Origin of the sequence: Kocuria salsicia (assembly GCF_007681555.1) — a bacterium.
GTDB lineage: Bacteria > Actinomycetota > Actinomycetes > Actinomycetales > Micrococcaceae > Kocuria > Kocuria salsicia.
Genome location: NZ_VELE01000001.1, coordinates 690,384 through 746,871, shown reverse-complemented (window position 1 = coordinate 746,871; position 56,488 = coordinate 690,384). Strand labels below are relative to the sequence as shown.

The 56,488-nt window shown below is 68.2% G+C and carries 61 protein-coding genes (2 of these 61 only partly in view); 59 read left to right on the top strand and 2 right to left on the bottom strand.

The window, feature by feature from the left end:
- The 54 genes from FS770_RS03375 to glmM all read left to right on the top strand — a co-directional run.
- Window positions 1–288, top strand: the 3' end of a protein-coding gene (locus FS770_RS03375) for an MBL fold metallo-hydrolase (protein WP_094394944.1). Its footprint begins 456 nt before the window's first position; the window shows 288 of its 744 coding nt (coding positions 457–744); the start codon falls outside the window, past its left edge; the stop codon is at window positions 286–288.
- Between the two features lie 227 nt (window positions 289–515).
- Entirely contained in the window at window positions 516–4,025 is a 3,510-nt protein-coding gene (gene rpoB / locus FS770_RS03370) for a DNA-directed RNA polymerase subunit beta (RefSeq protein ID WP_094394943.1), read from the top strand.
- Window positions 4,026–4,090: 65 nt separating this feature from the next.
- A complete protein-coding gene (locus FS770_RS03365; RefSeq protein ID WP_145009872.1) occupies window positions 4,091–7,981 on the top strand; it encodes a DNA-directed RNA polymerase subunit beta' in 3,891 nt (1,296 codons plus the stop codon).
- 183 nt (window positions 7,982–8,164) lie between these two features.
- On the top strand, window positions 8,165–8,941 hold the full coding sequence (locus FS770_RS03360) for an IclR family transcriptional regulator (protein ID WP_186366672.1): 777 nt from the start codon (window positions 8,165–8,167) through the stop codon (window positions 8,939–8,941).
- A 255-nt stretch (window positions 8,942–9,196) separates the two neighbouring features.
- Window positions 9,197–10,396 carry a 4-hydroxybenzoate 3-monooxygenase gene (locus tag FS770_RS03355; protein ID WP_145009867.1) on the top strand — a complete coding sequence of 400 codons (1,200 nt, stop codon included), beginning with the start codon at window positions 9,197–9,199 and terminating at the stop codon, window positions 10,394–10,396.
- 43 nt (window positions 10,397–10,439) lie between these two features.
- Window positions 10,440–11,252, top strand: coding sequence for a protocatechuate 3,4-dioxygenase subunit beta (pcaH, locus tag FS770_RS03350; RefSeq protein WP_186366671.1), 813 nt, complete (start codon window positions 10,440–10,442; stop codon window positions 11,250–11,252).
- Window positions 11,245–11,820: a protocatechuate 3,4-dioxygenase subunit alpha gene (gene pcaG / locus FS770_RS03345; protein ID WP_145009864.1), complete on the top strand. Its 576-nt coding sequence runs from the start codon at window positions 11,245–11,247 to the stop codon at window positions 11,818–11,820. The genes pcaH and pcaG overlap by 8 nt, the downstream gene beginning before the upstream one ends.
- Window positions 11,817–13,256 (top strand): lyase family protein, encoded by a 1,440-nt coding sequence (locus FS770_RS03340; RefSeq protein WP_145009860.1) that lies wholly within the window; start codon window positions 11,817–11,819, stop codon window positions 13,254–13,256. The genes pcaG and FS770_RS03340 overlap by 4 nt, the downstream gene beginning before the upstream one ends.
- On the top strand, window positions 13,253–14,041 hold the full coding sequence (locus FS770_RS03335) for an alpha/beta fold hydrolase (protein WP_145009857.1): 789 nt from the start codon (window positions 13,253–13,255) through the stop codon (window positions 14,039–14,041). The genes FS770_RS03340 and FS770_RS03335 overlap by 4 nt, the downstream gene beginning before the upstream one ends.
- A gap of 146 nt (window positions 14,042–14,187) precedes the next feature.
- Entirely contained in the window at window positions 14,188–14,586 is a 399-nt protein-coding gene (locus FS770_RS03330; RefSeq protein WP_144941765.1) for a carboxymuconolactone decarboxylase family protein, read from the top strand.
- A gap of 143 nt (window positions 14,587–14,729) precedes the next feature.
- Window positions 14,730–15,941 (top strand): thiolase family protein, encoded by a 1,212-nt coding sequence (locus tag FS770_RS03325; RefSeq protein WP_144941767.1) that lies wholly within the window; start codon window positions 14,730–14,732, stop codon window positions 15,939–15,941.
- A 33-nt stretch (window positions 15,942–15,974) separates the two neighbouring features.
- A complete protein-coding gene (locus FS770_RS03320; protein ID WP_145009854.1) occupies window positions 15,975–16,673 on the top strand; it encodes a 3-oxoacid CoA-transferase subunit A in 699 nt (232 codons plus the stop codon).
- Window positions 16,670–17,329: a 3-oxoacid CoA-transferase subunit B gene (locus FS770_RS03315; RefSeq protein WP_144941771.1), complete on the top strand. Its 660-nt coding sequence runs from the start codon at window positions 16,670–16,672 to the stop codon at window positions 17,327–17,329. Before FS770_RS03320 ends, FS770_RS03315 begins: the two co-directional genes overlap by 4 nt.
- A gap of 47 nt (window positions 17,330–17,376) precedes the next feature.
- Complete coding sequence (locus tag FS770_RS03310; protein ID WP_144941773.1) at window positions 17,377–18,204, top strand: IclR family transcriptional regulator domain-containing protein; 828 nt, start codon at window positions 17,377–17,379, stop codon at window positions 18,202–18,204.
- A gap of 222 nt (window positions 18,205–18,426) precedes the next feature.
- On the top strand, window positions 18,427–18,801 hold the full coding sequence (gene rpsL, locus FS770_RS03305; RefSeq protein ID WP_012397684.1) for a 30S ribosomal protein S12: 375 nt from the start codon (window positions 18,427–18,429) through the stop codon (window positions 18,799–18,801).
- The gene (rpsG, locus tag FS770_RS03300; protein WP_012397685.1) at window positions 18,801–19,271 is read left to right on the top strand and encodes a 30S ribosomal protein S7; all 471 of its coding nucleotides are present in this window, start codon (window positions 18,801–18,803) and stop codon (window positions 19,269–19,271) included. The genes rpsL and rpsG overlap by 1 nt, the downstream gene beginning before the upstream one ends.
- A 79-nt stretch (window positions 19,272–19,350) precedes the next feature.
- A complete protein-coding gene (fusA, locus tag FS770_RS03295; protein ID WP_144941775.1) occupies window positions 19,351–21,465 on the top strand; it encodes an elongation factor G in 2,115 nt (704 codons plus the stop codon).
- Between the two features lie 159 nt (window positions 21,466–21,624).
- The gene (gene tuf, locus FS770_RS03290) at window positions 21,625–22,815 is read left to right on the top strand and encodes an elongation factor Tu (protein ID WP_058955092.1); all 1,191 of its coding nucleotides are present in this window, start codon (window positions 21,625–21,627) and stop codon (window positions 22,813–22,815) included.
- A 484-nt stretch (window positions 22,816–23,299) separates the two neighbouring features.
- Window positions 23,300–23,608 carry a 30S ribosomal protein S10 gene (gene rpsJ, locus FS770_RS03285; RefSeq protein WP_003803825.1) on the top strand — a complete coding sequence of 103 codons (309 nt, stop codon included), beginning with the start codon at window positions 23,300–23,302 and terminating at the stop codon, window positions 23,606–23,608.
- A 16-nt stretch (window positions 23,609–23,624) separates the two neighbouring features.
- Window positions 23,625–24,281 carry a 50S ribosomal protein L3 gene (rplC, locus tag FS770_RS03280; RefSeq protein ID WP_055085346.1) on the top strand — a complete coding sequence of 219 codons (657 nt, stop codon included), beginning with the start codon at window positions 23,625–23,627 and terminating at the stop codon, window positions 24,279–24,281.
- Between the two features lie 5 nt (window positions 24,282–24,286).
- Window positions 24,287–24,910: a 50S ribosomal protein L4 gene (gene rplD / locus FS770_RS03275; RefSeq protein ID WP_144941780.1), complete on the top strand. Its 624-nt coding sequence runs from the start codon at window positions 24,287–24,289 to the stop codon at window positions 24,908–24,910.
- Window positions 24,907–25,212, top strand: a complete 306-nt coding sequence (gene rplW / locus FS770_RS03270; protein WP_055085350.1) for a 50S ribosomal protein L23 — start codon at window positions 24,907–24,909, stop codon at window positions 25,210–25,212. Before rplD ends, rplW begins: the two co-directional genes overlap by 4 nt.
- A gap of 31 nt (window positions 25,213–25,243) precedes the next feature.
- A complete protein-coding gene (rplB, locus tag FS770_RS03265; RefSeq protein ID WP_144941782.1) occupies window positions 25,244–26,083 on the top strand; it encodes a 50S ribosomal protein L2 in 840 nt (279 codons plus the stop codon).
- A gap of 12 nt (window positions 26,084–26,095) precedes the next feature.
- Complete coding sequence (gene rpsS / locus FS770_RS03260) at window positions 26,096–26,377, top strand: 30S ribosomal protein S19 (protein WP_035959716.1); 282 nt, start codon at window positions 26,096–26,098, stop codon at window positions 26,375–26,377.
- Between the two features lie 53 nt (window positions 26,378–26,430).
- Window positions 26,431–26,796, top strand: coding sequence for a 50S ribosomal protein L22 (gene rplV / locus FS770_RS03255; RefSeq protein WP_055085353.1), 366 nt, complete (start codon window positions 26,431–26,433; stop codon window positions 26,794–26,796).
- On the top strand, window positions 26,797–27,633 hold the full coding sequence (rpsC, locus tag FS770_RS03250; RefSeq protein ID WP_144941784.1) for a 30S ribosomal protein S3: 837 nt from the start codon (window positions 26,797–26,799) through the stop codon (window positions 27,631–27,633).
- Window positions 27,633–28,049, top strand: a complete 417-nt coding sequence (gene rplP, locus FS770_RS03245; RefSeq protein WP_055085357.1) for a 50S ribosomal protein L16 — start codon at window positions 27,633–27,635, stop codon at window positions 28,047–28,049. The genes rpsC and rplP overlap by 1 nt, the downstream gene beginning before the upstream one ends.
- 3 nt (window positions 28,050–28,052) lie before the next feature.
- On the top strand, window positions 28,053–28,349 hold the full coding sequence (gene rpmC / locus FS770_RS03240; RefSeq protein ID WP_144941786.1) for a 50S ribosomal protein L29: 297 nt from the start codon (window positions 28,053–28,055) through the stop codon (window positions 28,347–28,349).
- Window positions 28,346–28,633 carry a 30S ribosomal protein S17 gene (rpsQ, locus tag FS770_RS03235; RefSeq protein WP_144941788.1) on the top strand — a complete coding sequence of 96 codons (288 nt, stop codon included), beginning with the start codon at window positions 28,346–28,348 and terminating at the stop codon, window positions 28,631–28,633. The genes rpmC and rpsQ overlap by 4 nt, the downstream gene beginning before the upstream one ends.
- 308 nt (window positions 28,634–28,941) lie before the next feature.
- Window positions 28,942–30,147, top strand: a complete 1,206-nt coding sequence (locus FS770_RS03230) for an alpha/beta hydrolase-fold protein (RefSeq protein WP_144941790.1) — start codon at window positions 28,942–28,944, stop codon at window positions 30,145–30,147.
- A gap of 393 nt (window positions 30,148–30,540) precedes the next feature.
- Window positions 30,541–30,909, top strand: a complete 369-nt coding sequence (gene rplN / locus FS770_RS03225; RefSeq protein ID WP_012397698.1) for a 50S ribosomal protein L14 — start codon at window positions 30,541–30,543, stop codon at window positions 30,907–30,909.
- Window position 30,910: 1 nt separating this feature from the next.
- Complete coding sequence (gene rplX / locus FS770_RS03220; RefSeq protein WP_055085364.1) at window positions 30,911–31,249, top strand: 50S ribosomal protein L24; 339 nt, start codon at window positions 30,911–30,913, stop codon at window positions 31,247–31,249.
- Entirely contained in the window at window positions 31,249–31,818 is a 570-nt protein-coding gene (gene rplE, locus FS770_RS03215; protein ID WP_144941792.1) for a 50S ribosomal protein L5, read from the top strand. Before rplX ends, rplE begins: the two co-directional genes overlap by 1 nt.
- Before the next feature lie 74 nt (window positions 31,819–31,892).
- Entirely contained in the window at window positions 31,893–32,291 is a 399-nt protein-coding gene (rpsH, locus tag FS770_RS03210; protein WP_055085367.1) for a 30S ribosomal protein S8, read from the top strand.
- A gap of 31 nt (window positions 32,292–32,322) precedes the next feature.
- Window positions 32,323–32,859: a 50S ribosomal protein L6 gene (gene rplF, locus FS770_RS03205; protein ID WP_055085369.1), complete on the top strand. Its 537-nt coding sequence runs from the start codon at window positions 32,323–32,325 to the stop codon at window positions 32,857–32,859.
- Window positions 32,860–32,861: 2 nt separating this feature from the next.
- Entirely contained in the window at window positions 32,862–33,233 is a 372-nt protein-coding gene (gene rplR, locus FS770_RS03200; RefSeq protein WP_055085371.1) for a 50S ribosomal protein L18, read from the top strand.
- Window positions 33,230–33,967 carry a 30S ribosomal protein S5 gene (gene rpsE / locus FS770_RS03195; RefSeq protein WP_144941794.1) on the top strand — a complete coding sequence of 246 codons (738 nt, stop codon included), beginning with the start codon at window positions 33,230–33,232 and terminating at the stop codon, window positions 33,965–33,967. Before rplR ends, rpsE begins: the two co-directional genes overlap by 4 nt.
- Window positions 33,967–34,173: a 50S ribosomal protein L30 gene (rpmD, locus tag FS770_RS03190; RefSeq protein ID WP_055085375.1), complete on the top strand. Its 207-nt coding sequence runs from the start codon at window positions 33,967–33,969 to the stop codon at window positions 34,171–34,173. Before rpsE ends, rpmD begins: the two co-directional genes overlap by 1 nt.
- A 2-nt stretch (window positions 34,174–34,175) precedes the next feature.
- Window positions 34,176–34,643, top strand: coding sequence for a 50S ribosomal protein L15 (gene rplO, locus FS770_RS03185; RefSeq protein WP_055085377.1), 468 nt, complete (start codon window positions 34,176–34,178; stop codon window positions 34,641–34,643).
- Window positions 34,644–34,832: 189 nt separating this feature from the next.
- A complete protein-coding gene (gene secY / locus FS770_RS03180) occupies window positions 34,833–36,146 on the top strand; it encodes a preprotein translocase subunit SecY (RefSeq protein WP_144941797.1) in 1,314 nt (437 codons plus the stop codon).
- Window positions 36,147–36,248: 102 nt separating this feature from the next.
- Entirely contained in the window at window positions 36,249–36,815 is a 567-nt protein-coding gene (locus FS770_RS03175) for an adenylate kinase (RefSeq protein ID WP_144941799.1), read from the top strand.
- A 100-nt stretch (window positions 36,816–36,915) separates the two neighbouring features.
- Window positions 36,916–37,752 carry a type I methionyl aminopeptidase gene (gene map / locus FS770_RS03170; RefSeq protein ID WP_145010371.1) on the top strand — a complete coding sequence of 279 codons (837 nt, stop codon included), beginning with the start codon at window positions 36,916–36,918 and terminating at the stop codon, window positions 37,750–37,752.
- 99 nt (window positions 37,753–37,851) lie between these two features.
- Complete coding sequence (rlmN, locus tag FS770_RS03165) at window positions 37,852–39,000, top strand: dual-specificity RNA methyltransferase RlmN (protein WP_055085383.1); 1,149 nt, start codon at window positions 37,852–37,854, stop codon at window positions 38,998–39,000.
- Window positions 39,001–39,296: 296 nt separating this feature from the next.
- Window positions 39,297–39,518, top strand: a complete 222-nt coding sequence (gene infA, locus FS770_RS03160; RefSeq protein WP_012397711.1) for a translation initiation factor IF-1 — start codon at window positions 39,297–39,299, stop codon at window positions 39,516–39,518.
- 89 nt (window positions 39,519–39,607) lie between these two features.
- The gene (rpmJ, locus tag FS770_RS03155) at window positions 39,608–39,721 is read left to right on the top strand and encodes a 50S ribosomal protein L36 (protein ID WP_012397712.1); all 114 of its coding nucleotides are present in this window, start codon (window positions 39,608–39,610) and stop codon (window positions 39,719–39,721) included.
- Between the two features lie 158 nt (window positions 39,722–39,879).
- On the top strand, window positions 39,880–40,248 hold the full coding sequence (gene rpsM / locus FS770_RS03150) for a 30S ribosomal protein S13 (protein ID WP_012397713.1): 369 nt from the start codon (window positions 39,880–39,882) through the stop codon (window positions 40,246–40,248).
- Between the two features lie 58 nt (window positions 40,249–40,306).
- Entirely contained in the window at window positions 40,307–40,711 is a 405-nt protein-coding gene (gene rpsK, locus FS770_RS03145) for a 30S ribosomal protein S11 (protein ID WP_055085385.1), read from the top strand.
- A 148-nt stretch (window positions 40,712–40,859) separates the two neighbouring features.
- The gene (locus FS770_RS03140) at window positions 40,860–41,879 is read left to right on the top strand and encodes a DNA-directed RNA polymerase subunit alpha (RefSeq protein ID WP_055085387.1); all 1,020 of its coding nucleotides are present in this window, start codon (window positions 40,860–40,862) and stop codon (window positions 41,877–41,879) included.
- A 71-nt stretch (window positions 41,880–41,950) separates the two neighbouring features.
- Window positions 41,951–42,718: a 50S ribosomal protein L17, sunset domain variant gene (gene rplQ / locus FS770_RS03135; RefSeq protein ID WP_055085389.1), complete on the top strand. Its 768-nt coding sequence runs from the start codon at window positions 41,951–41,953 to the stop codon at window positions 42,716–42,718.
- Between the two features lie 120 nt (window positions 42,719–42,838).
- Window positions 42,839–43,723: a tRNA pseudouridine synthase A gene (locus FS770_RS03130; RefSeq protein WP_145009851.1), complete on the top strand. Its 885-nt coding sequence runs from the start codon at window positions 42,839–42,841 to the stop codon at window positions 43,721–43,723.
- Window positions 43,724–43,981: 258 nt separating this feature from the next.
- The gene (gene rplM / locus FS770_RS03125) at window positions 43,982–44,425 is read left to right on the top strand and encodes a 50S ribosomal protein L13 (protein ID WP_055085393.1); all 444 of its coding nucleotides are present in this window, start codon (window positions 43,982–43,984) and stop codon (window positions 44,423–44,425) included.
- Window positions 44,426–44,457: 32 nt separating this feature from the next.
- Window positions 44,458–44,958 carry a 30S ribosomal protein S9 gene (gene rpsI, locus FS770_RS03120; protein WP_144941805.1) on the top strand — a complete coding sequence of 167 codons (501 nt, stop codon included), beginning with the start codon at window positions 44,458–44,460 and terminating at the stop codon, window positions 44,956–44,958.
- Window positions 44,959–45,155: 197 nt separating this feature from the next.
- On the top strand, window positions 45,156–46,193 hold the full coding sequence (ppk2, locus tag FS770_RS03115) for a polyphosphate kinase 2 (RefSeq protein WP_222126481.1): 1,038 nt from the start codon (window positions 45,156–45,158) through the stop codon (window positions 46,191–46,193).
- 48 nt (window positions 46,194–46,241) lie between these two features.
- Entirely contained in the window at window positions 46,242–47,591 is a 1,350-nt protein-coding gene (gene glmM / locus FS770_RS03110; RefSeq protein WP_144941809.1) for a phosphoglucosamine mutase, read from the top strand.
- Between the two features lie 180 nt (window positions 47,592–47,771).
- Here glmM and mscL read toward each other — a convergent pair whose 3' ends face one another.
- Both mscL and coaA read right to left on the bottom strand, forming a co-directional pair.
- Window positions 47,772–48,227, bottom strand: a complete 456-nt coding sequence (mscL, locus tag FS770_RS03105; RefSeq protein ID WP_144941811.1) for a large conductance mechanosensitive channel protein MscL — start codon at window positions 48,225–48,227, stop codon at window positions 47,772–47,774.
- Window positions 48,228–48,336: 109 nt separating this feature from the next.
- A complete protein-coding gene (gene coaA / locus FS770_RS03100; protein WP_055085402.1) occupies window positions 48,337–49,293 on the bottom strand; it encodes a type I pantothenate kinase in 957 nt (318 codons plus the stop codon).
- Window positions 49,294–49,367: 74 nt separating this feature from the next.
- Between coaA and glmS the strand changes: the two genes are divergently transcribed.
- The 5 genes from glmS to treY form a co-directional block, all read left to right on the top strand.
- Window positions 49,368–51,251, top strand: coding sequence for a glutamine--fructose-6-phosphate transaminase (isomerizing) (gene glmS, locus FS770_RS03095; protein ID WP_144941813.1), 1,884 nt, complete (start codon window positions 49,368–49,370; stop codon window positions 51,249–51,251).
- A gap of 264 nt (window positions 51,252–51,515) precedes the next feature.
- Window positions 51,516–51,887, top strand: a complete 372-nt coding sequence (locus tag FS770_RS03090; RefSeq protein ID WP_094394911.1) for a holo-ACP synthase — start codon at window positions 51,516–51,518, stop codon at window positions 51,885–51,887.
- Window positions 51,880–53,541, top strand: a complete 1,662-nt coding sequence (locus tag FS770_RS03085) for a bifunctional ADP-dependent NAD(P)H-hydrate dehydratase/NAD(P)H-hydrate epimerase (protein ID WP_145009849.1) — start codon at window positions 51,880–51,882, stop codon at window positions 53,539–53,541. Before FS770_RS03090 ends, FS770_RS03085 begins: the two co-directional genes overlap by 8 nt.
- 85 nt (window positions 53,542–53,626) lie before the next feature.
- Window positions 53,627–55,825, top strand: coding sequence for a glycogen debranching protein GlgX (glgX, locus tag FS770_RS03080; protein WP_145009846.1), 2,199 nt, complete (start codon window positions 53,627–53,629; stop codon window positions 55,823–55,825).
- A 144-nt stretch (window positions 55,826–55,969) separates the two neighbouring features.
- Window positions 55,970–56,488: the start of a malto-oligosyltrehalose synthase gene (gene treY / locus FS770_RS03075; RefSeq protein WP_145009843.1), read on the top strand. It continues 1,851 nt past the right edge of the window; 519 of the gene's 2,370 nt are visible here — the first part of the coding sequence; its start codon is at window positions 55,970–55,972; its stop codon lies beyond the right edge, outside the window.

The following is a 56,488-nucleotide window of genomic DNA, read 5'->3' as shown; positions in this document are numbered from 1 at the left end:
CGGGTCGTCCTCACCGCGGGCCACACCTACGGGCACTGCGCCCTGCACGTCCCCGACGCGGACGCCGTGCTCTCCGGGGACGCGCTGGTGACCCTCGACCCCTACACCGGGCTCACCGGGCCCCGGGTCGTGGCCGGCGCGGCCACCGCAGATGCGCAGATGGCTCTCACGTCCCTGGACGCGATCGCGGCCACCCGGGCCACGGTCGTGCTGCCCGGACACGGCGACCCCTGGCGCCTCGGGGCGCAGCGCGCGGCGTACCAGGCCCGCGCCAACGGCGTCGCCTGAGCGGCGGCCGGGCATCTTACGGCCCGGGCGGGCATTCGTCCAGCACGGGTGTGGACAACACGCCGGGAGTGCCCTAAGCTAGTACTTTGCGTTGTCCCTTATGCATGCGTGCCTTCATATAGCGGTGGGCGCCGCAGGGGCGGTTGTCGACAGTCCTCGTCACCGGCCCCTTTTTCTCTCCCCGGGAACCTCGCGTATTCACTGCATGTCTGTGGAAGGATCACATCTTGGTCGCCTCGAGCACCGATACGAACGTCTCCGCCAACCACCCCACGAGCGACAACATTCCTCGCCGGGTCTCCTTCGCGAAGATCCACGAACCACTGGACGTCCCCAACCTGCTCGCGCTGCAGACCGACAGCTTCGACCGCCTGGTGGGCAACGAGCGCTGGCAGGCCCGCGTGGTCGAGGCCCAGGAAACCGGTGACACCAGCGTGTCCACCACGTCCGGGCTCTCGGACATCTTCGAGGAGATCTCCCCGATCGAGGACTTCCAGGGCACCATGTCCCTCTCGTTCTCGGAGCCGGAGTTCTACGACCCGAAGTACACCACGGACGAGTGCAAGGACCGTGACGCCACCTACTCGGCGCCGCTGTACGTCAAGGCCGAGTTCATGAACAACAACACGGGCGAGATCAAGCAGCAGACCGTGTTCATGGGGGACTTCCCGCTCATGACCGACAAGGGCACGTTCGTGATCAACGGGTCCGAACGCGTCGTCGTCTCCCAGCTGGTCCGTTCCCCCGGCGCCTACTTCGAGAAGGGCCAGGACCGCACGTCCGACAAGGACATCTACTCCGCCAAGATCATCCCCTCCCGCGGGGCGTGGTTCGAGCTCGAGATCGACAAGCGCGACCAGGTGGGCGTGCGTCTGGACCGCAAGCGCAAGCAGTCCGTGACCGTGCTGCTCAAGGCGCTGGGCTGGACCGAGGCCAAGATCCTCGAGGAGTTCGGCGAGTTCGACTCGATCCGCGCGACCCTCGAGAAGGACGCCACCGAGACCCGCGAGGAGGCGCTGCTCGACATCTACCGCAAGCTGCGTCCGGGGGAGCCGCCCACGGTTGACGCCGCCCAGTCCCTGCTGGACAACATGTACTTCAACCCGAAGCGCTACGACCTCGCCAAGGTGGGCCGCTACAAGCTCAACCGCAAGCTCGGTCTCGACAAGCCCTTCACGGACGCGGACGCCTCCGTGCTGTCCCTCGACGACATCGTCGCCATGATCCGCTACCTCGTGACCCTGCACGACGGCCGCTCCACCATGCCCGGAACGCGCGACGGCGAGGCCCGCGAGATCCATGTGGACGTCGACGACATCGACCACTTCGGCAACCGCCGTATCCGCGCCGTGGGCGAGCTGATCGAGAACCAGATCCGCACCGGGCTCTCCCGCATGGAGCGAGTGGTGCGCGAGCGCATGACCACGCAGGACGTCGAGGCGATCACCCCGCAGACCCTGATCAACATCCGCCCCGTGGTGGCCGCGATCAAGGAGTTCTTCGGGACCTCCCAGCTCTCGCAGTTCATGGACCAGAACAACCCGCTCGCGGGCCTGACCCACAAGCGCCGCCTGTCCGCGCTGGGCCCCGGCGGGCTCTCGCGCGACCGCGCGGGCATGGAGGTCCGTGACGTCCACCCGTCGCACTACGGCCGCATGTGCCCGATCGAGACCCCTGAGGGCTCGAACATCGGTCTGATCGGCTCGCTCGCCACGTACGCGCGGATCAACCCGTTCGGGTTCATCGAGACCCCGTACCGCAAGGTCGTGGACGGCACCGTCACTGACGACGTCGTCTACCTCACTGCGGACGACGAGCGCGGGCTCACGATCGCGCAGGCCAACGCACCGCTGACCGAGGACGGCCACTTCGCTGAGGACGCCGTGCTCTCGCGCGCCTCCGACGGCTCCGGTGAGGCCGTGCTGGTGGCCCCCGAGGACATCGAGTTCATGGACGTCTCCCCGCGCCAGATGGTGTCGGTGGCCACGGCCCTGATCCCGTACCTCGAGCACGACGACGCCAACCGTGCCCTCATGGGCGCGAACATGCAGCGCCAGGCCGTGCCGTTGCTCACGTCCGAGGCCCCGCTCGTGGGCACCGGCATGGAGCGCTACTCGGCGCTGGACGCCGGGGACTCGGTGCTCGCCACCAAGCCGGGCGTGGTCGAGGAGGTCTCCGCTGACCTCGTGACCGTGCTCAACGACGACGGCACCACCAAGCTCTACCCGATCAACAAGTTCGTGCGCTCGAACCCGGGCAACACGTACAACCAGCGCGTGATCGTCTCCGAGGGCCAGCGCGTGGAGCCCCGCACGGTCATCGCGGACGGTCCCTCGACCGACCACGGCGAGCTGGCACTGGGCAAGAACCTGCTGATCGCGTACATGTCCTGGGAGGGCCTCAACTACGAGGACGCCATCATCCTCTCCCAGCGCATGGTCTCCGAGGACGTCCTGACGTCCATCCACATCGAGGAGCACGAGATCGACGCCCGCGACACCAAGCTCGGTGCCGAGGAGATCACGCGTGACATCCCGAACGTGTCGGAGGAGGTGCTCTCCGCACTGGACGAGCGCGGCATCATCCACATCGGTGCCGAGGTCCAGGCCGGCGACATCCTCGTGGGCAAGGTGACCCCGAAGGGCGAGACGGAGCTGACCCCGGAGGAGCGGCTGCTGCGCGCGATCTTCGGCGAGAAGTCCCGCGAGGTCCGCGACACCTCCCTGAAGGTGCCCCACGGCGAGTCCGGCACGGTCATCGGCGTGCGCGTCTTCGACCGCGAGGACGAGGACGACGACCTCCCGGCCGGCGTCAACCAGGTGGTCCGCGTCTACGTGGCGCAGAAGCGCAAGATCACGGACGGCGACAAGCTCGCCGGACGCCACGGCAACAAGGGCGTCATCTCCAAGATTCTGCCCATCGAGGACATGCCGTTCATGGAGGACGGCACCCCGGTGGACGTCATCCTCAACCCGCTGGGTGTCCCCGGCCGCATGAACCTCGGCCAGGTGCTCGAGGTCCACACCGGCTGGCTCGCCAAGCAGGGCTGGAACATCGAGGGCGACCCCGAGTGGCTGAAGGGTCTGAGCAACTTCCCGAAGAGCACCGGCCCCACCAACGTGGCCACCCCGGTGTTCGACGGCGCCCGCGAGGACGAGATCTTCGACCTGCTGGACCACACCAACCCCACGCGTGACGGTCAGCGCCTGATCGGGCGCTCCGGCAAGGCGAAGCTGTACGACGGCCGCTCCGGCCAGCCGTTCCCGGACCCGGTGTCCGTGGGCTACCAGTACATCTTGAAGCTCCACCACCTCGTGGACGACAAGATCCACGCCCGCTCCACCGGTCCGTACTCCATGATCACCCAGCAGCCGCTGGGCGGTAAGGCGCAGTTCGGTGGTCAGCGCTTCGGTGAGATGGAGGTGTGGGCGCTCGAGGCGTACGGCGCCGCCTACACCCTGCAGGAGCTGCTCACCGTCAAGTCCGACGACGTCCACGGCCGCGTGAAGGTGTACGAGGCCATCGTCAAGGGCGAGAACATCCCCGAACCGGGTGTGCCCGAGTCCTTCAAGGTGCTCATCAAGGAGATGCAGTCGCTGTGCCTGAACGTGGAGGTCCTCTCCGCGGACGGCAACACCGTGGAAATGCGTGATTCCGAGGACGACAGCTTCCGGGCTGCCGACGAGCTCGGCATCGACCTCTCCCACTCCGAGCCCAGCTCGGTCGAAGAGGTCTGAGAACCCGCTCGTCCATAGCACAGCTCGTCACACTTCAGGATTTTTAGAAAGAGGGACAGGACCTTATGTCCAACGATTCTTCACTGGGTCTCATGCAGATCGGCCTGGCCACCGCGGATCAGATCCGCGGCTGGTCCTATGGCGAGGTCAAGAAGCCGGAAACCATCAACTACCGCACGCTCAAGCCCGAGAAGGACGGCTTGTTCTGCGAGAAGATCTTCGGTCCCACCCGGGACTGGGAGTGCTACTGCGGCAAGTACAAGCGCGTGCGCTACAAGGGCATCATCTGTGAACGCTGCGGCGTGGAGGTCACTCGCGCCAAGGTGCGCCGTGAGCGCATGGGCCACATCGAGCTCGCCGCTCCCGTGACCCACATCTGGTACTTCAAGGGCGTCCCCTCGCGTTTGGGCTACCTGCTGGACCTCGCGCCGAAGGACCTCGAGAAGGTCATCTACTTCGCCGCGTACATGATCACCTCCGTGGACGAGCAGGCCCGCCACGACGACCTGCCCAACCTGCAGGCCGCGATCGACCGTGAGAAGAAGCAGCTGGAGGACACCCGGGACGCGGACATCAACGCGATCGCCCGCGACCTCGAGAACGATCTCGCGCGCGTCGAGGAGGAGGGCGGCAAGGCTGCCGAGAAGCGCAAGCTGCGCGACTCGGCGGACCGCCAGATGGCCAACGTGCGCAAGCGCGCGGACCGCGAGATCGACTACCTGGAGAAGGTCTGGGACCGCTTCAAGAACCTCAAGGTCAACGACCTCGAGGGTGACGAGGCCCTGTACCGCCAGATGGTGGACCGCTACGGCATGTACTTCGAGGGCTCCATGGGCGCCGAGTCCATCAAGAAGCGCCTCGAGAGCTTCGACCTCGAGGCCGAGGCCGAGTCGCTGCGCGAGACCATCGCCACGGGCAAGGGCCAGCGCAAGACCCGCGCCCTGAAGCGCCTGAAGGTGGTCAACGCTTTCCTGACCACGGACAACTCGCCGCTGGGCATGGTCCTGGACGCCGTGCCGGTGATCCCGCCGGAGCTGCGTCCCATGGTGCAGCTGGACGGTGGCCGCTTCGCGACCTCCGATCTCAACGACCTCTACCGTCGTGTGATCAACCGCAACAACCGCCTCAAGCGGCTGCTGGACCTCGGTGCCCCCGAGATCATCGTGAACAACGAGAAGCGCATGCTGCAGGAGGCCGTGGACTCCCTGTTCGACAACGGCCGCCGCGGCCGCCCTGTCACGGGTCCCGGCAACCGTGCGCTGAAGTCGTTGTCCGACATGCTCAAGGGCAAGCAGGGCCGCTTCCGTCAGAACCTGCTCGGCAAGCGCGTGGACTACTCCGGTCGTTCCGTGATCGTGGTGGGCCCGCAGCTGAAGCTGCACCAGTGCGGTCTGCCCAAGCAGATGGCCCTGGAGCTGTTCAAGCCGTTCGTGATGAAGCGCCTGGTGGACCTGAACCACGCGCAGAACATCAAGTCCGCCAAGCGCATGGTCGAGCGCTACCGTCCCCAGGTGTGGGACGTGCTGGAAGAGGTCATCACCGAGCACCCGGTGCTGCTCAACCGCGCCCCCACCCTGCACCGTCTGGGCATCCAGGCGTTCGAGCCGCAGCTTGTGGAGGGCAAGGCCATCCAGCTGCACCCGCTCGTGTGCGGCGCGTTCAACGCTGACTTCGACGGCGACCAGATGGCCGTCCACCTGCCGCTCTCCCCGGAGGCGCAGGCGGAGGCCCGCGTGCTGATGCTGTCCTCGAACAACATCCTCAAGCCGTCGGACGGCAAGCCGATCGCCCTGCCGTCGCAGGACATGATCATCGGTCTGTACCACCTCACCACCGTGCGTGAGGGCTGGGCCGGGGAGGGCAACAGCTACTCCTCGGTGGCCGAGGCGATCATGGCCAACGACTCCGGCGAGCTGCACCTGAACGCCAAGTGCAAGATCGAGCTCGAGGACTTCGTGCCGTACACCGGCTGGGAAGGTCCCGAGGGCTGGGAGCCGGGTCAGCCCGCCGTCGTGGAGACCACGCTCGGGCGTGTGCTCTTCAACGAGACGCTGCCCGAGGACTACCCGTGGGACGAGAACGTCGCGGACAAGAAGCACCTTTCCGCTCTCGTGAACGACCTCGCGGAGCGCTACCCGATGACACGCGTGGCCAAGACGCTGGACAACCTCAAGGACGCCGGCTTCCACTGGGCCTCGCGCTCCGGGGTCACCGTGGCGATCTCGGACATCGCGACGCCGCCGGAGAAGCCCGCCATCATGGAGGGCTACGAGGCACAGGCTGCGCGCATCCAGGGCCAGTACGACAAGGGCCTGATCGACGACGACGAGCGCCGATCGGAGCTCATCGACATCTGGTCCAAGGCCACGGACGAGGTCGCGCAGGCCATGCGGGACAACCTCACGCCCACCAACACCATCAACCGCATGGTGTCCTCCGGTGCGCGAGGCAACTGGATGCAGGTCCGTCAGATTGCCGGCATCCGCGGTCTCGTGGCGAACCCGAAGGGTGAGATCATGCCCCGCCCGATCAAGTCCTCCTACCGGGAGGGTCTGTCGGTGCTGGAGTACTTCATCGCCACCCACGGTGCCCGCAAGGGTCTCGCGGACACGGCGCTGCGTACCGCCAACTCGGGCTACCTGACCCGGCGTCTGGTGGACGTGTCGCAGGACGTGATCGTGCGCGAGTCGGACTGCCAGACCGTTCGAGGCCTGGTCCTGCCGCTCGCGGACGTGACGGACACCGGTGTGCGCACCCTGCACGAGGACATCGAGAACACGGTGCACGGCCGCGTGCTCGCCTCGGCTGTGGCGGACGAGAACGGCGAGGTGCTGGCCGAGGCTGGTGCCGACATGTCGGACGCCATGATCAGCACCCTGTACAACGCGGGTGTGGACGAGGTGCGCGTGCGCTCCGTGCTCACGTGCGAGTCCGCGGTGGGCGTGTGCGCCGCGTGCTACGGCCGGTCGCTGGCCACCAACCAGCTGGTGGACATCGGCGAGGCCGTGGGCATCGTTGCCGCGCAGTCCATTGGCGAGCCCGGCACCCAGCTGACGATGCGCACCTTCCACACCGGTGGTGTGGCGTCCTCGGACGGTGACATCACGCAGGGTCTGCCCCGTATCCAGGAGCTCTTCGAGGCCCGCACCCCCAAGGGTGTGGCCCCGATCTCCGAGGTGGCCGGCCGGATCCGCATCGAGGACACGGACAAGTCCCTGAAGATCGTCGTGGTACCGGACAACGGTGACGAGGAGTTCGCCTACCCGGTGCTGCGTCGTGCCAAGCTGCTCGTGGCGGACGGCGACCACGTCGACGTCGGCCAGCAGCTCGTGACCGGCGCGGTGGATCCGAAGGAGGTGCTGCGCATCCGCGGTCCCCGCGAGGCGCAGAAGCACCTGGTGGACGAGGTCCAGGGCGTATACCGTTCGCAGGGCGTGGGCATCCACGACAAGCACGTGGAGGTCATCGTGCGGCAGATGCTGCGCCGCGTGACCATTATCGAGTCCGGCGACACTGCGCTGCTGCCGGGTGAGCTGGTGGACAATGTGCGCTTCCTCGAGGCCAACCGCGGTGCGGTGGCCGAGAGCAAGCGTCCCGCCGCCGGGCGTCCGGAGCTCATGGGCATCACCAAGGCCTCGCTCGCCACGGACTCGTGGCTGTCCGCCGCATCCTTCCAGGAGACCACGCGTGTGCTTACGCAGGCCGCCATGGAGGGCAAGTCGGACCCGCTGCTGGGTCTGAAGGAGAACGTGATCATCGGCAAGCTAATCCCCGCCGGTACCGGTCTCGAGCGGTACAACAGCGTGGACGTGGAGCCCACGGAGGAGGCCAGGGCCTCGATGTTCACGGATCCGTCCGCGTTCTCGGACTTCAGCTACGCGGAGGAGAACTCCGGCGGGCTGGGTTCCGAGTTCCAGGCGATCCCCCTGGACGACTACGACTTCGGCGGCAACTGAGCCGGGTCACCCGCGTGAGCCGCCCCGCGGGGCGGCGGCGCGACGTCGCCCTCCGGTGACGTGATTGACAGCGCCCGGGTGGGCCCCCGAGAGGGGGCCACCCGGGCTTCTTCGTGCCCACCGCTCCTAGACTGGGCGCAGCGCGGCCCGCGGGACGCGCACCGTGGGAAAGGGAGGGTGGCCGTGGCGAACTCGGCGTCCGGGGAGTCGCTCATCGAGCGCTTCGACCGTGTCCTCAGCGCCTTCGGTCCCGCGCGGCCCGAGCTGGGCTTCCGGGAGATCTGCCGCGCCACGGGGCTGCCGCCGTCCACCGCCCACCGGATCTTGGGGGACATGAAGCGCACGGGGTGGCTGGAGGTCGGGTCCGCGCAGACCTACCGGGTGGGCACGCGCCTGTGGGAGCTGGCCTCACGCTCCGCCTCGGCGGAGAGCCTTGCCGCGGCGGCCATCCCGTTCATGTCGGACGTCCATGCCGTGCTGCGCCAGCACGTGCACGTGGGTGTGGTGGAGGGCCGGGACGTGCTGTTCGCGGAGCGGATCGCCGCGAGCGGGTCCACGGTTCCGCTGCGCTCGATCGTGGCGGGGCGGCTGCCGCTGCACCGCTCGGCCACCGGGCTGGCACTGCTGTCCCAGTGCTCCGCCGAGGTCGTCGCGCAGTACCACCGCGCGGTCTCGGTGCCCGACGCCGCCGGGGACCCTGCCGCGCTCACGGCCACTGCGGAGCGCTTTGCCGCGGATCTGGCCGTCTTCGCGCGGCGCGGGTACGCGGTCCAGCGCGAGCGCATCGACCAGGGGACCGGGGGAGTGGCCGTGCCCCTGAAGGTTCCGGCCGGACAGCGCGGCGCGGCGCTTGGAACCGTGCTCCCGCTGGCGGAGATGCGGGACGCGGACCTCCCGGCCATCGTGCAAACGCTTCGGGTTGCGGGGCACGGCATCTCCCGCGCGCTCGGAGCCCTCTGACAACACCATCCGGTTGTTCTCCGGGCCCCAGGCGTGCCCGCGGCAGCCACGGACCGGGGCGGGCGTCGTCGTCGCGGCCGCCTCGTGCACGGAGCGGGCACGGTCGCCGCGCGAGTCCGCCAGACGGGGCGGCGGAAGACCCGCCGGGCCAAGGGCTCGGCAGCACAGGGGACAACATCCCGTTCAACGGGACAGATGTGATGCGCGCCATGGCCCGCCGCCATAATGGGAGCCGGACGTGCGCTAGGAGGACACATGCTCGAGGAGCGAACGGTCGTCAAGGCTGACGTCGCGATCGTGGGGGCGGGCCCTGCCGGCCTGATGCTCTCGCACCTGCTGTCGCGTGCGGGCATCGACACCGTGGTGGTAGAGACGCGCTCCCGCGAGGAGATCGCTCGAACCCACCGGGCGGGCATCCTGGAGGCGGGCACGGTGGCCATGCTCACGGACTCCGGTGTGGCCGGCCGGGTGCTCAGTCACGGCCACGAGCACGAGGGTACGGTGCTGCGCTTCAACGGCGAGAGTCGGCGCATCGACTTCCGGGAGCTGGTGGGGGAGTCCGTGTGGCTGTACCCGCAGAACGAGGTGTTCACGGACCTGGCCGCCGCGCGCGAGCGGGACGGCGGCGTCGTCCACTGGGAGGTCTCGGGCACCCGGGTGGACGAGCTGACCACGGAGCACCCCACCGTGCGGTGCACCACCGCGGACGGCGAGGACCTCGAGATCCGCGCCCGGCTGCTCGTGGGGGCTGACGGTTCGCGGGGCGTGTGCAGACGGCAGATCCCCCAGGACGTGCGCACGGACAACTTCACCGAGTACCCGTTCGCGTGGTTCGGGATTCTGTGCGAGGCGCCGCCGTCGGCCCCCGAGCTGGTCTACGCCACATCGCCCCGCGGCTTCGCCCTGATCTCCCAGCGCAGCGACACCGTGCAGCGAATGTACTTCCAGTGCCCTCCGGACACGGACGCGGCCGAGTGGGACGACGAGCGGATCTGGGACGAGCTGCAGGCCCGGGTGGACGGCCCGGACGGGCTCACTCTGAAGCGGGGGCCGATCTTCGACAAGACGGTCCTGCCGTTCCGCTCCTACGTGTGCGAGCCCCTGCGGTACGGGAACATGTTCCTGGTGGGGGACGCCGGGCACACCGTGCCTCCCACGGGCGCCAAGGGGCTGAACCTCGCGTTCTGCGACGTCCGCGTGCTGGCCCCGGCGGTCGTTGACTTCTTCGAGACCGGCGACGACGCCGGACTGGTCGGCTACTCGGCCCAGGCGCTGGAGCGGATCTGGAAGGCGCAGAACTTCTCCTACTGGGTCACGAACCTCATGCACACCGCACCGGACGAGAACCCCTTCGCCGCGAAGCGCCGTCGTGGCGAGTTCGAGGCGCTGACCGGATCGGTCCACGGGTCGGCGTACTTCGCGGAGTCCTACACGGGCTGGCAGGACCGGACCTGACGACACACGACGCCCACCCCGCCACCCACCCGAGGAGATGACCATGACCGTCGAGAACGACGACACGTTCGAGCCCCTGTACGCCAAAGGCGCCGACGACGCCAAGGACACCCAGGCGCAGCTCATCGACGAGATGGCGCGGATCAGCACGCAGCACGAGGCCTCCGGGACGGTCGAGAACCAGCCCCGCCTGGACTACGCACCGTACCGCAGCTCGATCCTGCGCCACCCCACCAAGGACCCGCGCCACACGGACCCGGAGACCATCGAGCTCCACGCCCCGGCCTTCGGCCAGCGGGACGTCCACTCCCTGGAGTCGGACCTGACCATCCAGGACGGCGGGGAGCCCATCGGCGAGCGGATCCGAATCTCGGGGCGCATCGTGGACGGCAGCGGCCGCCCGGTGCGCAACCAGCTCGTGGAGATCTGGCAGGCCAACGCGGCGGGGCGCTACATCCACAAGCGGGACCAGCACCCGGCGCCCATCGACCCGAACTTCACGGGCGTGGGCCGCTGCCTCACGGGCGACGACGGCTCGTACTCGTTCGTGACGATCAAGCCCGGGCCGTACCCGTGGAAGAACCACCTCAACGCGTGGCGCCCGGCGCACGTGCACTTCTCCCTGTTCGGCACGGACTTCACGCAGCGGATGATCACCCAGATGTACTTCCCTGGGGATCCGCTCTTCGCCCTGGACCCCATCTACCAGTCCATCGTGGATCCGAAGGCCCGCGACCGGCTCGTGGCCACCTACGACCACGACCTCTCCGAGCACGAGTGGCTGCTCGGCTACCGCTGGGACATCGTCCTGAGCGGTTCGAACCGCACCTGGACGGAGGACGACAGCAATGACTGAGAACACCGAGCGCCTGGTGCCCACACCCGGCCAGACCATCGGTCCCTTCTACGGCTACGCGCTGCCCTACGAGGGCGGGGAGTTCCTGGTGCCGCTGTCGCACCCGAACGCCGTGCGCCTACAGGGCACCGTGTACGACGGCCACGGCGCCACGATCCCGGACGCGATGCTCGAGATCTGGCAGGCGGACGAGAACGGCAGGGTCTCGAAGGAGCCCGGGTCCCTCAAACGGGACGGCTACACGTTCACCGGTTTCGGCCGGGTGGCCGTGGACAACGCGGGCCACTACGACTTCACAACGGTGAATCCCGGACCCACCGAGGCCGGCAAGGCGCCGTTCATCCTCATGACGGTGTTCGGGCGGGGCCTGCTCAACCGGCTGTTCACGCGGATCTACCTCCCCGAGGACACCGAGGCGCTCGGGAACGACCCCCTGCTGAGCTCCCTGTCCGAGGAGGAGCGCTCCACGCTGATCGCCCAGCGGCTCGAAGACGGCTCGCTGCGCTTCGACGTGCACCTGCAGGGCGAGCACGAGACCGTGTTCCTGTCCTACCGGGGGCTGGAGTGATCGAGGCGGGTCTGCTGCTGCCGGGAGCGCACCGGGCCGCGGCCCTGGCGGACGACCGTGCCGTGGCCCGCGCGATCCTCCGGGTGGAGGACGCGTGGGTCACGGCGCAGTCCAGGGTGGGCCTCGTCCCCGCCGTTGCAGCCGAGGCCGCTCACGCCGCGGTGGACCGGGTGCCGCTCGACGAGGCCGCGCTCACAGACCTGGCTGTGGCCTCCGAGGGTGGTGGCAACCCAGTGATCCCACTGCTGGCGGCCTACCGCCGTGCGGTCGAGGAGGAGCACGGCCGCCCCCTGGGCGCGGTGCACGCCGGTCTGACGAGCCAGGACGTGATGGACACGGCCCTGGCGCTCGTGGTCGAGGACGTGCGCAGGATGCTCCTGGAGGGGCTTGACCGCACAGGGGACGCCCTCGTGCGCCTCGTGGTGCGCCATGGGGGCACGGTCATGGTCGGGCGCACCCTGACCCAGCACGCCCTGCCGGTCTCCTTCGGACTCAAGGCCGCGTCGTGGCTCGCGGGTGTGGACGACGCCGCGGACGACGTCGCCGCGCGCGCCCACCTGCCCGTCTCCTTCGGCGGGGCGGCCGGGTCGCTCGCGGCCACCGTGGCCCGCTGCGCCCACCCCGGGGACACCGAGGAGCGCACGTGGCAGCGGGTGAAGGAGCTCCTCGGGTACTGGGCCGAGGAGCTTGGACTCCGGCTGCCCGACGGTGTGTGGCACACCAACCGCGTGCCGGTGCTGCGGGTCGCGGGGAGTCTCGCGGAGACCACCGCCGCGCTGGCCAGGATGGCGAACGACGTCTTGACGATGTCCCGCCCAGAGGTCGGTGAAGTGAGAGAGCCCGCCGCAGAGGGCCGGGGCGTGTCCTCGGCCATGCCGCAGAAGCAGAACCCCGTGCTGAGTGTGCTCCTCAAGCGCACGGGCATCGCAGCGACGGCACTGCTGGCCCAGGTGGCGGCGGGAGCGAGTGCCGCGGACGACGAGCGGCCGGACGGCGGCTGGCACGCCGAGTGGCCGGCGCTGCGCGAGCTCGCGGTGCTGACGGCCGCGGCGTCGTCGCACGCGGCGGAGCTGGCCGCGGGGCTCACCGTCCGCGAGGAGCGCATGGCCCGCAACCTGGCGGACGCTGGAACGGGCGTGATGGCCGAACGGCTGAACACCGCGCTGGCCCCCGTGCTGGGGGAGCGGGACGGGCGCAGCGCCAAGCAGCGCATCCAGGCCGCCGTGCGCGCCGAGCCACAGGACCCGGAGGTGCTCGCCGCCGCGCTCGCGGCGGAGGTGCGGGCGGGGGAGGACGTTGAGCTGCCCGAGGGGGTGGCCGCCTCCGAACTGACCGGTTGGATCCGCAGTCTGCTGGACCCGCGAGGATACCTGGGGGTGGCTCCGCAACTGTGCGAGCGTGCAGCCGCCCGGCACGACGAGAGGAAGAGACGATGACCGTTCCCGAATTGGGGCTCGTGGAGTTCACGCGCCTGCAAGACCTCCCCACAGACGCACCGCTCGTGGTGCTTGGGCCCGCGCTGGGAACCTCCGTGACGAACCTGTACGCCCCGCTCGTCCCCCTGCTCTCGGGCCGCTTCCATGTGGTCGGCTGGGACCTTCCCGGCCACGGCGTGAGCGCACCGGCGCAGGAGTTCACGGTTGCCGACCTCGCCGAGGGCGTGGCTCGCGCGGTCACGCAGCGCGTGGGGCCGGGAGCGTGGCACGCGATGGGGACATCGATCGGCGGGGCCGTGGTGCAGCAGCAGCTTGCCGCGGGCTCCTCCCACTTGGCGTCCGCCACGCTCGTCGCCACGGCCAACTACTTCCCGGACCCGGCCTCCTGGCGCGAGCGCGCCGAACTCGTGGCGAGTGCCGGGACTCCCACCCAGGTGGTCACGTGCGCGAAGGCCTGGTTCGAGGCTGACTTCCTGGCGCGGCACTCCGAGCTCTGCACGCCCCTGCTGCACGACCTCCAGGGCGCCGACCGCGTCAGCTACGCCGCCGCGTGCCGAGCGCTCGCGGACTACGACCTGCGCGGGGTGACGGCCCCCGCCGCCGTGCCGTGCGCCGTCGTCACCGGTACCGAGGACGCCATGGTGGGGCCCGACGTCGCCCGGCCACTCGCGCAGGCGCTGCGGGCTCGCTGCGAGATCGTCGACGGCGCCGCCCACCTCGTGCCCCTCGCAGCGCCGGAGCTGCTCGAGCGGCTCCTCACGGATCTGATCGCCGCCGCGCGCTGACGCGCCGCACTCTCCCGCCCGCGCAATGACGCGCGGCACTACGAAGCCGCACTATGACCCCGCACTCCGACCCGGCAGGCGCCGGTGCGCCGTACCCCCGCGCACCGACTCGCCGCCCGTCCATCGACAGCAGAGCAGAGGACAGCATGAACCGACACCCCGAACGCACCGAGGCGCAGGCCCACGACGAGGGCATGACCGTGCGCCGCGAGGTCCTCACGGACGAGCACGTGGACCGTGCGGAGGCAGGCAAGACGGAGTTCACGGAGGATTTCCAGGACTTCATCTCGCGCTACGCGTGGGGCGAGATCTGGACCCGCCCGGGGCTCGACCGGCGGATGCGCAGCGCGTGCGTGCTCACGGCGCTGATCGCCGGGGCGCATTGGGAGGAGTTCGAGATGCACGTCAAGGCGGCCCTTCGCAACGGGCTGAGCACGGTGGAGATCAAGGAGGTCGTCATGCAGTCCGCGATCTACCTCTCCGTCCCCTCGGCCAACAACGCGTTCAAGCACGCCCAGAAGGCACTGTCCGAGGTGCGGGACTGAGACGTGTTCGCCATGTGAACAAGTGTTCACATGGCGAACACCCCGGCATAGCCTGGTGAAAGCAGCCGGGTGTGCTGTACCAGGCACCGCGCACCCACACCCCGCCGGCCCCGACCGGTCGAACTCCCACGGTGAGGATTCCCATGAACCAGGCCTACGTGTACGACGCCGTCCGGACCCCGTTCGGCAAGCTCGGCGGCGCGCTGTCGGGGCACCGCCCGGACGATCTTGCGGCGCTCGTGGTGCGCACCCTCGTGGAACGCGCTCCCGCCCTGGACCCGGCGGCGATCGACGAGGTCTACCTGGGCAACGCGAACGGCGCGGGGGAGGAGAACCGCAACGTGGCCCGCATGGCCACCCTGCTCGCGGGTCTGCCCGTGAGTCTCCCCGGCTCCACGGTCAACAGGCTGTGTGGCTCGTCCCTGGACGCCGCCATGATCGCCTCCCGCCAGATCGAGGTGGGGGAGGGGGACGTGCTGCTCGTGGGCGGCGTCGAGTCGATGTCCCGTGCCCCGTGGGTGCTGCCCAAGACGGACCGCCCGTTCCCGATGCAGAACCTGGAGCTTGCCAACACGACGCTGGGCTGGCGACTCGTGAACCCCGAGATGCCGGACGAGTGGACCGTCTCACTCGGTGAGGCCACGGAGCAGCTGCGCGAGAAGCACGGCATCACCCGCGAGGAGCAGGATGAGTTCGCCGCGCGCTCCCACAGGCTGGCCGCGAAGGCCTGGGACGAGGGAAGATACGACGACCTCACGGTCCGCGTGGCACCCACCGGCAGGAAGGGCGTGGAGCTCACGCGGGACGAGACCATCCGCCCCGACTCCACGCCGGAGACCCTGGGGCAGCTGCGCACGGTGTTCCGCACCGGCGAGAACGCCACCGTCACGGCGGGCAACTCCTCGCCCATGAACGACGGTGCGTCCGCGGTATGGCTCGGCAGCGAGCGCGGCGCCGAGCTGCTCGGCCGCCAGCCCCTCGCCCGGATCGCGGGCCGCGGCGCCGCGGCCAACGAGCCCCAGTTCTTCGGGGAGGCGCCGGTGCGCGCCGCGGAGACTGCCCTGCGGCGAGCCGGGATCACCTGGGACGACGTTGCCGCGGTCGAGCTCAACGAGGCGTTCGCCGCGCAGTCGCTCGCCTGTCTGCGGCAGTGGGGTGTGGACCAGGAGATCGTCAACGCGTGGGGCGGTGCGATCGCGCTGGGCCACCCGCTGGGCGCCTCCGGCACCCGCGTGCTCGGCACCCTCGCGCGACGGCTGCAGGAGTCCGGGCGGCGCTGGGGAGTCGCAAGCCTGTGCATCGGCGTGGGGCAGGGCCTCGCGGTGGTGCTCGAGAATCAGGACGCCCGGGGCTGAGGCCCCGGTTCGACAGACGGAGGGACAGAGACCGTGCTCACCATTGCAGAGACCGCCGCGGCGGCCGTGGCACCCGTCCACGACGGCGCGTGCGTGATGATCGGCGGCTTCGGTGTCGCAGGACAGCCCGTGGAGCTCATCGACGCACTGATCGACAACGGGGCAACGGACCTGACCGTGGTCAGCAACAACGCCGGAAACGGGGACGTGGGGCTGGCCACCCTGATCCAGCTCGGGCGGGTGCGCAAGATCATCTGCTCCTTCCCCCGCCAGTCGGACTCGTGGCACTTCGACGAGAAGTATCGGGCCGGACAGATCGAGCTGGAGGTCGTCCCGCAGGGCAACCTCGCCGAGCGCATCCGGGCGGCGGGGGCGGGGATCGGGGCGTTCTTCACACCCACCGGCTACGGCACGCCCCTGGCGGAGGGCAAGGAGGTGCGGAAGCTGGACGGCCGTCACCAGGTGCTCGAGTACTCGATCCACGCGGACTTCTCCCTGACCAAGGCGCTGCGAGCGGACCGGGTCGGCAACCTGGTCTACCGCAAGACCGCGCGCAACTTCGGCCCCGTCATGGCAGCGGCGGCCACGCACTCGATCGTGCAGGTGGACGAGGTCGTGGAGCGCGGCGCGCTCGACCCGGAGGCCGTCGTGACGCCCGGGATCTACGTGGACACGGTGGTCCGCGTGGACCACCCCCGGCAGCAGGATTCTCGAGAGGAAGGTGCGGCATGAGCGTCCCGCAGAGCAGCGACCACCCGTTGTCCCCCGAGGAGCTCGCGGAGGTCGTCGCGCGGGACATCCCCGCCGGTGCCTACGTCAACCTGGGGATCGGTCAGCCCACGCTGGTGTCCAACTACCTGGGCCCGGAGGACGACGTCACCCTGCACACCGAGAACGGCATGCTCGGGATGGGCGGCGAGGCCCACGGGGACGAGGTGGACCCGGACCTCATCAACGCCGGCAAGATCCCCGTGGTGGAGACCGAGGGCTGCTCGTACTTCCACCACGCGGACTCCTTCGCCATGATGCGCGGCGGGCACCTGGACTGCTGCGTGCTGGGCGCGTTCCAGGTGGACCGCCACGGCAACCTGGCCAACTGGCACACGGGCAAGCCGGATGCGATCCCCGCCGTGGGAGGGGCCATGGACCTCGCCACCGGCGCCAAGCAGACGTTCGTGATGATGACCCTGAAGTCCAAGAACGGACAGTCCAAGCTCGTGGAGCGGTGCACCATGCCGCTCACGGGGGTGGGTTGCGTGTCCCGCGTCTACACGGACCTCGGGGTCTTCGTGGTCGAGGGCGGCCGGATCGTGGTGCGCGAGACGTTCGGCGTGGGCTACGACGAGCTCGTCGAGCAGCTGGACGTGACGCTCACCCCTGGGCGGTGACCGTCCCGACCAGTGGCAGTGCCGCCGGGGTGCCGAGGAGGACAGCCGTGACCACGAACGACGACGCCCGGACCGTTCCCGGGGACGGTTTCGTGCAGTCCCTGGCGCGCGGGCTGACGGTGATCGCGGCCTTCGACGCCGAGCACCCCGTCATGAGCTTCACGGAGGTCGCCCGCCGCACGGATCTCACCCGGGCGACGGCCCGCCGGTTCCTGCTCACGCTGGAGACACTCGGCTACGTGCGCAGCGACGGCCGCGGCTTCGAGCTGACCCCCAAGGTGCTCGGGCTCGGCCACGCGTACCTCAGCGCACTGTCGCTGCCCCAGCTCGCGCAGCCCCACCTGCGGGCGCTGTCTGCGGAGCTGGGGGAGTCGACGTCCCTGTCCGTGCTCGACGGGTCGGACATCGTCTACGTGGCCAGGGTCGCCACGAAGAGCATCATGAGCGTGAGCATCGCCGTGGGCACACGGCTGCCCGCATACGCCACCTCCATGGGCCGAGTGCTGCTCGCGGGCCTGCCGCCGCGGGAGCTGATGGCGCGGCTGGAGGCGGTCGAACCGCGACCGCTCACCGAGCGCACCCTCACGGACCGGGAGCAGCTGGGCGCGCAGATCGCAGCGGTGCGCCGCGCCGGCTGGGCGGTCGTGGACCAGGAGCTCGAGCTGGGCCTGCGCTCCGTGGCCGTTCCGGTCACGGACGCGCAGGGCACGGTGGTCGCCGCGGTGAACGCGTCCATGCGCGTGAGTCTGGGCACCGGCGACGTCGAGTCCCTCGACGAGCGCGTGGTCCCCGCGCTGCAGCGCTGCGCGCGGGCGCTCTCCGCGGATGTCGCGATCTCGGGACACACCGGTTTCCTCTCCAGCGGGGGAAGCTGATACGATAGGCCAGAATTGCTCGATTCCGGGCGATCTGCAATGAGATGGCACTTTGGACCCTGTCCACTGGTACGCACCTTGTACCTAGATGCCATCTTTCGTCATGCTTGCACACCGTTTCGCGGGCCTCTGGTCCACATGGCGGCGGCATGGCGCCCGGAATCACCGTCCCGTCACCTGCGGGCCCGGCACGCACCGGGTTCCGCTCCACCAGGAGGCACTGTGCCAACTATCCAGCAACTGGTCCGCAAGGGCCGGCACTCCAAGGTCGTGAAGACCAAAGCTCCCGCGCTCAAGGGCAATCCCATGAAGCGCGGCGTCTGCACCCGTGTCTTCACCACCACCCCCAAGAAGCCGAACTCTGCGCTGCGCAAGGTCGCCCGTGTGAAGCTCAACGGCGGCGTTGAAGTCACCGCATACATCCCCGGCGAGGGCCACAACCTGCAGGAGCACTCCATCGTGCTCGTGCGCGGCGGTCGTGTGAAGGACCTGCCCGGTGTTCGCTACAAGATCGTGCGCGGCGCGCTCGACACCCAGGGTGTCAAGGGCCGCCAGCAGGCCCGCTCCCGCTACGGCGCCAAGAAGGAGAAGAAGTAATGCCTCGTAAAGGTCCCGCTCCCAAGCGCCCCCTCGTCGTCGATCCCGTCTACGGTTCGCCCGTGGTCACGCAGCTGATCAACAAGGTCCTGCAGGACGGCAAGAAGTCCACGGCCGAGCGCATCGTCTACGGTGCTCTGGAGGGCGTGCGCAACAAGACCAATTCCGATCCCGTGGCCACCCTGAAGAAGGCGCTCGAAAACGTGAAGCCGGCCCTCGAGGTCCGCTCCCGTCGCGTTGGCGGCGCCACCTACCAGGTGCCGGTCGAGGTCAAGGCAGGCCGTGCCCAGGCGCTGTCCCTGCGCTGGCTCGTGGGCTACTCCAAGGCGCGTCGTGAGAACACCATGACCGAGCGTCTGCAGAACGAGATCCTCGACGCGTCCAACGGCCTCGGCGCCGCTGTGAAGCGCCGCGAGGACACCCACAAGATGGCCGAATCCAACAAGGCCTTCGCCCACTACCGCTGGTAAAATTCGGTAGTCCTGTCGGCCCCGCCCCGCGCGGGGCCGACACCAGGGCCCGGCACCACCTTTTACGAAGGGAACCATCGTGGCACTCGACGTGCTTACCGACCTCAAGAAGGTCCGCAATATCGGCATCATGGCTCACATCGATGCCGGTAAGACCACGACCACCGAACGAATCCTGTTCTACACGGGCATCAACCACAAGCTCGGCGAAACGCACGACGGTGCATCCACGATGGACTGGATGGCTCAGGAGCAGGAACGCGGCATCACCATCACGTCCGCCGCGACCTCGTGCTACTGGCACGACTACCAGATCAACATCATCGACACCCCGGGTCACGTGGACTTCACGGTCGAGGTCGAGCGCTCCCTGCGCGTGCTCGACGGCGCCGTGGCCGTCTTCGACGGCAAGGAGGGCGTGGAGCCCCAGTCCGAGACCGTGTGGCGCCAGGCCGACAAGTACGAAGTGCCCCGCATCTGCTTCGTCAACAAGATGGACAAGCTGGGCGCGGACTTCTACTTCACCGTGGACACCATCAAGTCCCGCCTGGGCGCGACCCCGCTCGTGCTGCAGCTGCCGATCGGTGCCGAGAACGACTTCGTGGGCGTCATCGACCTGGTGACCATGAAGGCTCTCGTGTGGGAGGGCGACTCCAAGGGTGACGTCTCCCTGGGCGCGAAGTACGAGACGCGCGAGATCCCCGAGGACCTCAAGGACCGCGCGGACGACTACCGCAACCAGCTCGTCGAGGCCGTCGCGGAGGCGGATGACGAGCTCATGGAGAAGTACCTCGGCGGTGAGGAGCTCACCGAGGACGAGATCAAGGCCGGCATCCGCAAGCTGACGATCACCTCCCAGGCCTACCCCGTGCTGTGTGGCTCGGCGTTCAAGAACCGCGGCGTTCAGCCCATGCTTGATGCCGTGGTGGACTACCTGCCCTCCCCGCTCGACGTGGAGGACGTGCAGGGCCACGCCATCAACGACGAGGAAGAGGTCATGACCCGCACCGCGGACGCCAACGGCCCCTTCGCGGCGCTGGCGTTCAAGGTCGCCTCGCACCCGTTCTACGGCCAGCTCACGTACATCCGCGTGTACTCCGGCAAGGCGAAGGCCGGCGAGCAGGTCATGAACTCCACCAAGGGCAAGCGCGAGCGCATCGGCAAGCTCTTCCAGATGCACTCCAACAAGGAGAACCCGGTGGACGAGATCTCCGCCGGTCACATCTACGCCGCGATCGGTCTGAAGGACACCACCACCGGTGACACCCTCTCGGACCCGAACAACCAGATCGTGCTGGAGTCCATGAGCTTCCCCGCTCCCGTGATCTTCGTGGCCATCGAGCCGAAGACCAAGGGCGACCAGGAGAAGCTGTCCACCGCCATCCAGAAGCTCTCCGCAGAGGATCCCACCTTCACGGTGTCCCTCAACGACGAGACCGGCCAGACCGAGATCGGCGGCATGGGCGAGCTGCACCTGGACATCCTGGTGGACCGCATGAAGCGGGAGTTCAAGGTCGAGGCCAACGTGGGCAAGCCCCAGGTGGCCTACCGCGAGACGATCAAGAAGGCCGTCGAGAAGGTCGACTACACCCACAAGAAGCAGACCGGTGGTTCCGGCCAGTTCGCCAAGGTGCAGGTCTCCTTCGAGCCGCTGCCGCTGGACGCCGAGGAGCTGTACGAGTTCGACAACGCCGTGACCGGTGGTCGAGTGCCGCGCGAGTACATCCCCTCCGTTGACCACGGCATCCAGGACGCCATGCAGCTCGGCATCCTGGCCGGCTACCCGGTCGTGGGCGTCAAGGCCACGCTGGTGGACGGTGCCTACCACGACGTCGACTCCTCGGAGATGGCGTTCAAGATCGCCGGCTCCATGGTCTTCAAGGAAGGCGCCCGCCGTGCCAACCCGGTGCTGCTCGAGCCGCTGATGGCCGTCGAGGTGCGCACTCCCGAGGAGTACATGGGCGACGTCATCGGCGACCTGAACTCCCGCCGTGGCCAGATCCAGTCCATGGAGGACGTCACAGGCGTCAAGCTCGTCTCGGCGCTCGTGCCGCTTTCCGAGATGTTCGGATACATCGGCGACCTGCGGTCCAAGACCCAGGGCCGCGCCGTGTACTCGATGCAGTTCGACAGCTACTCGGAGGTCCCCAAGGCCGTGGCCGAGGAGATCATCCAGAAGAACCGCGGCGAGTGAGCCACCGGGGTTCGCCCCTGCAATTTCAGTAAATTCGTTATCCAGAAGTAGACTTGCACAGGTTTCGACATGCGCAGCGCTTGCCGCGCTGTGGTCTTACGCTCCGTGGTCCGGAGCAGTCGAGCAAGTCTCACCTCAATGTTCTAGGAGGAACACACCATGGCGAAGGCCAAGTTCGAGCGCAACAAGCCGCACCTCAACATTGGCACCATCGGCCACGTTGACCACGGCAAGACCACGCTCACCGCTGCGATCTCCAAGGTCCTGGCTGACAAGTACCCGGACGTCAACGAGCAGCGCGACTTCGGTGCCATCGACTCCGCTCCGGAGGAGAAGCAGCGCGGCATCACGATCAACATCGCGCACATCGAGTACCAGACCGACAAGCGGCACTACGCCCACGTGGACGCCCCCGGTCACGCGGACTACGTGAAGAACATGATCACCGGTGCCGCTCAGATGGACGGCGCGATCCTCGTGGTCGCCGCCACCGATGGCCCCATGGCGCAGACCCGCGAGCACGTCCTGCTCGCCCGTCAGGTGGGCGTTCCCTACCTGCTGGTGGCGCTGAACAAGTCCGACATGGTCGACGACGAAGAGCTGCTCGACCTCGTCGAGATGGAGGTCCGCGAGCTGCTGTCGGACCAGGGCTTCGACGGTGACAACGCCCCCGTGGTGCGCGTCTCTGCTCTGAAGGCGCTCGAGGGTGACCCCAAGTGGGTCAAGTCCGTCGAGGACCTCATGGAGGCCGTGGACGAGAACGTGCCGGACCCGGTCCGCGACACCGACAAGCCCTTCCTCATGCCCATCGAGGACGTCTTCACCATCACCGGTCGCGGTACCGTCGTGACGGGTCGCGCCGAGCGCGGCACGCTGCCGATCAACTCCGAGGTCGAGATCGTGGGCATCCGCCCCGTGCAGAAGACCACGGTCACCGGCATCGAGATGTTCCACAAGCAGATGGACGAGGCGATGGCGGGCGAGAACTGCGGCCTGCTGCTGCGCGGTCTCAAGCGTGACGATGTCGAGCGTGGCCAGGTCGTGTGCAAGCCGGGTTCCATCACCCCGCACACCGACTTCGAGGCCAACGTCTACATCCTGTCCAAGGAAGAGGGCGGGCGTCACAACCCGTTCTACTCGAACTACCGTCCGCAGTTCTACTTCCGCACCACGGACGTCACCGGCGTCATCACGCTGCCCGAGGGCACCGAGATGGTCATGCCCGGTGACAACACCGAGATGACGGTCGAGCTGATCCAGCCGATCGCCATGGAGGAAGGCCTCGGCTTCGCCATCCGTGAGGGTGGTCGCACCGTGGGCTCCGGCCGCGTCACCAAGATCATCAAGTAGTTCCCCGATGATCACGCGGTGAGGCGCTGAGCCGAACCCTCCAGTGCCCCGCACTCCTTCGAGAGTGCGGGGCACTGTCGTTCCTTGCCGTCGCACCCGGGTTTGCGCCGGCACCGCGTTCTCTGGCACAATGGTCGCTGTTGTTCGCTCAGCGGCGCGAGAAATTGCGCGCTCAGCACGAACAGAGGTTCATCGCGAGAACCGGGTGCGGAGCATGTGTGCAGCCGAAGCAACCGCAATGCACCGACGCCCGCGTGACCGCGCCGCGAACAACCACTTTTCACCGGCACCGAGTCAATGTGTGTGGACCCGGCCGCGTCGCCCAGCGCGACACGCCCGAGTTCGGGTGCCGGAGCTCCGACAGGGTGAGGAACCCGGACTCGGTCCGGATTCAGTCTGTGCGGGGTGGCGGCAGAGACCGCCGAGCACAAGGAGTCCTGGACTCCATACAGGGAAGTACTTGAAGAAAGAGAGTCACGACGCCATGGCGGGACAAAAAATCCGCATCCGGCTGAAGTCCTATGACCACGAGGTCATCGACGTCTCGGCCCGGAAGATCGTTGAGACGGTGACGCGCGCAGGTGCAACGGTGGTGGGACCCGTCCCGCTGCCCACCGAAAAGAACGTGTACTGCGTCATCCGCTCGCCGCACAAGTACAAGGACAGCCGTGAGCATTTCGAGATGCGCACCCACAAGCGGCTGATCGACATCATCGACCCCACGCCCAAGGCCGTCGACTCGCTCATGCGTCTCGATCTGCCGGCTGACGTGAACATCGAAATCAAGCTGTAAAAAGGATCGCACCCCAATGACTACCACTTTCGAACGCCAGATGAAGGGCCTGCTGGGCATCAAGCTCGGCATGACCCAGGTCTGGGACGAGAACGGGAAGTTCGTGCCGGTGACCGTGGTCAAGGCCGACTCCAACGTCGTGACGCAGCTGCGCAACGAGGACAAGGACGGCTACAACGCCGTTCAGATCGGCTTCGGTGCGATCGATCCCCGCAAGGTGACCAAGCCCCTGGCCGGTCACTTCGCCGCCGCAGGCGTGACGCCCCGCCGCCACGTCGTCGAGCTTCGTACTTCCGACGCCGCCGACTACGAGCTCGGGCAGGAACTGTCCGTGGAGCTCTTCGAGTCCGGCGCCAAGGTCGACGTCGTCGGCACCACCAAGGGCAAGGGCACCGCCGGCGTCATGAAGCGTCACGGCTTCTCCGGCGTGGGCGCCTCCCACGGTGCACACAAGAACCACCGCAAGCCGGGTTCCATCGGCGGCGCGTCGTACCCCGCACGCGTGTTCAAGGGCATGCGCATGGCCGGCCGGATGGGCAACGCCCGTCACACGACCATGAACCTGACCGTGCACGCGGTCGACGCCGAGAACTCCCTGCTGCTCATCAAGGGCGCCCTGCCGGGCCCCAAGGGGTCGGTCGTCCTCGTCCGTTCCTCCGTGAAGGGAGCTTGATACTCATGGCAACTGAATCCGTCAACGTCGAGCTGCCCGCTGAGATCTTCGACGCCCAGACCAATGTGGCCCTGCTGCACCAGGTCGTCGTCGCCCAGCTGGCCGCCGCCCGCCAGGGCACGCACAAGACCAAGACCCGCGCCGAGGTCTCGGGCGCAGGTCGCAAGCCGTTCAAGCAGAAGGGCACCGGCCGGGCTCGTCAGGGCTCCATCCGCGCCCCTCACATGACCGGTGGTGGCGTGGTGCACGGGCCCACGCCGCGTGACTACTCTCAGCGCACGCCCAAGAAGATGAAGGCCGCCGCCCTGCGCGGTGCCCTCTCGGACCGGGCACGCAACGGCCGCATCCATGTGGTGACCGATCTCGTGAGCGGCGACCAGCCGTCCACGAAGGCCGCCAAGGAGGCGCTGCGTTCGATTTCCGAGCGCAAGAACCTGCTGGTCGTGCTGGGCCGCGGTGAGGACACCGCCGCGCTGTCCGTGCGCAACCTGGTTGACGTGCACGCCGTGTACGCCGACCAGCTCAACACGTACGACGTGCTCGTCTCGGACGACGTGGTCTTCACCAAGACCGCCTACGACTCGTTCGTCGCAGCTGCGTCCGGTAGCAAGCAGGAGGACGCGAAGTGAGCGCCATCTACAACAAGGACCCGCGTGACGTCATCATCCGTCCCGTGGTCTCCGAAAAGTCCTACGGTCTGATCGACGAGGGCAAGTACACCTTCCAGGTGGATCCCTCGGCCAACAAGACCGAGATCAAGTTCGCGATCGAGCACATCTTCGGTGTGAAGGTCGCGTCCGTGAACACTCTCAACCGTCCCGGCAAGCGCAAGCGCACGCGCTTCGGCTGGGGAACGCGCAAGGCCACCAAGCGTGCCGTCGTGTCCCTCCGGGAAGGCTCCATCGACATCTTCGGCGGTCCGCTCTCCTGAGCGGAGACCACTTTAACGAGGAACTCAAAACATGGCTATCCGTAAGCACAAGCCGACAACCCCGGGCCGTCGCGGCTCGTCGGTGTCGGACTTCGTAGAAATCACGCGCACTACGCCCGAGAAGTCCCTGGTGCGTCCCCTGCCCAAGAAGGGCGGCCGCAACAACACGGGCCGCATCACCACCCGTCACAAGGGTGGCGGGCACAAGCGCCAGTACCGCGTGATCGACTTCCGTCGTCACGACAAGGACGGCGTGGACGCCAAGGTCGCGCACATCGAGTACGACCCGAACCGCACGGCCCGCATCGCGCTGCTGCACTACGTGGACGGCACGAAGCGATACATCATCGCGCCGAACCGCCTGAAGCAGGGCGACGTCGTGGAATCCGGCCCCAACGCGGACATCAAGCCCGGCAACAACCTGCCGCTGCGCAACATCCCGGTGGGCACCGTGCTGCACGCCGTGGAGCTGCGCCCGGGTGGGGGAGCCAAGCTGGCTCGTTCCGCCGGTGCCTCCGTCCAGCTCGTCGCCCGTGAGGGCAAGTACGGCCAGCTGCGCCTGCCCTCCGGTGAGATCCGCAACGTGGACGTGCGCTGCCGCGCGACGATCGGTGAGGTCGGCAACGCCGAGCAGTCGAACATCAACTGGGGCAAGGCTGGCCGCAACCGCTGGAAGGGCATCCGCCCGACCGTCCGCGGTGTGGTCATGAACCCCGTGGACCACCCGCACGGTGGTGGCGAGGGCAAGACCTCCGGTGGTCGTCACCCGGTCAACCCCAACGGCAAGCCCGAGGGACGCACGCGTCGCCCCAACAAGGAAAGCGACAAGCTCATCGTGCGTCGTCGTCGTACCGGCAAGAACAAGCGCTAAGGAGCCTGACTAATGCCACGCAGCCTCAAGAAGGGCCCTTTCGTCGATCAGCACCTCTTCGTGAAGGTCGCCAAGGAGAACGAGAAGGGCACCAAGAACGTCATCAAGACGTGGTCCCGCCGCTCGATGATCGTGCCCGACATGCTCGGACACACGATTGCCGTGCACGACGGACGCAAGCATGTCCCGGTGTTCATCACTGAGTCGATGGTCGGGCACAAGCTCGGCGAATTCGCCCCCACCCGCACGTTCCGCGGCCATGTGAAGGACGACAAGAAGGGCAAGCGTCGCTGACCCCTCGGGGTGAGAACGCTGCACTTCTTCGACAAGACGAGAGAAGGAAAGCAATGGAAGCCAAGGCATCTGCGCGCTACATCCGCGTGACGCCTATGAAGGCCCGGCGCGTCGTCAACCTGATTCGTGGCCAGCAGGCGAATGAGGCATTGGCGATTCTGAAGTTTGCCCCCCAGGCAGCTTCCGAGCCGGTGTTCAAGGTGCTCGAATCCGCCGTGGCGAACGCCCGGCAGAAGGCCGATCGCGAGGGTCTCGCGTTCAAGCCGGAAGACCTCGTGGTCTCCGCGGCCTTCGTGGACGAGGGTCCCACCATGAAGCGGTTCCAGCCGCGTGCCCAGGGCCGTGCGTACCGCATCAACAAGCGCACGAGCCACGTGACCGTGGTCGTGGCGACCCCGGAGAAGGAGGAGGTCCGCTAAGTGGGACAGAAAATCAACCCCAACGGATTCCGTCTGGGCATCACCACCGACCACGTCTCGCACTGGTACGCAGACTCCAACCAGCCGGGTCAGCGCTACAAGGACTACATCCGCGAGGACGTGAAGATCCGCGAGCTCATGTCAAAGGGCATGGACCGCGCCGGCATCTCCAAGGTCGAGATCGAGCGCACCCGTGACCGCGTCCGAGTGGACATCCACACGGCACGCCCGGGCATCGTCATCGGCCGCCGCGGCGCCGAGGCGGACCGCATCCGCGGCGAGCTCGAGAAGCTCACGGGCAAGCAGATCCAGCTGAACATCCTCGAGGTCAAGAACCCCGAGATCGATGCGCAGCTCGTGGCCCAGGGTGTGGCCGAGCAGCTGGCCTCGCGTGTCGCGTTCCGTCGCGCCATGAAGAAGGCCATCCAGTCCGCACAGCGTGCGGGCGCCAAGGGCATCCGCATCCAGTGCGCCGGCCGTCTCGGCGGCGCGGAGATGTCCCGCTCGGAGTTCTACCGTGAAGGCCGTGTGCCCCTGCACACCCTGCGCGCGAACATCGACTACGGGTTCTTCGAGGCCAAGACCACCTTCGGCCGCATCGGCGTGAAGGTCTGGATCTACAAGGGCGACCTGACCGACAAGGAACTGGCTGCCCAGCAGGCGGCGGCTCCGTCCTCGCGCGGACGCAACGACCGCCGCGGTGGCGGCGGTGCCGGCGAGCGTCGTCGTCGCCCGAATGACCGTAACGACCGTGGCGGCCGCCGTGAGCGCGACTCCGCCGCAGCCCCGCAGCAGAACACCGCTGCGGAGGCCAACAACGCAGAGGGTGGTAAGTAATGCTCATCCCACGTCGTGTGAAGTTCCGCAAGCAGCACCACCCGCGCCGTCGGGGAGAGGCCAAGGGCGGAACCCGAGTCACGTTCGGTGAGTGGGGCATCCAGGCTCTGAGCCCGGCGTACGTCACGAACCGTCAGATCGAGGCTGCGCGTATCGCCATGACCCGCCACATCAAGCGTGGCGGCAAGGTCTGGATCAACATCTACCCGGACCGTCCCCTGACCAAGAAGCCTGCCGAGACTCGTATGGGTTCCGGTAAGGGTTCCCCCGAGTGGTGGATCGCCAATGTCAAGCCCGGACGCATCATGTTCGAGATCTCCGGCGTGAGCGAGGAAGTGGCCCGTGAGGCGCTGCGCCTGGCAATCCACAAGCTCCCGATGAAGGCACGCATCGTGCGTCGCGAAGGCGGTGAATGATCAATGGCTATTGGATCCAAGGATCTGAACATGGACAACCTCGCGGCTCTTGACACCGGTGCCCTCACCGACCGGCTGCGCAAGTCCAAGGAAGAGCTGTTCAACCTGCGCTTCCAGGCGGCCACCGGCCAGCTCGAGAGCAACGGCAAGCTGAAGTCCGTCAAGCGAGACATCGCCCGGATCTACACCGTGCTGCGCGAGCGTGAGCTCGGGATCCGTGAGGACGTGGCGCCGGCTGCTGAGAAGACCGAGAAGAAGGCCTCGAAGAAGGCTGCCAAGTCCGAGGGTGATGCCAAGTGAGCGAGCAGGTCAACAACGAAACGGCCGCGGCCGAGCGCGGTGACCGCAAGTCCCGCCGGGGCTACGTGGTCTCCGACAAGATGGACAAGACCGTGGTGGTCCAGGTCGAGGACCGCGTGAAGCACGCGCTCTACGGCAAGGTTCTGCGCAAGTCCAAGCGCGTGAAGGCCCACGACGAGCAGAACTCCTGCGGCGTCGGGGACCTCGTGCGCATTGCCGAGACCCGTCCGCTGTCCGCCGACAAGAACTGGCGGATCGTGGAGATCATCGAGAAGGCCAAGTAGGACCTTCGCGATGCGAGTTCGATCGAAGGCCCCGTTCCGGTTCACGCTGGGACGGGGCCTTCGGCGTACCCGGGCCCCCTGTCGACGATCTCCATGACGACGCCGCGGCGGGCAGGTGGGCCGATCCCGTGGCACTGCCGCAGGGGTACCGCTCGTGCGGTCCACGCCAGCACCCGAAAGGTCAGACGCTCGTGACCCAGGAGAACACGGTGGGGCCGTGTCCGCGGCGCCGCCCACCCAAGGTGCCGCGCCCGGATCCGGTCCCCAGGTCGGACGGTCCGTCCGTGCTCGCCTGGGAGGCCGCTCTCATGTCGAACGACTCGCGTGACGTGGCGAGGGCGCGCAGAGAGGTGGAGGCGGCCCTGGCCGCGGGCATGCCGCTGTGCGAGCACGCGGCTCCGGGTCCGGACGGGGCGGCCCGGCAGGTCGTGATGTTCCTCTGCGAGGACAGCGAGGCCTCGGAGGTCCTGCTGTTCGTCAACAGGCTCACGGACGAGTCCCGCCCGGAGGACTCCCTGATGCGGCGGCTGCCCGGCACGGATGTGTGGCACATCGGCTACCTCATGGGGACCAGCTGGCGCGCGTCCTACTGCTTCCTCACCGCCCGCCGGAACGCGGCGGCACCCTGGCGTGACGCCGCGGACCACGTGGACCTGCGCGCCGCCCTGGACGGGGGAGTGGCGGATCCCCGCAATCCGTCGTGGTGCCTGGGCCGCGGGGGGCTGCGGCTCAGCGTCGTCGCGCTCGAGGACGCGCCGGTGTCGCCGTGGCCGGTGCGGCCCGATCCCACCGCACGTGGACCGAAGTGGCTCGCCGCCCCCGGTGGTCACCGCGTGGCGATCGCGGCCTGTGGCGTGGCAGCGGGCGACTCGGCGCGCACGGCACCGGTGGTGCTGCTCTTCGACGGAGAGGTCTGGTGGCAGCACGGTGTCGTTGCCGCCGTCCGGGCCGCGGTCGCCGACGGTGCCCTGCAGCCGGTGCACCTGGTCCTGCTGGACTCCGGGGGCACGGAGCGTCGGTGGGCCGAGCTCGACGGCACAGGCGGGATCGAGGACGTGGTGGCGGACGAGCTGCTCCCGTGGCTCGCTCAGCGCCTGGTGTGGAAATCCGATCCCCGGCGGGTGGCCGTGGTGGGCCAGAGCCTCGGCGGGCTCTCGGCGATCCTGTGCGCACTGCGCCGCCCCGACGCCGTCGGGACCGCCGTCGCGCAGTCGGCCTCCCTGTGGCAGCCGCAGCCGGTGGACACGCTGCGGTCCCTGGTCTCGACCGACGGCGCCCGAGCGCTGGTCGGCACACGGCTCGTCCTGGAGGTCGGCGAGCAGGAGTGGGCACTCACCGGGCCCCACGACGAGTTCGTCGCCGAGCTCGCCCGCACCCCGGCCGAGGTGCACTACCGACGCTTCAACGGGGGCCACGACTACGCCTGCTGGCGCGAGGCACTGGTGCCCGCCCTGGTGGAACTCTTCCCCGGAGGCAGGCCGGTTGGTGATCCGCACGGAAGCGCGGTAGAGTAGGCCGGTACGCGTGTCGACGCACGTGTGCTCTCACTCTGACTTCGACCCTGCTGAGTCAGAATCACGTCCCACGGTGTGCACCCCGAGTGCGCGGGACGGAAGCAAGCCGCCGCGGTTCACCGCGGCCCGGCTCCGCGGCGCCCGGCGCCGCGAAGGCTGCACATCTTGCTCGTTGATTCTGCGCGAGGTCGCGAATCCGAGGGGAGCAGCACGGCGGAGTGATCCGCCCGAACACGTGCGGTCGTCCATCGCGTGCAAACTCCGCACACGCCCCGGGCCCCTCCTACGGCCACGGGGGCCACCGTGACGCGGAGCGTTCACACGACCACCGTTCCGCAAGGCTCGACATTCAGCAGGTTTGGATGAGAACCGGCGCGACGACAGGAGTATTCAGTGATTCAGCAGGAATCGCGGCTGCGGGTTGCCGACAACACGGGTGCGAAGGAAATTCTCACCATCCGTGTGCTCGGTGGATCCGGACGCCGTTACGCAGGCATTGGTGACGTCATCGTCGCCACCGTCAAGGACGCCATCCCCGGCGGCAACGTCAAGAAGGGCGACGTTGTCAAGGCGGTTGTGGTCCGTACCAAGAAGCAGAGGCGCCGTCCCGACGGTTCCTACATCCGTTTCGACGAGAACGCCGCAGTGATCTTGAAGAACGACGGGGACCCCCGCGGCACACGCATCTTCGGCCCCGTGGGCCGCGAGCTGCGCGACAAGAAGTTCATGAAGATCGTCTCGCTGGCTCCGGAGGTGCTCTGACATGACGAAGTTCAAGATCAAGACCGGCGACCTCGTGCAGGTCATCACCGGCAAGAACAAGGGCGAGCAGGGCAAGGTTCTGCGCGTGAACACCGAGACCTCCCGCGTGGTGGTCGAGGGTGTCAACGTGGTGACCAAGCACAAGCGCGCCAACGCCCAGGGCGAAGCCGGCGGCCTCGTCAAAGTCGAGGCTCCGATCCACATCTCCAACGTGATGCTCGTGGATCCCGAGACCGGCAAGCCGACCCGTGTGGGCTACCGCACCGAGACCGTGGAGCGCAACGGCAAGCAGAAGACCGTGCGCGTCCGCGTGTCCAAGAGCACCGGCAAGGATCTGTGATGAGCGAAACGACCGAAACCAAGTTCACCCCCCGGTTCAAGACCAAGTACCAGGAGACCGTGGCCCCGGCCCTTCAGGAGCAGTTCGGCTACTCGAACGTCATGGAGATGCCGCGCGTGGTCAAGGTCGTGGTCAACATGGGTCTGGGCGAGGCGGCCAAGGACTCCAAGCTGGTGGACAATGCCATCAAGGACCTCACCGCCATCACCGGCCAGAAGCCCGTGGTCAACCGTGCCAAGAAGTCCATCGCGCAGTTCAAGCTGCGCGAGGGAATGCCCATCGGCGCCCATGTCACCATGCGTGGCGACCGCATGTGGGAGTTCCTGGACCGCCTGGTCACGCTCGCGCTGCCGCGCATCCGTGACTTCCGCGGCCTCTCGGACCGTCACTTCGACGGCAACGGCAACTACACCTTCGGCCTGACGGAACAGTCCATGTTCCACGAGATCGACCAGGACCGGATCGATCGCGTGCGCGGTATGGACATCACCGTGGTCACGTCCGCCAAGACCGACGACGAAGGCCGCGCGCTGCTCAAGGCACTCGGCTTCCCGTTCAAGACCAACTAATTCCATCGACGCCAGAAGGTCCCTGCGGGCTGCAACCGGCAGGGAAACCGTGGCGAGGAAGGGCTGAAGCCCACATGACAATGACAGATCCCGTCGCAGACATGCTGACGCGTCTGCGCAACGCGAACTCCGCCTACCACGACACCGTGAGCATGCCGTACTCCAAGCTGAAGGCTCGGATTGCGGAGATCCTCAAGGCCGAGGGCTACATCGCGGACTGGAGCGAGGAGCCCGCGCGGGTCGGCAAGACGCTGACCCTGTCGCTGAAGTTCGGCTCCAACCGTGAGCGCTCGATCGCCGGTGTCCGCCGCATCTCCAAGCCGGGGCTGCGCGTGTACGCGAAGTCCACGAACCTCCCCAAGGTGTTCGGTGGCCTCGGCATCGCGATCCTCTCCACCTCCTCCGGACTGCTGACTGACAAGCAGGCCGGGAAGAAGGGCGTGGGCGGGGAAGTCCTCGCGTACGTCTGGTAACCGGTAGCACAGAAGAAGAAAGGAAGAAGACATGTCACGTATTGGACGTCTCCCGATCTCTGTGCCCGCCGGTGTGGAGGTCTCCGTGGACGGTTCCGTGGTGTCGGTGAAGGGTCCCAAGGGCTCCCTCACGCAGACCGTCGCGGCACCCATCACGGTGGTCGTCGAGGACGGCACCGTTCAGGTGTCCCGTCCCAACGACGAGCGCGAGTCCCGCTCGTTGCACGGTCTCACGCGTTCCCTGATCGCCAACATGATCCAGGGTGTGTCCGAGGGATACACCAAGCAGCTGGAGATCGTGGGTACGGGTTACCGTGTGCAGGCCAAGGGTGCGGACCTCGAGTTCGCTCTCGGTTACAGCCACCCCGTTCCCTTCAGCGCCCCGGAGGGCATCACGCTCTCTGTGGAGGGGAACAACAAGGTCTCCGTCTCCGGCATCGACAAGCAGCAGGTTGGCCAGGTCGCCGCGAAGATCCGCTCCCTGCGTCTGCCTGATCCCTACAAGGGCAAGGGTGTTCGTTACGCCGGCGAGCAGATCCGCCGCAAGGCCGGAAAGGCTGGTAAGTAATCATGGCTCTCGTAATCAAGGGAAAGTCGAAGACTGCTCAGCGGGCTCGGCGTCACCGCCGCGTGCGCAAGCACATCGCCGGAACCGCGCTGCGCCCCCGCCTGGTGGTCACGCGTTCCACCCGCCACATGGTCGCCCAGGTGATCGACGACGACAAGGGCTTCACCCTCGTCTCGGCCTCCACCATGGAGGACGCCCTGCGTGCGTCGTCCGACGACAAGACCGCCAAGGCCAAGCGCATCGGTGAGCTGATCGCCGAGCGCGCCAAGGCTGCGGGGATCGAGACCGTCGTGTTCGACCGCGGCGGCAACAAGTACCACGGCCGTGTGGCCGCGGTGGCCGAGGGTGCCCGTGAAGGAGGTCTGGCGCTGTGAGCGAGCAGAAGAACGAGAAGGAAACTCAGGTGAGCGAAGCCACCACCGGTTCCAACGAGACGGCCGAGTCCAACACCTCGTCCCGTCAGGGGACCGAGGAGAACCGCGGTGGACGCGGCGGTCGCAACGATCGCGGCGGACGCGGCGGCAATGACCGCGGCGGCCGTGGCAACGACCGTGGCGGCCGTGGTGGCCGCGGCGGTCGTGACGACGACAAGGACAAGTTCCTCGAGCGCGTCGTGACCATCAACCGCGTCTCCAAGGTCGTGAAGGGTGGTCGTCGCTTCAGCTTCACCGCTCTCGTGGTCGTGGGCGACGGCAACGGCATGGTCGGCGTCGGCTACGGCAAGGCCAAGGAAGTTCCGGCGGCGATCTCCAAGGGTGTCGAGGAGGCCAAGAAGAACTTCTTCCGGGTCCCCCGCGTCGAGGACCGCACCATCCCGCACCGTGTGCAGGGTGAGGCGGCGGCCGGCGTGGTCATGCTGCGCCCCGCCACCCCGGGTACCGGTGTGATCGCCGGTGGTCCGGTGCGCGCCGTACTGGAGTGCGCCGGCATCCACGACGTGCTCTCCAAGTCCCTCGGTTCGTCCAACCAGATCAACATCGTGCACGCGACCATCCAGGCGCTGCGTGAGCTCGAGGAGCCCGCGTCCGTGGCCGCCCGCCGTGGGCTGCCCATGGACGAGGTTGTTCCGGCGCCGCTGCTGCGTGAGATCCAGAAGGCAGGTGCCTGATGAACGGAAAGCGCATCCAGGCCACCGGCGCGACCCTGCGCGTGAAGCAGGTCCGCTCCGTGGTCGGTCAGAAGCAGAACATGCGCGACACGCTGCGTTCGCTCGGTCTCAAGCGTCCGGGCCACGTCGTGGAGCGCAAGGCCGATGCGGCCACCGCCGGCATGATCAACACGGTGTCGCATCTCGTAGAGGTTGAGGAGGCTTGAGCATGGCTGAGAACACCGAGAGCAAGCGCCACGCTCTGAAGGTCCACCACCTGCGTCCGGCCCCCGGCTCGCACCAGGCCAAGACTCGTCTTGGCCGCGGTGAGGCGTCCAAGGGCAAGACCGCCGGTCGCGGTACCAAGGGCACCAAGGCGCGCTACCAGGTCAAGGCCGGCTTCGCCGGCGGCCAGCTGCCGCTGCAGATGCGGCTGCCCAAGCTGCGCGGGTTCAAGAACCCGTTCCGCGTGGAGTACCAGGTGGTCAACCTGGACCGTCTGGGCGAGCTGTTCCCCGAGGGTGGCACCGTCACCGTCTCGGACCTGGTTGCCAAGGGCGCGGTTCGCAAGAACCAGCCCGTCAAGGTGCTGGGCAGCGGGGAGATCTCCGTGGCCCTGAACATCACCGCGGACAAGTTCTCGGCCTCTGCGGCCGAGAAGATCGCTGCGGCTGGCGGGTCCACGCAGAACGCGTGAGCGCAGACCAGCGTTCGGTTGTAGGGTGAATCCCTGAACTGAGGCGGGCCCCGTGCCGGATTCCCGGCACGGGGCCCGCTGCTTTACCAGGATGTTCGCACGGGGCCCGGCGCGGCCCCGTGCACGTCCTTGGCTAGACTTGCCCGGGGTCGGAACCGATCGGGCCACCACGCTTTTGAAGGAGGACCTGTGCTCAGTGCTTTCGCACGGGCGTTCACCACGCCGGAGCTGCGCAACAAGCTGCTGTTCACCCTCGGGATCATCGTGATCTACCGGCTGGGGACGTTCATCCCCGCACCCGGTGTGGACTACGGCAACGTCCAGCAGTGCCTGGCGCTCGGGAACACCACCGGCGGCGCGTACGACCTGGTCAACCTCTTCAGCGGTGGGGCCCTCCTGCAGCTGTCGATCTTCGCTCTCGGGGTGATGCCGTACATCACCGCGAGCATCATCGTGCAGCTGCTGCGGGTGGTCATTCCCCGATTCCAGGAGCTGCACGAGGAGGGCGCACAGGGCCAGACCAAGCTCACGCAGTACACGCGCTACCTCACGATCGGCCTGGCGGCTCTCAACGCCACCACCGTCATCTCCCTCGCACGCTCGGGGAACCTGCTGGGCAACTGCTCGCTGCCCATCATCCCGGACGACTCGCTGCCGGTGCTGGTCATCATGATCCTCACCATGACGGCGGGCACCACCGTGATCATGTGGCTCGGCGAGCGCATCACGGACCGCGGCGTGGGCAACGGCATGTCCCTGCTGATCTTCACGTCCATCGCCGCCACCTTCCCGTCCGCGCTCGGCGAGATCCTGCGTACCCGCGGCTGGGGCATCTTCCTGGGCGTGTGCGCGATCGGGCTGGTGGTCATCACCTGCGTGGTCTTCGTGGAGCAGTCGCAGCGGCGCATCCCCGTGCAGTACGCCAAGCGCATGGTCGGGCGGCGCACCATCGGCGGCACGAGCACCTACATCCCGCTGAAGGTCAACATGGCCGGCGTGATTCCCATCATCTTCGCCTCGTCCATGCTGATGCTGCCCACCATGATCGCGCAGTTCGCGATGCCCGACGACGGCAGCACCGTGCCGGGGTGGGTCACCTGGATCAACACATACCTGGCACGCGGGGACCACCCCGTGTACATGACCGTGTACTTCCTGCTGATCGTGGCCTTCACGTACTTCTACGTGTCCATCACGTTCAACCCGGAGGAGGTCTCGGACAACATGAAGCGCTACGGCGGCTTCATCCCGGGTATCCGTGCCGGGCGCCCCACCGAGACCTACCTGCGCTATGTCCTGACCCGCATCACGCTGCCGGGTGCGCTGTACCTGGGCATCGTCTCGATGATCCCGCTCATCGCGCTCGTGGCGTTCGGTGCCAATCAGAACTTCCCGTTCGGTGGCCCGTCGCTGCTGATCATGGTGGGCGTGGGTCTGGACACCGTCAAGCAGATCGACGCCCAGCTCCAGCAGCGCCATCACGAAGGCCTGCTGCGCGCCTGAGCCCCCGTTCCGCACGGGCGGTGAGCCGGGGCGCGCCCCGGACGCTGCGCCGTCGGGCCGGTAGCATGGGTGAGGAAGTGCACGTTGACGCAAGGAGAGATCATGACCCGGATGTTGATCATCGGACCGCCAGGCGCAGGCAAGGGAACGCAGGCTGAGCGCATCTGTGACCGACTCGGCGTGCCCGCCATCTCCACCGGGGACATCTTCCGCGAGAACATCAAGCAGCAGACGGAGCTCGGCAAGGAGGCCCAGAGCTACACGGACGCCGGCAACCTGGTTCCTGACTCCGTCACCAACGGCATGGTGCGAGACCGGCTCGCGCAGCAGGACGTCGCGGACGGCTTCCTGCTGGACGGCTACCCGCGCACCGTCGCCCAGGTGGAGGAGCTCGACCGCATCCTGGCGGCCAACGGCGTGGCCCTGGATGTCGTCCTGCTGCTCACGGCGGACAACGACGAGCTCGTCACCCGCCTGCTGGGCCGCGCGCGCGACCAGGGGCGTACGGACGACACCGAGGACGTCATCCGGCACCGCCTGGACGTCTACGACGAGCAGACGGCCCCCGTGGTCGACGTCTACGAGCAGCGCGGCATCGTCTCGCGCGTGGACGGGCTCGGCAGCATCGACGACGTCACCGAGCGGATCATGAGCGTGCTGCCGCACTGACGTGACTCATCGCGCACCACCTCGAGCCCCCGGTCCGATGCGAGGCATCGCCCGGGGGCTCGGCATTCACCACACACCCCACCACGGAAGGACCCCAGGCATCGTGTTCGGACGCCGCAAGATCCAAGTGAAGTCGGACGCCGAGCTGGCACTCATGGCCAGGGCCGGCGTCGTCACCTCCCGGGCGCTCGACGCCGCTGTGGCCGCCGCCGTGCCCGGTGCCACCACTGCGGACCTCGACCGCGCCTTCCGCGCCGTGCTCGAAGACTTCGGCGCCGAGTCGAACTTCCTGGGCTACTACGGCTACCCGGCGACGGTGTGCACGTCCGTCAACGACGAAGTGGTCCACGGCATCCCGGGGCAGCGCGTGCTCGCGGACGGTGACGTCGTGTCCATCGACGGCGGCGCGATCGTGGCGGGCTGGCACGGTGACTCCGCGCGCACAGTGCTCGTGGGGGAGCACCACGATCCCGCGGACCTGGAGCTCTCCGACGTCACGCGTGCGGCCATGTGGCGCGGCGTGGCGGCGATGGCCACAGGCACGCACGTGGGGGACATCGGCCTGGCGGTCGAGACCTACGTCCGCGAGACGGTCGGATCGCGTCTGGGCATCCTGGAGGACTACGTGGGTCACGGCATAGGCACGGAGATGCACATGGCCCCGGACGTGCCGAACTACGCCGTGGGGCAGCGCACGCCCAAACTGGTGACGGGCATGGCCCTGGCGATCGAGCCCATGCTGGTGCGCGGCGGAATCGAGACCCGCGTGCTGGCGGACGACTGGACGGTCGTCACCGAGGACGGATCGCGCGCCAGCCAGTGGGAGCACACCGTGTGCCGCCACAGCGGGGGCGTGTGGGTGCTGACCGCCGAGGACGGCGGGGCCTCCGAGCTCGAGCCGCTGGGCGTCCACCCCGTTCCCGTCCCCGCGTCCTGAGGCGGGTCCGTCACCAGGCCCGCCACGGCCCGGATCCGCCACCCAGAGAACCCGTGGCCCCGCCACCCCCGAGAGCCTGAGAGCAGGCAGAGGAATCCCATGACTGCACAGACCGTAGAGATCACACCCCGCCCCGAGGCGGGCCAGCTCGTCTTCAAGCCCGCACGGCGGGGCAAGCCACCCGTGCACCTGGCCGACCTGGACATGGCCGGACGCAAGGAGCTGGTGAAGGAGGCCGGCTACCCGGCGTTCCGTGCCTCCCAGCTGTCAAAGCACTACTTCGAGCGCTTCGAGTCGGATCCCGCCGCGATGACGGACCTGCCCGTGGACCAGAGGGAGGAGATGGTGGCCAAGACCATGCCCCCGCTGCTGCGGACCGTGAAGCAGCTGCGTGCAGACCAGGGCATGACCGTGAAGTCCGTGCACCGCCTGTTCGACAACGCCATGGTCGAGTCCGTACTGATGCGCTACGACAAGCGCGTGACCATGTGCATCTCATCCCAGGCAGGCTGTGGGATGAACTGCCCGTTCTGCGCCACCGGCCAGTCCGGGCTCACGCGCAACCTCTCGGCGGCCGAGATCGTGGACCAGGTGGTCCAGGGCGTGCGGGCCCTGCGCGACGGCGCCGTGGGGGACCCGGAGGAGGCCCCGCAGCGGGTGTCCAACATCGTCTTCATGGGCATGGGGGAGGCCCTGGCCAACTACAAGGCCACCATGGGCGCGGTGCACCGGATCATCGACCCGTCTCCGGAGGGCCTCGGGATCTCCGCGCGCGGGCTCACCATGTCCACGGTGGGGCTGGTGCCCGGCATCCGGAAGTTCACGCGGGAGAAGCTGCCCATCACGCTGGCGCTGTCGCTGCACGCCCCGGACGACGAGCTGCGCGACGAGCTGATTCCCATCAACACCCGGTGGAAGGTGGACGAGGCGCTCGACGCCGCCCGGGACTACTACGACGTCACGGGCCGCCGGGTCTCGATCGAGTACGCCCTGATCCGGGACATGAACGACCAGGGCTGGCGCGCGGACCTGCTGGGGGAGAAGCTGAACGAGCGCGGCGCGGGCTGGGTGCACGTGAACCCCATCCCCCTCAACCCGACCCCCGGCTCCAAGTGGACGGCCTCGCGCCCCGGCGTGGAGCAGAACTTCGTGGAGCGCCTGCGCGCCCACGGCATCCCCACCACCGTGCGGGACACCCGCGGCTCGGACATCGACGGCGCCTGCGGCCAGCTGGCCACGGACGTCTGATCCCTGGGGGACGCGACGTCCGCCCGGGGCTGGACGCCGGGGCCTGGGCGCCCGGGCCCCGGCGCCGTCGTCGTCCCGCGCGGTCGGCGGGCGGGCCCGCCGCTCGGGTTGCGAAAAACAGCGTGAGCGCGTAGTGTCGTGCGTTGGTTGTTTGTGCTCGCTGATCGAGCCCTGCCCACCCACATCGACCCCCGCTACCACTCGTAGTGCGGGGTTGTTCGTCTGGTGGACGGGGAGCGGTACGGGCACCGCCGTCCGGATAGACAACCGGACCCCTCGAGAAGTTAGCGGAGGATATGGCCAAGAAAGACGGAGTCATCGAGATCGAAGGCACTGTGGTCGAGGCACTGCCCAATGCGTCGTTTCGTGTTGAGCTGACCAACGGTCACAAGGTGCTCGCCCACATCTCTGGCAAGATGCGCCAGCACTACATCCGGATCCTCCCCGAGGACCGCGTCGTGGTGGAGCTCAGCCCCTATGACCTTTCCCGAGGCCGGATCGTCTACCGCTACAAGTAGCATCCGCGCCCACGGTGGACGGTCGGGGAGACCCGGGCGAGCACGGTGGTGCGAGTGCATACGCCATTACTAGTACGCGAAGGAATGCGATGAAGGTCCAACCGAGCGTCAAGCAGATCTGCGACAAGTGCAAGGTGATCCGCCGCAACGGCCGGGTCATGGTGATCTGCGAGAACCCCCGGCACAAGCAGCGCCAGGGCTGACGGGAACACTCCCGCCCACGCAAGTGGATTGACAAGAACGGACACCGCAGCCGACGCCCCAGGGCGCGGCAACCCCCGGCACGGAGGCCGGAGACCGGTCGGAAGACGATCGGGACGCGATGTTCAAGACCTCCGGACACACAAGGAGAACCGCCACTATGGCTCGTCTCGCAGGCGTCGATCTTCCCCGTGAAAAGCGGCTGGAAGTTGCGCTGACCTACATCTACGGCGTGGGTCGTACCCGTGCACTCGAAACCCTGGAGGCCACTGGCATCTCCGGGGACGTGCGCGTCAAGGATCTCACCGATCCGCAGCTCGTCGAGCTGCGTGACTACATCGAAGGCAACTACAAGGTCGAAGGCGATCTCCGCCGTGAAGTGGCCGCCGATATCCGCCGCAAGGTCGAGATCGGCAGCTACCAGGGCCTGCGCCACCGCCGCGGTCTGCCCGTCCACGGCCAGCGCACCAAGACCAACGCCCGTACCCGCAAGGGTCCCAAGCGCACGGTCGCCGGTAAGAAGAAGTAATCGTGGTCGCCACCGAACCGGTGGCTGATCAACGTCGAAGATCTTTGTAGGAGAATCCATGGCCCAGAAGACTCGCGCGACGGCCGCTCGCAAGCCGCGTCGCAAGGTGAACAAGAATGTGACCCAAGGTCAGGCTCACATCAAGTCCACGTTCAACAACACCATCGTTTCCATCACCGATCCCTCGGGTGCGGTCCTGTCGTGGGCCTCGGCCGGCGGCGTGGGCTTCAAGGGCTCGCGCAAGTCGACCCCGTTCGCCGCGCAGCAGGCTGCCGAGGCCGCCGCGAAGGGTGCGCAGGAGCACGGGATGCGCAAGGTGGATGTGTTCGTGAAGGGCCCGGGGTCCGGTCGCGAGACCGCGATCCGCGCCCTGCAGGCCACCGGGCTGGAGGTCGGCTCCATCCAGGACGTCACCCCGTCCGCCCACAACGGCTGCCGTCCCCCGAAGCGCCGTCGCGTCTGACACGTCCGCGCGGCCACCACTGCCCTCGCGGGTGGCGGTGGCCGCGCACCGACGCGGTGAACTCGCCAGCTCACCGCGTCATTCACCCATTTTGTTTTCCACCACCTGCGTGCGTCATATGGCGGAGGCACGCTGAAAGGAAACATCAGTGCTCATCGCACAGCGCCCCACCCTCACGGAAGAGGCTGTGGCCGAGAACCGTTCCCGGTTCGTGATCGAACCGCTGGAGCCTGGTTTCGGGTACACCCTCGGCAACTCACTTCGCCGCACGCTTCTCTCCTCCATCCCCGGCGCCTCCGTGACCAGCATCCGCATCGACGGCGTGCTGCACGAGTTCTCCACGGTGGAGGGTGTCAAGGAAGACGTCACCGAGCTGATCCTCAACATCAAGAAGCTCTCCCTGTCCTCGGAGGAGGACGAGCCCGTCACGGCGTGGCTGCGCAAGCAGGGTCCGGGCGAGGTCACGGCGGCTGACATCTCCGCACCGGCCGGTGTCGAGGTCCACAACCCCGAGCTGCACATCGCCACGCTGAACTCGAAGGGCCAGCTCGAGATCGAGCTGACCATCGAGCGCGGCCGCGGCTACGTGTCGGCGTCGCAGAACAAGTCGGGTGACGCGGAGGTCGGCCGGATCCCGGTCGACTCCATCTACTCGCCCGTCCTGAAGGTGACCTTCCGCGTGGAGGCCACCCGTGTCGAGCAGCGCACGGACTTCGACAAGCTCGTGCTGGACGTGGAGACCAAGGAGGCCATCTCCCCGCGTGACGCGGTGGCCTCTGCCGGCACCACCCTGGTCGAGCTGTTCGGTCTCGCCCGCGAGCTGAACTCCTCGGCCGAGGGCATCGAGATCGGGCCCTCGCCCACGGACGCCGCCGCTGCCGCGGACATGGCGCTGCCGATCGAGGACCTCGAGCTGTCGGTGCGCTCGTACAACTGCCTCAAGCGTGAGGGCATCCACAGCGTGGGTGAACTGGTGGGGCGCTCGGAAGCGGATCTCATGGACATCCGCAACTTCGGTGCGAAGTCCATCGACGAGGTCAAGGACAAGCTCGGTGAGCTCGGCCTGGCCCTGAAGGACTCCCCTCCCGGCTACGACCTCGCCGCCCACGCGGCGTCCCTCGAGGACGAGGACGACAACAACAACCCGTTCGACGTCGACCTCGACTAACGCCCACACCACTTCCCGTGCCCCGCGGCCGCTGAGCGGCTCGCGCGGGCCCGAACACCAGGAGACCTACTATGCCTACCCCTACCAAGGGACCCCGTCTCGGCGCCGGGCCGACCCACGAGCGCATGATCCTCTCGAACCTCTCGCAGCAGCTGTTCGAGCACAAGCGCATCACCACCACCGTGACCAAGGCCAAGCGCCTGCGTCCCGTGGCCGAGCGCATGATCACGTTCGCCAAGCGAGGTGACCTCGCCTCGCGCCGTCGCGTCATGCGTCAGCTGACCGACAAGTCCGTGGTCCACGAGCTGTTCACCAGCATCGCAGCCGCCATGGAAGGCCGCGACGGCGGTTACACGCGCATCACCAAGATCGGCAACCGCAAGGGCGACAACGCCCCCATGGCGGTCATCGAGCTGGTCATGGAGCCGGTGGCCAACAAGGAGACCGTCGCGGAGGCCGAGCGCGCCACCGCCAAGGCTGCTCCCGCCCCGGCTGCTCCGGTCGACACTCCCGCGGACACCACCGCCGAGGACGTCAAGGCCAAGGAGATCCCCGCTGACGAGCAGGCGCCCGCCGTCGGCTCCAACGAGGCCGCCGAGGTTGCTGCGCAGAACAAGGACGCCGCAGAGTTCGCCGGTTCCCACGCTCCGCTCGAGTCTGGTGAGGCCCCCGAGGGCTTCGCCGTCAAGGGCAACCGCAACTCCATGAAGTACCACGTGCCCGGTTCGCGCTGGTACTCCGGGACCACCGCGGAGATCTGGTTCGACTCCCCGGCCAACGCCGAGGCAGCCGGCTTCCAGCCCGCGGGCGGCGCCGCTGCCCAGAAGATCTCCGAGTAAGCTCGGGTTCTTTGCCCGGTATGGTACCGGTCACGACGCCGCCGCAGGTTCCTGCGGCGGCGTCGTCGTATCCGCAGGTCTCCGTGGGAGACCGACAGGCGGCGTGGAAGGACGGACGTGATGGATGCGCGCACGGTGCGGCTGCGCATGGGGCTGGCTTACGACGGTGCCCCGTTCAGGGGGTGGGCGCGCCAGCCCGGGCTTCCCAGCGTGCAGGCCGCGGTGGAGGACGCCCTGGAGCTGGTGTTCCGCCACCCGTGCACGACTGTGGTGGCCGGTCGCACGGACACCGGGGTGCACGCGAGGCGCCAGACGGTGCACGTGGATGTCGGCGAGCAGGCCTGGCAGCGGCTGGCCGGCACCCACGCCCCGGAGCACGCGGCCGTCCGCAAGCTCAACGGTGCGCTGCGGCGGGTGCTCGGCAGGGACCGCGCCGAGCTGGGGTGGGAGCCGGTGGTGGGGGCGGTGGTCGTGAACGACGTCGCAGTGGCTGATCCCGGCTTTGACGCCCGGTTCTCCGCCCTGTCCCGCGGCTACACGTACCGCATCTGCGATGCAGTAACGGGCCACGACCCGCTCACCCGCAGCCACGCCTGGTGGCTCGACGCGGAATTGGACGTGGCGGCCATGGACGAGGCAGTGCGCGAGCTGCTCGGGCTCCAGGACTTCCTGAGCTACTGCAAGCCGCGCGAGGGGGCGACCACCGTGCGCGAGCTGCAGCGGGCATCGGTGCGACGGGACGAGCACGGGATGATGACCGTATCCCTGACCGCGGACGCCTTCTGTCACCACATGGTGCGTTCCATCGTGGGTGCCGCGGTGCGTGTGGGGGAGGGTCGCCAGCCCGTCGGGTGGCCGGGGGAGCGGCTGTGGGCCCGGGAGCGGGACGCCAGCGTGGTGATGGCCCCGGCCCACGGCCTGGTGCTGGAGTCGGTGCAGTATCCGGGGCCGGAGGGCCTGCGGGAGCGCGCCGAGCTGACGCGGGCCAGGCGCGCGACGTCGTGACCCGGGCGCCAGCACCCGGGTCCGCATCCGAGTGGCAACCCCGGCGGTCATCCGGTAACATGGAATGCTGTTGTGCGTGTTCTGCCCCGGTTCACGTGTACCCGCAGCGGTCGCTCATGTTGCAGAGCGCAGGGCCGTGCGGTGCACCGGGTTGTGGACGCACGGATGCCGCCCGGATCTCACCCGGGCCCCGAAGCACAACGGAACCGATCGACACGAGTATTCGTGTCTTCAGCAGACAAACGAAGGCAGATCAACGTGCGTACGTACACTCCGAAGCCCGGTGACGTCCAGCGTCAGTGGCACGTCATCGACGCCACCGACGTCGTCCTGGGTCGTCTTGCCAGCCAGACCGCAACGCTGCTGCGCGGGAAGCACAAGCCGACCTTCGCCCCCCACGTGGACACCGGCGATTTCGTCATCATCATCAACGCGGAGAAGGTGGCCCTGACCGGCGCCAAGCTCCAGAAGAAGCGCGCCTACCGCCACTCCGGCTACCCGGGCGGACTCAAGTCCACCAGCTACGCCGAGCTGCTCGCGAAGAACCCCACGCGCGCCGTGGAGAAGGCCGTCAAGGGCATGCTGCCCAAGAACAAGCTGGCCGCCCAGCAGCTGTCCAAGCTGAAGGTCTACGCCGGCGCCGAGCACCCGCACCAGGCCCAGCAGCCCAAGCCCTACGAGTTCACCCAGGTCGCCCAGTAATTCGGGCCAACGAATAACACATAAGGAGAATCGTGGCTCAGAACACTGAAGAGCAGATCACCGAGGACGTGGAGCTGACCAGCTACACCTCCGAGTCCACCGAGTCCGCCACGGGTGCCGCGCTGTCCGAGCGCCCGGCGCTGACCGTCCCCGGCCAGGCCGTGGGCCGCCGCAAGCAGGCCATCGCCCGCGTGCGGCTGATTCCCGGCTCCGGCAAGTGGACTGTCAACGGCCGCAGCCTGGAGGAGTACTTCCCCAACAAGCTGCACCAGCAGGAGGTCAACGACCCGTTCACGCTGCTGGAGCTGCAGGGCGGCTACGACGTCATCGCCCGCATCAGCGGCGGCGGCCCCTCCGGCCAGGCCGGTGCGCTGCGCCTTGGCGTGGCCCGTGCCCTCAACGAGATCGACGCCGAGCACAACCGCCCGGCGCTGAAGAAGGCCGGCTTCCTCACCCGTGACGCCCGCGTCATCGAGCGCAAGAAGGCAGGCCTCAAGAAGGCACGCAAGGCGCCGCAGTACTCCAAGCGCTGATCGACGCCACCCGGCCCTCGGCCGGAGGTTGTCACGCAGGGTCCCGTTCCCCGGTTTCGGCCGAGGACCGGGGCCCTGCGTTGTCTCTCCTGGACCACTGCTGCGGGTGTGGCAGAGGTAACAGGGCAGTGATGTGGGCGTAAAATCGCGGTTGAAGCACCGCGCCGTTTCCACCGCACCGTCACGAGAGGGCCCGCATGAGCAAGCAACCGGACCAGAAGCAGAGCACCGCACACGCCGGAAAGGCGAAGGACGTGAGCACCGCGACCGGTAAGCGCTCCGCCGTGGACGACGCCCTGACGAAGGAGCAGCACCGGGTCTCCGTGGTCGAGGACTACGCGGCGGAGCTGGACGAGATCGCAGAGCTCGGAAAGAAGCTGCACGACGACCGTGGCATCGAGAGCTCCTCGGCCTGGAAGATCGGCTATCCGTACGACGAGAAGCTCTCCCGCAAGGAGTACGAGCGCACCAAACGGGCCCTGCAAATCGAGCTGCTGAAGCTGCAGCTGTGGATCAAGGAGACCGGCCAGAAGCTGTTGATCATCTTCGAGGGCCGGGACGCCGCGGGCAAGGGCGGGTCGATCAAGCGCTTTACCGAGCACCTGAACCCCCGTGGCGCGCGTGTGGTGGCGCTCGAGAAGCCCACGGAGATCGAGCAGACCCAGTGGTACTTCCAGCGCTACGTGAAGCACCTGCCCTCCGGCGGGGAGATCGTGCTGATGGACCGTTCCTGGTACAACAGAGCCGGTGTGGAGCGGGTAATGGGCTACTGCACGTCCCAGCAGTACTACGAGTTCATGCGCCAGGCCCCGGAGTTCGAGCGGATGCTGGTCAACTCGGACACCCACTTGATCAAGTTCTGGTTCTCGGTGACCCGCGCCGAGCAGCTGGCACGATTCCAGTCGCGCCGCACGGACCCCGTGCGCCAGTGGAAGCTCTCGCCCACGGACGTGGCCTCGCTGGACAAGTGGGACGACTACACCGAGGCCAAGGAGGCCATGTTCTTCTACACGGACACGGGGGACGCCCCCTGGACCGTGATCAAGTCGAACGACAAGAAGCGGGCGAGGCTCGAGGCCATGCGCTACGTCCTCGCACAGTTCGACTACCCCAACAAAGACCATGCTCTCGTGGGCGCGGTGGACACCAACATCGTGGGCGGGGCCACGGACCTCGCTGACGACAACGGCGTCAACCCCGACGGCTTCCCGGTGGTCCGCCCCGGGAAGGACTGATCGGGATGCGTCGGATTTGTCCCCAGAGTGGCCGTAGGATGATCTGCGATGTCTAGAATTTTCGGAACGGACGGCGTTCGCGGTCTCGCGAACGGCCTCCTCACAGCAGACCTTGCCATGCAGTTGTCGCAGGCCGCGGCGATCGTCCTGGGCCACCGCCACGCGGCCGAGGGGCGCCGCCCCACCGCGGTGGTGGCCCGGGACGGACGCGCGAGCGGCGAGTTCCTGGGTGCCGCGGTCACCGCGGGGCTCGCAAGCTCCGGCGTGGACGTGTACGACGCAGGCGTGCTCCCGACGCCCGCCGCCGCGTACCTCGTGGGCGACATCGACGCCGACTTCGGCGTGATGATCTCTGCATCTCACAACCCGGCACCGGACAACGGGATCAAGTTCCTCGCCCACGGCGGCAAGAAGCTGCCGGACGCCGTCGAGGACGCCATCCAGCAGGTCTACGAGGCCGGGGACTTCCTGCGGCCCACGGGCGCGGAGGTCGGACGCGTGACGCGTCTGTCGGACGCCGAGGACCGCTACATCCTCCACCTCGTGGGGGCGATCCCCCGCCGCCTGGACGGGCTGTCGATCGTCCTTGACTGCGCGCACGGCGCAGCCTCGGGGGCCTCCCCGGACGCCTTCCGTGACGCCGGCGCATCCGTGCACGTGATCGGTGCAGAGCCGGACGGGCTGAACATCAACGACGGCGTGGGCTCCACCCATCTCGAGCCGCTGAAGCAGAAGGTCCGCGAGCTGGGTGCGGACCTGGGCATCGCCCACGACGGCGACGCCGACCGCTGCCTCGCGGTCGACCACACCGGCACCGAGGTGGACGGGGACCAGATCATGTGCATCATCGCGATGGCCATGAAGGAGGCCGGGCGGCTCAACCAGGACACCCTCGTGGCCACGGTGATGAGCAACCTGGGTCTGCAACTGGCCCTGGAGAAGGCGGGCATCAACCTGGTGCGCGCCTCGGTGGGGGACCGCTACGTCCTGGAGTCGATGGTGGCCAACGGCTACAACCTGGGCGGCGAGCAGTCCGGGCACGTGATCATGGCCGACTACGCCACCACGGGAGACGGGCTGCTCACGGGCATGATGCTTGCCTCCCGCGTGGCACAGACCGGGATGCCCCTGCAGGAACTCGCCACGGTCATGACCCGCATGCCGCAGGTGATGATCAACGTCAAGAACGTGGACAAGGCCGCGACGAGCACCAACCAGGCGGTGCTGGACGCCGTGGCCGAGACGGAGCAGCGGCTGGGCGAGGAGGGCCGGGTGCTGCTGCGTCCCTCCGGGACCGAGCCGGTGGTGCGCGTGATGGTCGAGGCGGCAACGGCCGAGGAGGCCCAGCGCGAGGCCGAGGCGCTGGTCGCCGTCGTCGAGGAGAACCTGAGCCTGTAGACCTGCGCCGCACGACGTCGGGGAACTTCGTGTCCCGACCTCGTGCGGCGTGGGTCGGGCAGCCGGGCGACCGGTGACAATTCCGACGCGCACGACACCGGACAGGCAGTGCCACGAGACAGAGAAGGGCCCCGCATCCGTGAGGATGCGGGGCCCTTCTCGTGCGGACGGATGGACGGGTCAGACAGCGGAGTTGCCAGGGGCCTCGTGGCGACCCGTGGCGGCGTCGGGGGCCGCGGTGCCGGTGTGACCCGCGGTCAGTGCGTCACGGATCTCGGTAAGAAGCACGACGTTGGGATCGGCGGCCTCCTCGGCCGGCTCGATGCCCAGACGGCGGTTGCGGCGCTCGATCATCTTGTTCATGGGCATCACCAGGCAGAAGTACACGGCCGCGGCGATGAGCAGGAAGTTGACGATCGCGGTCAGCAGCACGCCGAACTTCAGCTCGTTGCCGCGCAGGGTGAGCACGGCGAAGCTGTCGAAGTTGGGAGAGCCGACGATCGCGGAGATCGCGGGCATGAGCACGCTCTCCACGAGTGCGTTGACGATTTTGGCGAAGGCGGCGCCGATGATGACGGCAACCGCGAGATCCATCACGTTGCCCTTCATGATGAATTCTTTGAAACCATTGATCATGGCGCTCACAGTACCCAGCGAGTGCATGAAAGATGAGGCCAACGGCCCGGAACATACCGGAGATCACAGGCCCGCGGCCGCAGCGGGTGAAAACGGCGGTGCTCCGGGCTCAGTTCTTGCGCAGCAGCACCCGTCGGATCTTGTGGTCGTGGTCCTTCGAGAGGATCAGCCGGGCCCGTCCGCGGGTGGGGCGCACGTTCTGCACCAGGTTGGGCTCGTTGATGCGGTGCCAGATGTCCGTGGCCACCTCACGGGCCTCGTCGTCCGTGAGGTTGGCGTAGCGGTGGAAGTAGGACTCGGGGTCCGAGAACGCCGAGGAGCGCAGGGCGCGGAAGCGGTCCACGTACCAGCGCTCGATGTCGTCCGTGCGGGCGTCCACGTAGATGCTGAAGTCGAAGAAGTCGCTCAGGGCGAGGGCCGTGCGCCTTCCGCTCTCGAGCTTCGCCGGGGCGAGCACGTTCAGCCCCTCCACGATCACGACGTCCGGCCGGGTCACCACGACTTCCTCGTCAGGGAGGATGTCATAGGTGACGTGCGAGTACTTCGGGGCGCGCACCTCGGGTGCACCGGACTTGATCTCCGAGACGAAGCGCAGCAGGGCACGCCGGTCGTAGGACTCGGGGAAGCCCTTGCGGTCCATCAGCCCCCGGCTGCGCAGTTCTGCGTTCGGGTACAGGAAACCGTCCGTGGTCACGAGCTGGACGTTCGGAGTGGAGGGCCAGCGCGCGAGCATCTCGCGCAGCAGTCGGGCCGTGGTGGACTTGCCGGCGGCCACGGAACCGGCGATGCCGATCACGAACGGCGTGCGCGCGTGGTGCTCGCCCAGGAACGAGTTGGTGGCCGCGTTGAGCTGCGTGGAGGACATGTCGTAGAGGGTGAGCAGCCGGGAGAGGGGGAGGTAGACCTCCCGCACCTCGTCCACGTCCAGGCGGTCACCGAGACCGCGCAGGTTCTCGATCTCCTGAGCGGTGAGGGGGACGTCGATCTCCGTGGAGAGCCGGGACCAGGTCTGGCGGTCCAGCTCCACGAAGGGGGAGACGCGCTGGGAAGTGGGCTGTGTGCTCATGCTCGGACCAGTGTAGGCCCCCGTGTGACCCACGGGACGGAGGGCCGGGGACGTTTCCGCTAGAATGCATTTTCATGTGTGGAATTGTGGGATATGTGGGCTCAAAGGGTGCTGACGGCCGCCAGCACACCGCTCTCGACGTGATCCTCGAGGGGCTGCGCCGGCTCGAGTACCGCGGTTACGATTCCGCGGGTGTCGCCGTCATCGCGGACGGCACGGTGGAGTACCGCAAGAAGGCGGGCAAGCTCAGCAACCTCCTCGAGGAGCTCGAGGAGCACCCGCTGCCGGAGTCGAACATCGGAATCGGGCACACCCGGTGGGCCACGCACGGCGGGCCCACCGACGTCAACGCCCACCCGCACGTGGTGGACGGCGGCAAGCTCGCCATGATCCACAACGGCATCATCGAGAACTTCAGCGAGATCAAGCGCGAGCTGCAGGCCCAGGGCGAGACCTTCGTGTCCGAGACGGACACCGAGGTGGCCGCCGTGCTGCTCGCCCGCACCTACGACGCGCAGGACCCCGAGCACAAGGACCTCACCGTCGCCATGCAGGACACCTCCCGCCGCCTGGAGGGCGCGTTCACGCTGCTGGCCGTGCACGCGGACGTCCCGGACCGCGTGGTCGCCTCGCGCCGCAACTCCCCGCTGGTGATCGGGCTCGGCGACGGCGAGAACTTCCTGGGCTCGGACGTCTCCGGCTTCATCGACTACACCAAGCGTGCGGTGGAGATGGGTCAGGACCAGATCGTGACCATCACCGCGGACGACTACGCGATCGTCGACTTCGACGGCAACCCCGCCGAGGGCAAGCCCTTCGAGATCGAGTGGGACGCCGCCGCCGCCGAGAAGGACGGCTACCCCTCCTTCATGGAGAAGGAGATCCACGACCAGCCCTCCGCCGTGGGGGACACCCTGCTGGGGCGCCTGGACGAGAACGGAAGCCTCACGCTGGACGAGATCAAGATCGACGAGTCGGTGCTGCGCTCGATCGACAAGATCGTCGTGATCGCGTGCGGCACCGCGGCCTACGCCGGCCAGGTGGCGCGCTACGCGATCGAGCACTGGTGCCGGATCCCCACCGAGGTGGAGCTGGCCCACGAGTTCCGCTACCGGGACCCCATCGTGAACGAGAAGACCCTGGTGGTGGCCGTCTCCCAGTCCGGCGAGACCATGGACACCCTCATGGCCGTGCGCCACGCCCAGGAGCAGGGCGCCAAGGTGGTGGCCATCTGCAACACCAACGGCTCCACGATCCCGCGCGAGGCGGACGCCGTGCTCTACACGCACGCCGGCCCGGAGATCGCCGTGGCCTCCACGAAGGCGTTCCTGGCGCAGATCACGGCCGCGTACCTGCTGGGGCTGTACCTGGCGCAGCTGCGCGGCAACAAGTACAAGGACGAGATCGCCACCCTGCTCGCGGAGCTGGAGGCCATGCCGGCCAAGATCCAGCGCGTGCTGGACGAGGTGGAGCCGCAGGTCAAGGCGCTCGCCTCGAGCATGGAGGACGCCGGCTCGGTGCTCTTCCTGGGCCGGCACGTGGGTTTCCCCGTGGCCATGGAGGGCGCGCTGAAGCTCAAGGAGATCGCGTACATCCACGCCGAGGGCTTCGCCGCCGGTGAGCTCAAGCACGGGCCGATCGCGCTGATCGACCAGGGCCAGCCCGTGATCGTGATCGTGCCCTCGCCGCGCGGCCGTGACTCGCTGCACGCCAAGGTGGTCTCCAACATCCAGGAGATCCGCGCGCGCGGTGCCGAGACCATCGTGATCGCCGAGGAGGGGGACGAGGCGGTGCGCGAGTTTGCGAACCACGTGTTCTACGTCCCCCAGTCGCCCACGCTGCTCCAGCCGCTGCTGGCCACGGTGCCGTTGCAGATCTTCGCGTGCGAGCTCGCCGGGGCCAAGGGCTACGACGTGGACCAGCCGCGCAACCTCGCGAAGTCCGTCACGGTCGAGTAGACCGCGCAGGATCCCACCACGACGGCGGGTGACGCCTCCCACGGGAGCGTCACCCGCCGTCGTCGTGTCCGGAGGCGCCGCGGGGAGGGCATGTGCAGGGGGCGACGACGCCGTGCCCGGCCGCCCAGCCCGGGCACGGGTGCGCCGCGGGTGACCCAGCGCGCCGTGCGACCCGGGTGACCCCACGTGCTGGACGGGCACGTGTGATGCGCCCGTGCGGCGTCGTCGCCAGTGCCCGTCCGGGGGCGCCGGTAGGCTGGCGGCATGATCGTGGGCACGGGTGTGGACATCGTGGACATCGCGCGTTTCGAGCGGCAGGTGGCCCGCACACCGCGCCTGGTCGAGCGGCTGTTCGTGCCCCACGAGCGGGAGCTGCCGCCGCGCTCGCTCGCGGCGCGCTTCGCGGTGAAGGAAGCCGCGGCCAAGGCGCTGAAGGCACCGCCGGGGATGATCTGGCAGGACTGCTGGGTCACCAACGACGCGGACGGCGCCCCCCACCTGCACACCACCGGCACCGTGGCCGAGGAGCAGCGGCGCCGGGGAGTGCGGACGTGGCACGTGACGATCTCCCACGACGGCGGCATGGCCGTGGCGTTCGTCGTGGCCGAGGGACAGGAAGGTCATCCGCATGATTGAGGCGTACACCGGCGCGAGCATCCGCGCCGCAGAGCAGCCGCTGCTGGACGAGGGGCACGGTGACGCACTGATGCGCCGCGCCGCACGGGGACTGGCACGGGAGTGCGAGACGCAGCTGCGGCTCGCCGCCCGCGACGGCGTTCTGGCCGGAAGCTGCGCGGTGGTCCTCGTGGGACCGGGCAACAACGGCGGGGACGGACTGTGGGCGGGGTCGTTCCTGCGCCGCCGGGGCGTCACCGTGACTGCCGTGCTCACCGGCTCGCGCGCCCACGAGGCCGGACTCTGGGCGCTGCTCGCAGCGGGCGGCACCGCGCTGCGGCTCGACGGTGGAGCCGGGGAGGAGTCGCCCGCGCAGGTCTCCGGGCTGCGGACGGTGGACGTCCCGGACGCCGTCGGGCTGATGTCCGCCGCGGACCTCGTGGTGGACGCCGTGCTGGGTACGGGCGCGAGCGGTGGGCTGCGCGGCGCCCCGGCGGAGCTCGTCGAGGCGTTCACCGGCCGTGACCGCAGTGGGCCCGCCGCGGATGGACGGGGCACGCCGCGGATCGTGGCGTGCGACCTCGTCTCCGGGCTGGACGCGGACACCGGCGAGGCCCCGCAACCGCTGCTGAGCGCGAACGCGACCGTGACGTTCGGCGCGGCGAAGACGGCGCACGTGGTCGCCCCCGGCGAGCAGGCCGGCGGCGCGCTCACCGTGGTGCCCATCGGCATCGAGGACCTGCTGGGCGCACCGGCGGTGCACCGCGTCCAGGGCGAGGACGTTCTGGCCGCGTGGCCGCGACCCGGTGCCACGGACACCAAGTACACGCGCGGGGTGCTCGGCGTGGTGGCCGGTGCTCCGAGCTATCCCGGTGCGGCCATCATGTGCACCCAGGCCGCCGTCCAGGCCGGGGCGGGCATGGTGCGCTTCCTGGGCGACTCGACCGCGCGCGGGATGGTGCTGGCGCGCAGCCCCGAGGTGGTCTGCTCGGACGACCAGCCGTGGGACGTGCACGTCCAGGCGTGGCTCGCCGGACCCGGTGTGGTGGGGGACGAGTCCCAGGCCGCGCGCGTGCAGGCCGTGATCGAGGCCGAGGAGCCCGCGGTGCTCGACGCGGGAGCGCTCGACGCCGCGGCGCGCTCCGTGGCGGACGGACCCCTGGGTGCCCACAAGGTCCTCACACCGCACGCCGGGGAGCTCTCCCAGATCTTCGAGTGGCTCGCGGGCTTCGGGCTGGCGCGGGCCACGGTGGAGCGCACGGAGATCGAGGCGAACCCCCTGCACTGGGCGCGGGAGGCGGCCCGGCTGACGGGGGCCACCGTGCTGCTCAAGGGCGCGACCACCGTGGTGGCCTCGCCGGTGGCCGGGGACGCGGCGTCGTGGGCCGGGGAGGACTGCCTGTGCCTGAGCGTGGGCGGGGCGAGCCCGTGGCTGGCCACCGCCGGCTCCGGGGACACCCTCGCCGGGATCCTGGGCACGGTGCTCGCGCACGTGGCCGAGCACCCGGACGCGCTTGCGGACCTGGGTCCGTGGGCCCGGGGCGAGGGCCGCTGGGCCGCGGCGGCCGCGCTCGGAGCGGGGCTGCACGCGCTCGCCTCGCGGGCCGGCGGAGAGGGCCCGGTGCCGCCGTCGGTGCTCGCAGAGCACGTGCGGGCGGTTCTCACCCGTCCGTGAGGCCGGGGGGAAGCGACTAGGGTTGGTGGTCCGCCGAGAACGGTGACCCGTGACCGGCCCCACCACACGCTGAGGAGAGAAGTACATGGAAGTTTGGCCAGGACACCCGTACCCGCTGGGCGCGACGTTCGACGGGACGGGGACCAATTTCGCGATCTTCTCCGAGGTCGCGGACCGCGTGGAGCTGTGCCTGTTCGACGAGGACGGCACGGAGACCCGCGTGGAGGTCACCGCCGTGGACAGCTACGTGTGGCACTGCTACCTCCCCTCCGTGCAGCCGGGCCAGCGCTACGGCTACCGCGTCCACGGTCCGTGGGACCCATCCCGGGGGTTGCGGTGCAACCCGGACAAGCTGCTGCTGGACCCGTACGCCAAGGCCGTGGAGGGGGAGATCGACTGGGACGAGTCCCTGTTCTCCTACAACTTCGGCGACGAGGACTCCGAGAACCACCAGGACTCCGCCTCGCACATGATGAAGGGCGTGGTCATCAACCCGTTCTTCGACTGGGAGGGTGACCGCACCCCCCACACCCCGTACCACAAGTCGGTGATCTACGAGGCCCATGTGAAGGGCCTCACCAAGCAGCACCCGGAGATCCCGGAGGAGCAGCGCGGCACCTACGCGGGCGTGTCCCACCCGGCCGTGATCGCCCACCTCAAGAAGCTGGGCGTCACCGCGGTGGAGCTCATGCCGGTGCACCAGTTCGTCCAGGACTCCACCCTGCTGGAGAAGGACCTGCGCAACTACTGGGGCTACAACACCATTGCGTTCTTCGCCCCGCACAACGAGTACAGCGCGGCCTCCCACCTGGGCGGCCAGGTGCAGGAGTTCAAGGCCATGGTGCGCGCGCTGCACCAGGCGGACATCGAGGTCATCCTTGACGTGGTCTACAACCACACCGCGGAGGGCAACCACCTGGGCCCCACGCTGTCCATGAAGGGCATCGACAACAACGCCTACTACCGCACCGTGGAGGACGACCAGAAGTTCTACATGGACTACACGGGCACCGGGAACTCTCTGAACGTGCGCCACCCGCACTCGCTGCAGCTGATCATGGACTCGCTGCGCTACTGGGTCACGGAGATGCACGTGGACGGCTTCCGCTTCGACCTCGCGGCCACCCTGGCCCGTGAGTTCTACGACGTCGACAAGCTCTCCACGTTCTTCGAGCTCGTCCAGCAGGACCCGATCGTCTCGCAGGTCAAGCTGATCGCCGAGCCGTGGGACATTGGCCCCGGCGGTTACCAGGTGGGCAACTTCCCGCCGCAGTGGACCGAGTGGAACGGCAAGTACCGGGACACCGTGCGCGACTTCTGGAGGGGCGAGCCCTCGACCCTCGGCGAGTTCGCGTCCCGTGTCACGGGCTCCGCGGACCTCTACGAGAACAGCGGCCGCCGCCCGTTCGCCTCGGTGAACTTCGTCACCGCCCACGACGGCTTCACGCTGCGGGACCTGGTGTCCTACAACGAGAAGCACAACGAGGCCAACGGCGAGGACAACAACGACGGCGAGTCCCACAACCGCTCCTGGAACTGCGGCGAGGAGGGACCCACGGACGACGCCGAGGTGCTTGCCCTGCGCGCGCGCCAGCAGCGCAACTTCCTGGCCACCCTGATGCTCTCCCAGGGCACGCCGATGCTCCTGCACGGGGACGAGCTCGGGCGCACGCAGCGGGGGAACAACAACGCGTACTGCCAGGACAACGAGTTGACATGGATCAACTGGGAGAAGGTGGACGCACCCCTGGTGGAGTTCACCTCCGTGATCACGCACCTGCGCCACGAGCACCCCACGTTCCGGCGCTCGCAGTTCTTCGACGGCCGACCCGTGGAGATGGGTGAGATCACCGAGGGCGACGCCATGCCGGACATTGCCTGGCTGAACACGGACGGCACCCCCATGGTCCCCGCCGACTGGGACGAGCCGCTGGCCCGCTCCGTGGGCATGTGGCTCAACGGCCAGGGCATCGCTGGGGTGGACATGCGCGGCCGACGGATCACGGACGACAACTTCATCGTCTACTTCAACTCCAACCCGGAGGCTGTGGATGTCACGCTGCCCCCGGCCGAATACGGCTACCAGTGGGAGGAGATCATGGACACCGCCGGCAAGCACGGGGGTGGAGCGGTGCGCGAGCACTCGACCGTGCTGAGCATGGAGGGCAAGTCCACCGTGCTGCTGCGGGCGTGGGAGGAGCCGGAGGAGGAGCCCGATGCCTCCGTGGCAGCCTCGGTGGCCGCCTCTGCGGCGGTCTACGCCGCCACGGCGGACGAGGTCTGAGGACACCGGCCGACGTCTGAGCGCAGGCACGTGGAACGCGCCGTCCCAGGGTGGGCGGCGCGTTCCTCGCCCCCTGTGTCGGTGGTTCTCTCGCCCCGGGCGGATGGACTGGCACGAGCGGGCGGACTCGGCAAGACTGGAAGGGTGCTGACACCCACTTCCACGTACCGCCTTCAAATCACGTCCGGGCAGGACCTCCACCGCGCCGCGGAGCTGGTTCCCTACATCAGGCGCCTCGGCGCGGACTGGGTCTACCTCTCGCCCATCCTGCGTGCGACGAGTGGCTCCGACCACGGCTACGACGTGGTGGATCCCACCGAGGTGGACCCCGAACGCGGAGGCTCCGAGGGCCTGACAGCGCTCTCGGAGGCCGCCCACGCGGCGGGGCTGGGCGTCGTCGTGGACATCGTCCCCAACCACCAGGGCGTGGCCGCACCGGAGCAGAACCCGTGGTGGTGGGACCTCCTGGCCGAGGGCCGGGACAGCCGCTACGCGGACGCGTTCGACGTGGACTGGGCGGCCGGCGGGGGCAAGGTGCTGCTTCCGGTGCTGGGCGACGGGGACGAGGACCTCTCCGCGCTCACCATCGAGGACGGCACGCTGCACTACTACGACAACTTCTACCCCCTGGCTGAGGGCACCTGGCGCGAGGGAGAGGACCCC

What these genes read in the sequence shown, in the direction of transcription:
- FS770_RS03365 (WP_145009872.1), top strand. Translation starts at nt 4,091, where the DNA reads ATGTCCAACGATTCTTCACTGGGTCTCATGCAGATCGGCCTGGCCACC.
- FS770_RS03355 (WP_145009867.1), top strand. Translation starts at nt 9,197, where the DNA reads ATGCTCGAGGAGCGAACGGTCGTCAAGGCTGACGTCGCGATCGTGGGG.
- pcaH (WP_186366671.1), top strand. Translation starts at nt 10,440, where the DNA reads ATGACCGTCGAGAACGACGACACGTTCGAGCCCCTGTACGCCAAAGGC.
- pcaG (WP_145009864.1), top strand. Translation starts at nt 11,245, where the DNA reads ATGACTGAGAACACCGAGCGCCTGGTGCCCACACCCGGCCAGACCATC.
- FS770_RS03335 (WP_145009857.1), top strand. Translation starts at nt 13,253, where the DNA reads ATGACCGTTCCCGAATTGGGGCTCGTGGAGTTCACGCGCCTGCAAGAC.
- FS770_RS03330 (WP_144941765.1), top strand. Translation starts at nt 14,188, where the DNA reads ATGAACCGACACCCCGAACGCACCGAGGCGCAGGCCCACGACGAGGGC.
- FS770_RS03325 (WP_144941767.1), top strand. Translation starts at nt 14,730, where the DNA reads ATGAACCAGGCCTACGTGTACGACGCCGTCCGGACCCCGTTCGGCAAG.
- FS770_RS03315 (WP_144941771.1), top strand. Translation starts at nt 16,670, where the DNA reads ATGAGCGTCCCGCAGAGCAGCGACCACCCGTTGTCCCCCGAGGAGCTC.
- rpsG (WP_012397685.1), top strand. Translation starts at nt 18,801, where the DNA reads ATGCCTCGTAAAGGTCCCGCTCCCAAGCGCCCCCTCGTCGTCGATCCC.
- tuf (WP_058955092.1), top strand. Translation starts at nt 21,625, where the DNA reads ATGGCGAAGGCCAAGTTCGAGCGCAACAAGCCGCACCTCAACATTGGC.
- rpsJ (WP_003803825.1), top strand. Translation starts at nt 23,300, where the DNA reads ATGGCGGGACAAAAAATCCGCATCCGGCTGAAGTCCTATGACCACGAG.
- rplC (WP_055085346.1), top strand. Translation starts at nt 23,625, where the DNA reads ATGACTACCACTTTCGAACGCCAGATGAAGGGCCTGCTGGGCATCAAG.
- rplD (WP_144941780.1), top strand. Translation starts at nt 24,287, where the DNA reads ATGGCAACTGAATCCGTCAACGTCGAGCTGCCCGCTGAGATCTTCGAC.
- rplB (WP_144941782.1), top strand. Translation starts at nt 25,244, where the DNA reads ATGGCTATCCGTAAGCACAAGCCGACAACCCCGGGCCGTCGCGGCTCG.
- rpsS (WP_035959716.1), top strand. Translation starts at nt 26,096, where the DNA reads ATGCCACGCAGCCTCAAGAAGGGCCCTTTCGTCGATCAGCACCTCTTC.
- rplV (WP_055085353.1), top strand. Translation starts at nt 26,431, where the DNA reads ATGGAAGCCAAGGCATCTGCGCGCTACATCCGCGTGACGCCTATGAAG.
- rplP (WP_055085357.1), top strand. Translation starts at nt 27,633, where the DNA reads ATGCTCATCCCACGTCGTGTGAAGTTCCGCAAGCAGCACCACCCGCGC.
- rpmC (WP_144941786.1), top strand. Translation starts at nt 28,053, where the DNA reads ATGGCTATTGGATCCAAGGATCTGAACATGGACAACCTCGCGGCTCTT.
- FS770_RS03230 (WP_144941790.1), top strand. Translation starts at nt 28,942, where the DNA reads ATGTCGAACGACTCGCGTGACGTGGCGAGGGCGCGCAGAGAGGTGGAG.
- rplX (WP_055085364.1), top strand. Translation starts at nt 30,911, where the DNA reads ATGACGAAGTTCAAGATCAAGACCGGCGACCTCGTGCAGGTCATCACC.
- rplE (WP_144941792.1), top strand. Translation starts at nt 31,249, where the DNA reads ATGAGCGAAACGACCGAAACCAAGTTCACCCCCCGGTTCAAGACCAAG.
- rpsH (WP_055085367.1), top strand. Translation starts at nt 31,893, where the DNA reads ATGACAATGACAGATCCCGTCGCAGACATGCTGACGCGTCTGCGCAAC.
- rplF (WP_055085369.1), top strand. Translation starts at nt 32,323, where the DNA reads ATGTCACGTATTGGACGTCTCCCGATCTCTGTGCCCGCCGGTGTGGAG.
- rplR (WP_055085371.1), top strand. Translation starts at nt 32,862, where the DNA reads ATGGCTCTCGTAATCAAGGGAAAGTCGAAGACTGCTCAGCGGGCTCGG.
- rpmD (WP_055085375.1), top strand. Translation starts at nt 33,967, where the DNA reads ATGAACGGAAAGCGCATCCAGGCCACCGGCGCGACCCTGCGCGTGAAG.
- rplO (WP_055085377.1), top strand. Translation starts at nt 34,176, where the DNA reads ATGGCTGAGAACACCGAGAGCAAGCGCCACGCTCTGAAGGTCCACCAC.
- FS770_RS03175 (WP_144941799.1), top strand. Translation starts at nt 36,249, where the DNA reads ATGACCCGGATGTTGATCATCGGACCGCCAGGCGCAGGCAAGGGAACG.
- rlmN (WP_055085383.1), top strand. Translation starts at nt 37,852, where the DNA reads ATGACTGCACAGACCGTAGAGATCACACCCCGCCCCGAGGCGGGCCAG.
- infA (WP_012397711.1), top strand. Translation starts at nt 39,297, where the DNA reads ATGGCCAAGAAAGACGGAGTCATCGAGATCGAAGGCACTGTGGTCGAG.
- rpmJ (WP_012397712.1), top strand. Translation starts at nt 39,608, where the DNA reads ATGAAGGTCCAACCGAGCGTCAAGCAGATCTGCGACAAGTGCAAGGTG.
- rpsM (WP_012397713.1), top strand. Translation starts at nt 39,880, where the DNA reads ATGGCTCGTCTCGCAGGCGTCGATCTTCCCCGTGAAAAGCGGCTGGAA.
- rpsK (WP_055085385.1), top strand. Translation starts at nt 40,307, where the DNA reads ATGGCCCAGAAGACTCGCGCGACGGCCGCTCGCAAGCCGCGTCGCAAG.
- rplQ (WP_055085389.1), top strand. Translation starts at nt 41,951, where the DNA reads ATGCCTACCCCTACCAAGGGACCCCGTCTCGGCGCCGGGCCGACCCAC.
- FS770_RS03130 (WP_145009851.1), top strand. Translation starts at nt 42,839, where the DNA reads ATGGATGCGCGCACGGTGCGGCTGCGCATGGGGCTGGCTTACGACGGT.
- ppk2 (WP_222126481.1), top strand. Translation starts at nt 45,156, where the DNA reads ATGAGCAAGCAACCGGACCAGAAGCAGAGCACCGCACACGCCGGAAAG.
- glmM (WP_144941809.1), top strand. Translation starts at nt 46,242, where the DNA reads ATGTCTAGAATTTTCGGAACGGACGGCGTTCGCGGTCTCGCGAACGGC.
- mscL (WP_144941811.1), bottom strand. Translation starts at nt 48,227, where the DNA reads ATGATCAATGGTTTCAAAGAATTCATCATGAAGGGCAACGTGATGGAT.
- coaA (WP_055085402.1), bottom strand. Translation starts at nt 49,293, where the DNA reads ATGAGCACACAGCCCACTTCCCAGCGCGTCTCCCCCTTCGTGGAGCTG.
- glmS (WP_144941813.1), top strand. Translation starts at nt 49,368, where the DNA reads ATGTGTGGAATTGTGGGATATGTGGGCTCAAAGGGTGCTGACGGCCGC.
- FS770_RS03090 (WP_094394911.1), top strand. Translation starts at nt 51,516, where the DNA reads ATGATCGTGGGCACGGGTGTGGACATCGTGGACATCGCGCGTTTCGAG.
- FS770_RS03085 (WP_145009849.1), top strand. Translation starts at nt 51,880, where the DNA reads ATGATTGAGGCGTACACCGGCGCGAGCATCCGCGCCGCAGAGCAGCCG.
- glgX (WP_145009846.1), top strand. Translation starts at nt 53,627, where the DNA reads ATGGAAGTTTGGCCAGGACACCCGTACCCGCTGGGCGCGACGTTCGAC.